Source organism: Streptomyces sp. OZ13, assembly GCF_052068155.1.
Taxonomy (GTDB): domain Bacteria; phylum Actinomycetota; class Actinomycetes; order Streptomycetales; family Streptomycetaceae; genus Streptomyces.
Window position 1 is genome coordinate 1 of the sequence record NZ_JBQHCZ010000006.1, and the last position, 56,356, is coordinate 56,356.

The 56,356-nt window shown below is 71.1% G+C and carries 55 protein-coding genes, 1 pseudogene and 2 riboswitches (1 of these 58 cut by a window edge); of the genes and pseudogenes, 34 read left to right on the plus strand and 22 right to left on the minus strand.

Annotated features, from left to right (window positions below; translation table 11 throughout):
* The 3 genes from ACTMTU_RS16550 to ACTMTU_RS16560 form a co-directional block, all read left to right on the plus strand.
* Positions 1-444, plus strand: a 444-nt coding sequence (locus tag ACTMTU_RS16550; RefSeq protein WP_441264244.1) for a cbb3-type cytochrome c oxidase subunit I, incomplete at its 5' end; no start/stop codon positions are given.
* Positions 441-839, plus strand: coding sequence for a cytochrome c oxidase subunit 4 (locus tag ACTMTU_RS16555; RefSeq protein WP_441264245.1), 399 nt, complete (start codon positions 441-443; stop codon positions 837-839). The genes ACTMTU_RS16550 and ACTMTU_RS16555, both read left to right, overlap by 4 nt.
* Positions 840-957: 118 nt before the next feature.
* On the plus strand, positions 958-2,211 hold the full coding sequence (locus ACTMTU_RS16560; protein ID WP_441264246.1) for an Ig-like domain-containing protein: 1,254 nt from the start codon (positions 958-960) through the stop codon (positions 2,209-2,211).
* A gap of 18 nt (positions 2,212-2,229) precedes the next feature.
* Here ACTMTU_RS16560 and ACTMTU_RS16565 read toward each other — a convergent pair whose 3' ends face one another.
* A complete protein-coding gene (locus ACTMTU_RS16565; protein ID WP_360046378.1) occupies positions 2,230-2,631 on the minus strand; it encodes a hypothetical protein in 402 nt (133 codons plus the stop codon).
* Between the two features lie 182 nt (positions 2,632-2,813).
* On the opposite strand from ACTMTU_RS16565, the gene ctaE reads away from it, so the two are divergent.
* The 6 genes from ctaE (at position 2,814) to ACTMTU_RS16595 (ending at position 10,033) form a co-directional block, all read left to right on the plus strand.
* Positions 2,814-3,434 (plus strand): aa3-type cytochrome oxidase subunit III, encoded by a 621-nt coding sequence (ctaE, locus tag ACTMTU_RS16570; RefSeq protein ID WP_307705952.1) that lies wholly within the window; start codon positions 2,814-2,816, stop codon positions 3,432-3,434.
* A 93-nt stretch (positions 3,435-3,527) separates the two neighbouring features.
* Complete coding sequence (gene qcrC / locus ACTMTU_RS16575) at positions 3,528-4,337, plus strand: cytochrome bc1 complex diheme cytochrome c subunit (RefSeq protein ID WP_441264247.1); 810 nt, start codon at positions 3,528-3,530, stop codon at positions 4,335-4,337.
* On the plus strand, positions 4,334-5,410 hold the full coding sequence (gene qcrA / locus ACTMTU_RS16580) for a cytochrome bc1 complex Rieske iron-sulfur subunit (RefSeq protein ID WP_441264248.1): 1,077 nt from the start codon (positions 4,334-4,336) through the stop codon (positions 5,408-5,410). The genes qcrC and qcrA overlap by 4 nt, the downstream gene beginning before the upstream one ends.
* Complete coding sequence (gene qcrB / locus ACTMTU_RS16585) at positions 5,407-7,032, plus strand: cytochrome bc1 complex cytochrome b subunit (protein WP_307705949.1); 1,626 nt, start codon at positions 5,407-5,409, stop codon at positions 7,030-7,032. Before qcrA ends, qcrB begins: the two co-directional genes overlap by 4 nt.
* 138 nt (positions 7,033-7,170) lie before the next feature.
* Positions 7,171-8,235 carry an anthranilate phosphoribosyltransferase gene (gene trpD, locus ACTMTU_RS16590; protein ID WP_441264249.1) on the plus strand — a complete coding sequence of 355 codons (1,065 nt, stop codon included), beginning with the start codon at positions 7,171-7,173 and terminating at the stop codon, positions 8,233-8,235.
* A 75-nt stretch (positions 8,236-8,310) separates the two neighbouring features.
* Positions 8,311-8,428, plus strand: a riboswitch (SAM riboswitch).
* A gap of 216 nt (positions 8,429-8,644) precedes the next feature.
* Positions 8,645-10,033, plus strand: a complete 1,389-nt coding sequence (locus ACTMTU_RS16595) for an aminotransferase class V-fold PLP-dependent enzyme (RefSeq protein WP_441264250.1) — start codon at positions 8,645-8,647, stop codon at positions 10,031-10,033.
* On the opposite strand, the pseudogene ACTMTU_RS16600 reads toward ACTMTU_RS16595, so the two are convergent.
* The 7 genes and pseudogenes from ACTMTU_RS16600 to ACTMTU_RS16630 all read right to left on the minus strand — a co-directional run.
* Positions 9,994-11,195: pseudogene (locus tag ACTMTU_RS16600) on the minus strand (glycerate kinase family protein); the annotation flags it as partial. The gene ACTMTU_RS16595 and the pseudogene ACTMTU_RS16600 overlap by 40 nt on opposite strands.
* Positions 11,192-12,622, minus strand: a complete 1,431-nt coding sequence (locus tag ACTMTU_RS16605) for an SLC13 family permease (protein ID WP_441264251.1) — start codon at positions 12,620-12,622, stop codon at positions 11,192-11,194. The gene ACTMTU_RS16605 and the pseudogene ACTMTU_RS16600, both read right to left, overlap by 4 nt.
* Before the next feature lie 86 nt (positions 12,623-12,708).
* Positions 12,709-13,368, minus strand: coding sequence for a response regulator transcription factor (locus ACTMTU_RS16610; protein WP_441264252.1), 660 nt, complete (start codon positions 13,366-13,368; stop codon positions 12,709-12,711).
* The gene (locus ACTMTU_RS16615) at positions 13,365-14,807 is read right to left on the minus strand and encodes an ATP-binding protein (protein ID WP_441264253.1); all 1,443 of its coding nucleotides are present in this window, start codon (positions 14,805-14,807) and stop codon (positions 13,365-13,367) included. Before ACTMTU_RS16615 ends, ACTMTU_RS16610 begins: the two co-directional genes overlap by 4 nt.
* Positions 14,779-15,087, minus strand: a complete 309-nt coding sequence (locus ACTMTU_RS16620; protein WP_441264254.1) for a small hydrophilic protein — start codon at positions 15,085-15,087, stop codon at positions 14,779-14,781. The genes ACTMTU_RS16615 and ACTMTU_RS16620 overlap by 29 nt, the downstream gene beginning before the upstream one ends.
* 150 nt (positions 15,088-15,237) lie before the next feature.
* On the minus strand, positions 15,238-15,519 hold the full coding sequence (locus tag ACTMTU_RS16625; protein WP_065488891.1) for an Lrp/AsnC family transcriptional regulator: 282 nt from the start codon (positions 15,517-15,519) through the stop codon (positions 15,238-15,240).
* On the minus strand, positions 15,516-16,247 hold the full coding sequence (locus ACTMTU_RS16630) for a rhomboid family intramembrane serine protease (protein ID WP_441264255.1): 732 nt from the start codon (positions 16,245-16,247) through the stop codon (positions 15,516-15,518). Before ACTMTU_RS16630 ends, ACTMTU_RS16625 begins: the two co-directional genes overlap by 4 nt.
* Positions 16,248-16,396: 149 nt before the next feature.
* Between ACTMTU_RS16630 and ACTMTU_RS16635 the strand changes: the two genes are divergently transcribed.
* From ACTMTU_RS16635 to ACTMTU_RS16655, 5 genes are all read left to right on the plus strand, one after another.
* The gene (locus tag ACTMTU_RS16635; protein WP_159695250.1) at positions 16,397-16,639 is read left to right on the plus strand and encodes a hypothetical protein; all 243 of its coding nucleotides are present in this window, start codon (positions 16,397-16,399) and stop codon (positions 16,637-16,639) included.
* Positions 16,640-16,676: 37 nt separating this feature from the next.
* Positions 16,677-18,041, plus strand: coding sequence for an NYN domain-containing protein (locus tag ACTMTU_RS16640; RefSeq protein WP_441264256.1), 1,365 nt, complete (start codon positions 16,677-16,679; stop codon positions 18,039-18,041).
* A 322-nt stretch (positions 18,042-18,363) separates the two neighbouring features.
* On the plus strand, positions 18,364-19,389 hold the full coding sequence (locus tag ACTMTU_RS16645) for an NlpC/P60 family protein (protein WP_441264257.1): 1,026 nt from the start codon (positions 18,364-18,366) through the stop codon (positions 19,387-19,389).
* Positions 19,390-19,658: 269 nt separating this feature from the next.
* On the plus strand, positions 19,659-20,702 hold the full coding sequence (locus ACTMTU_RS16650; RefSeq protein ID WP_441264258.1) for an NlpC/P60 family protein: 1,044 nt from the start codon (positions 19,659-19,661) through the stop codon (positions 20,700-20,702).
* 441 nt (positions 20,703-21,143) lie between these two features.
* Positions 21,144-22,367, plus strand: coding sequence for a hypothetical protein (locus tag ACTMTU_RS16655; RefSeq protein WP_441264259.1), 1,224 nt, complete (start codon positions 21,144-21,146; stop codon positions 22,365-22,367).
* On the opposite strand, the gene ACTMTU_RS16660 is transcribed toward ACTMTU_RS16655, so the two are convergent.
* Complete coding sequence (locus tag ACTMTU_RS16660; RefSeq protein WP_441264459.1) at positions 22,324-23,565, minus strand: glycosyltransferase 87 family protein; 1,242 nt, start codon at positions 23,563-23,565, stop codon at positions 22,324-22,326. The genes ACTMTU_RS16655 and ACTMTU_RS16660 overlap by 44 nt on opposite strands.
* 113 nt (positions 23,566-23,678) lie before the next feature.
* Here ACTMTU_RS16660 and ACTMTU_RS16665 point away from each other — a divergent pair, with 113 nt between their 5' ends.
* The gene (locus tag ACTMTU_RS16665) at positions 23,679-24,821 is read left to right on the plus strand and encodes a glycosyltransferase family 4 protein (RefSeq protein ID WP_441264260.1); all 1,143 of its coding nucleotides are present in this window, start codon (positions 23,679-23,681) and stop codon (positions 24,819-24,821) included.
* A 131-nt stretch (positions 24,822-24,952) separates the two neighbouring features.
* On the opposite strand, the gene ACTMTU_RS16670 is transcribed toward ACTMTU_RS16665, so the two are convergent.
* The gene (locus ACTMTU_RS16670; RefSeq protein ID WP_441264261.1) at positions 24,953-26,749 is read right to left on the minus strand and encodes an AMP-dependent synthetase/ligase; all 1,797 of its coding nucleotides are present in this window, start codon (positions 26,747-26,749) and stop codon (positions 24,953-24,955) included.
* 290 nt (positions 26,750-27,039) lie between these two features.
* Between ACTMTU_RS16670 and ACTMTU_RS16675 the strand changes: the two genes are divergently transcribed.
* From ACTMTU_RS16675 to ACTMTU_RS16700, 6 genes are all read left to right on the plus strand, one after another.
* The gene (locus ACTMTU_RS16675) at positions 27,040-27,807 is read left to right on the plus strand and encodes a metallophosphoesterase family protein (protein WP_441264460.1); all 768 of its coding nucleotides are present in this window, start codon (positions 27,040-27,042) and stop codon (positions 27,805-27,807) included.
* Between the two features lie 91 nt (positions 27,808-27,898).
* Positions 27,899-28,348, plus strand: a complete 450-nt coding sequence (locus tag ACTMTU_RS16680; protein WP_441264262.1) for an SRPBCC family protein — start codon at positions 27,899-27,901, stop codon at positions 28,346-28,348.
* Entirely contained in the window at positions 28,348-29,607 is a 1,260-nt protein-coding gene (locus tag ACTMTU_RS16685) for an ArsA family ATPase (RefSeq protein WP_441264263.1), read from the plus strand. Before ACTMTU_RS16680 ends, ACTMTU_RS16685 begins: the two co-directional genes overlap by 1 nt.
* A 68-nt stretch (positions 29,608-29,675) precedes the next feature.
* Positions 29,676-30,119, plus strand: a complete 444-nt coding sequence (locus ACTMTU_RS16690; protein ID WP_441264264.1) for a DUF5304 domain-containing protein — start codon at positions 29,676-29,678, stop codon at positions 30,117-30,119.
* Between the two features lie 65 nt (positions 30,120-30,184).
* Positions 30,185-31,126: an ROK family glucokinase gene (locus ACTMTU_RS16695; protein ID WP_441264265.1), complete on the plus strand. Its 942-nt coding sequence runs from the start codon at positions 30,185-30,187 to the stop codon at positions 31,124-31,126.
* Between the two features lie 107 nt (positions 31,127-31,233).
* Positions 31,234-31,977 carry an endonuclease/exonuclease/phosphatase family protein gene (locus tag ACTMTU_RS16700; protein WP_441264266.1) on the plus strand — a complete coding sequence of 248 codons (744 nt, stop codon included), beginning with the start codon at positions 31,234-31,236 and terminating at the stop codon, positions 31,975-31,977.
* 316 nt (positions 31,978-32,293) lie between these two features.
* Here the strand turns inward: ACTMTU_RS16700 and ACTMTU_RS16705 are convergent, their stop codons facing one another.
* A complete protein-coding gene (locus tag ACTMTU_RS16705) occupies positions 32,294-32,854 on the minus strand; it encodes a hypothetical protein (RefSeq protein WP_441264267.1) in 561 nt (186 codons plus the stop codon).
* Positions 32,847-33,653, minus strand: coding sequence for an alpha/beta hydrolase (locus ACTMTU_RS16710; RefSeq protein WP_441264268.1), 807 nt, complete (start codon positions 33,651-33,653; stop codon positions 32,847-32,849). Before ACTMTU_RS16710 ends, ACTMTU_RS16705 begins: the two co-directional genes overlap by 8 nt.
* 188 nt (positions 33,654-33,841) lie before the next feature.
* Here ACTMTU_RS16710 and ACTMTU_RS16715 point away from each other — a divergent pair, with 188 nt between their 5' ends.
* From ACTMTU_RS16715 to ACTMTU_RS16735, 5 genes are all read left to right on the plus strand, one after another.
* Positions 33,842-34,603, plus strand: a complete 762-nt coding sequence (locus ACTMTU_RS16715) for a lysophospholipid acyltransferase family protein (protein ID WP_005318614.1) — start codon at positions 33,842-33,844, stop codon at positions 34,601-34,603.
* Between the two features lie 31 nt (positions 34,604-34,634).
* A complete protein-coding gene (gene macS / locus ACTMTU_RS16720) occupies positions 34,635-35,843 on the plus strand; it encodes a MacS family sensor histidine kinase (protein ID WP_441264269.1) in 1,209 nt (402 codons plus the stop codon).
* On the plus strand, positions 35,840-36,514 hold the full coding sequence (locus ACTMTU_RS16725) for a response regulator (RefSeq protein ID WP_441264270.1): 675 nt from the start codon (positions 35,840-35,842) through the stop codon (positions 36,512-36,514). The genes macS and ACTMTU_RS16725 overlap by 4 nt, the downstream gene beginning before the upstream one ends.
* 159 nt (positions 36,515-36,673) lie before the next feature.
* Positions 36,674-37,702, plus strand: a complete 1,029-nt coding sequence (locus ACTMTU_RS16730; RefSeq protein ID WP_441264271.1) for a 6-phosphofructokinase — start codon at positions 36,674-36,676, stop codon at positions 37,700-37,702.
* A gap of 77 nt (positions 37,703-37,779) precedes the next feature.
* Positions 37,780-38,787 (plus strand): 2-hydroxyacid dehydrogenase, encoded by a 1,008-nt coding sequence (locus ACTMTU_RS16735; protein WP_441264272.1) that lies wholly within the window; start codon positions 37,780-37,782, stop codon positions 38,785-38,787.
* Between the two features lie 12 nt (positions 38,788-38,799).
* Here ACTMTU_RS16735 and ACTMTU_RS16740 read toward each other — a convergent pair whose 3' ends face one another.
* The 3 genes from ACTMTU_RS16740 to ACTMTU_RS16750 all read right to left on the minus strand — a co-directional run bounded on the left by ACTMTU_RS16740 (position 38,800) and on the right by ACTMTU_RS16750 (position 43,706).
* Complete coding sequence (locus ACTMTU_RS16740; protein WP_441264273.1) at positions 38,800-40,665, minus strand: anthranilate synthase family protein; 1,866 nt, start codon at positions 40,663-40,665, stop codon at positions 38,800-38,802.
* 96 nt (positions 40,666-40,761) lie between these two features.
* Entirely contained in the window at positions 40,762-40,824 is a 63-nt protein-coding gene (locus ACTMTU_RS16745; protein ID WP_159695253.1) for a trp operon leader peptide, read from the minus strand.
* A 95-nt stretch (positions 40,825-40,919) separates the two neighbouring features.
* A complete protein-coding gene (locus tag ACTMTU_RS16750) occupies positions 40,920-43,706 on the minus strand; it encodes an N-acetylmuramoyl-L-alanine amidase (protein ID WP_441264274.1) in 2,787 nt (928 codons plus the stop codon).
* Between the two features lie 166 nt (positions 43,707-43,872).
* Here ACTMTU_RS16750 and ACTMTU_RS16755 point away from each other — a divergent pair, with 166 nt between their 5' ends.
* Both ACTMTU_RS16755 and ACTMTU_RS16760 read left to right on the plus strand, forming a co-directional pair.
* Positions 43,873-45,219, plus strand: coding sequence for a class II 3-deoxy-7-phosphoheptulonate synthase (locus tag ACTMTU_RS16755; protein ID WP_078535526.1), 1,347 nt, complete (start codon positions 43,873-43,875; stop codon positions 45,217-45,219).
* 145 nt (positions 45,220-45,364) lie between these two features.
* Positions 45,365-45,631 (plus strand): (2Fe-2S)-binding protein, encoded by a 267-nt coding sequence (locus tag ACTMTU_RS16760; protein WP_441264275.1) that lies wholly within the window; start codon positions 45,365-45,367, stop codon positions 45,629-45,631.
* 63 nt (positions 45,632-45,694) lie between these two features.
* Here the strand turns inward: ACTMTU_RS16760 and bfr are convergent, their stop codons facing one another.
* The gene (bfr, locus tag ACTMTU_RS16765; RefSeq protein ID WP_189475531.1) at positions 45,695-46,174 is read right to left on the minus strand and encodes a bacterioferritin; all 480 of its coding nucleotides are present in this window, start codon (positions 46,172-46,174) and stop codon (positions 45,695-45,697) included.
* A gap of 154 nt (positions 46,175-46,328) precedes the next feature.
* On the opposite strand from bfr, the gene ACTMTU_RS16770 reads away from it, so the two are divergent.
* Entirely contained in the window at positions 46,329-46,961 is a 633-nt protein-coding gene (locus ACTMTU_RS16770; RefSeq protein ID WP_307705922.1) for a sulfite oxidase-like oxidoreductase, read from the plus strand.
* Positions 46,962-46,993: 32 nt separating this feature from the next.
* Here the strand turns inward: ACTMTU_RS16770 and ACTMTU_RS16775 are convergent, their stop codons facing one another.
* The 6 genes from ACTMTU_RS16775 to thiO form a co-directional block, all read right to left on the minus strand.
* On the minus strand, positions 46,994-47,512 hold the full coding sequence (locus ACTMTU_RS16775) for a DUF4396 domain-containing protein (RefSeq protein WP_441264276.1): 519 nt from the start codon (positions 47,510-47,512) through the stop codon (positions 46,994-46,996).
* Between the two features lie 79 nt (positions 47,513-47,591).
* Complete coding sequence (locus ACTMTU_RS16780) at positions 47,592-48,440, minus strand: deoxyribonuclease IV (RefSeq protein ID WP_441264277.1); 849 nt, start codon at positions 48,438-48,440, stop codon at positions 47,592-47,594.
* 5 nt (positions 48,441-48,445) lie between these two features.
* The gene (pknB, locus tag ACTMTU_RS16785) at positions 48,446-50,395 is read right to left on the minus strand and encodes a Stk1 family PASTA domain-containing Ser/Thr kinase (protein WP_441264278.1); all 1,950 of its coding nucleotides are present in this window, start codon (positions 50,393-50,395) and stop codon (positions 48,446-48,448) included.
* Between the two features lie 434 nt (positions 50,396-50,829).
* On the minus strand, positions 50,830-51,624 hold the full coding sequence (locus ACTMTU_RS16790) for a thiazole synthase (protein ID WP_441264279.1): 795 nt from the start codon (positions 51,622-51,624) through the stop codon (positions 50,830-50,832).
* A 6-nt stretch (positions 51,625-51,630) separates the two neighbouring features.
* A complete protein-coding gene (thiS, locus tag ACTMTU_RS16795) occupies positions 51,631-51,945 on the minus strand; it encodes a sulfur carrier protein ThiS (RefSeq protein WP_441264280.1) in 315 nt (104 codons plus the stop codon).
* Positions 51,942-53,105: a glycine oxidase ThiO gene (thiO, locus tag ACTMTU_RS16800; protein ID WP_441264281.1), complete on the minus strand. Its 1,164-nt coding sequence runs from the start codon at positions 53,103-53,105 to the stop codon at positions 51,942-51,944. The genes thiS and thiO overlap by 4 nt, the downstream gene beginning before the upstream one ends.
* Positions 53,103-53,215, minus strand: a riboswitch (TPP riboswitch). Its footprint overlaps the gene before it by 3 nt.
* Before the next feature lie 51 nt (positions 53,216-53,266).
* Here thiO and ACTMTU_RS16805 point away from each other — a divergent pair.
* The 5 genes from ACTMTU_RS16805 to metF form a co-directional block, all read left to right on the plus strand.
* The gene (locus ACTMTU_RS16805; protein ID WP_441264282.1) at positions 53,267-53,608 is read left to right on the plus strand and encodes a hypothetical protein; all 342 of its coding nucleotides are present in this window, start codon (positions 53,267-53,269) and stop codon (positions 53,606-53,608) included.
* A 42-nt stretch (positions 53,609-53,650) separates the two neighbouring features.
* A complete protein-coding gene (locus tag ACTMTU_RS16810; RefSeq protein WP_441264283.1) occupies positions 53,651-54,916 on the plus strand; it encodes an NAD(P)/FAD-dependent oxidoreductase in 1,266 nt (421 codons plus the stop codon).
* A 44-nt stretch (positions 54,917-54,960) separates the two neighbouring features.
* Positions 54,961-55,326: an Rv2175c family DNA-binding protein gene (locus ACTMTU_RS16815; protein WP_053557401.1), complete on the plus strand. Its 366-nt coding sequence runs from the start codon at positions 54,961-54,963 to the stop codon at positions 55,324-55,326.
* A gap of 83 nt (positions 55,327-55,409) precedes the next feature.
* Positions 55,410-56,060, plus strand: a complete 651-nt coding sequence (thiE, locus tag ACTMTU_RS16820; protein ID WP_441264284.1) for a thiamine phosphate synthase — start codon at positions 55,410-55,412, stop codon at positions 56,058-56,060.
* A 111-nt stretch (positions 56,061-56,171) separates the two neighbouring features.
* Positions 56,172-56,356, plus strand: partial view of a methylenetetrahydrofolate reductase [NAD(P)H] gene (gene metF, locus ACTMTU_RS16825; RefSeq protein ID WP_441264285.1) — the 5' portion only. Its footprint extends 733 nt past the window's final position; 185 of the gene's 918 nt are visible here — the first part of the coding sequence; its start codon is at positions 56,172-56,174; its stop codon lies beyond the right edge, outside the window.

Here is a 56,356-nt window from a genome sequence, read left to right on the forward strand (position 1 = left end):
GAGCGGCTCGGCAAGATCACGTTCTGGACGCTGTTCATCGGCTTCCACGGCACGTTCCTGGTGCAGCACTGGCTGGGAGCCGAGGGCATGCCCCGTCGGTACGCGGACTACCTCGCCGCCGACGGCTTCACCGCCCTGAACACGATCTCGACGATCGCGTCGTTCGTGCTGGGCCTGTCGATGCTCCCCTTCATGTACAACGTCTGGAAGACGGCGAAGTACGGCAAGAAGGTCGAGGTCGACGACCCGTGGGGCTACGGCCGTTCGCTCGAGTGGGCGACCTCCTGCCCGCCGCCGCGGCACAACTTCCTCACCCTGCCGCGCATCCGCAGTGAATCGCCCGCGTTCGACCTGCACCACCCGGAGATCGCGGCTCTCGACCAGCTCGAGGACAGCGGCCACGGTGCCCCGGTGGCGGCCGTCGGCAAGGAGGAGAGCAAGTGAAGATCCAGGGCAAGATGTTCCTCTGGCTGAGCGTCTTCATCCTGGCCGTCGCCATCCTGTACGGCGTCTGGTCGAAGGAGCCTGCCGGTACCACCGCGCTCTTCCTGGCCTTCGGCCTGAGCGTCATGATCGGCTACTACCTGGCCTTCACGGCCCGGCGGGTGGACGCCATGGCCCAGGACAACAAGGAAGCCGACGTGGCCGACGAGGCCGGCGAGGTGGGGTTCTTCTCCCCGCACAGCTGGCAGCCGCTCTCCCTGGGCATCGGCGGCGCGCTCGCCTTCCTGGGCGTGGCGCTCGGCTGGTGGCTGCTGTACTTCTCGCTGCCGCTGATCCTGGTCGGTCTCTTCGGCTGGGTGTTCGAGTACTACCGCGGTGAGGGCCAGAACCAGTAACAACGCCTGAGAAACACGGCACGGGCCCGGATCACCTCACTCCAGTGAGGTGATCCGGGCCCACTCTTTTGGAGTCATCCGGCGCGCCGCGGCTGACGAACCTTCATAGCGTGTGCTCATGAACCACACGCCTCGTATCCGTGCCGTCAGCGGCATCGCGCTGGTCGTCTCCCTCGGTGTGGTCGCTACCGCGTGTGGCGAACCGGACCGGCACCCCCTGTCCGCAGCGCCGTACGACGCGGCGCGGCAGGTGAGCTTCAACACCGGGTCAGACTCGAAGGTGGACCCCGAGAAGCCCCTGGAAGTCACGTCCAAGGGCGAGGGCGGCCGGATCACGGACGTCACCGTCATGGACGAAGCGGGCCACTACCTCGCCGGCGAACTCGCCGCGGACGGCGTCCGCTGGCGCTCCACGGCCCCGCTCGCCGCCGGCGCGAAGTACACCGTCCGGGTCTCCACCGAGGACGACGAGGGCGCTCCGGGGCTGCGCACGATGCTCTTCGAGACGGCGCCCGCCAAGCGGTTCCTCACCGCCGAGTTCGGCCCCAAGGCCGGCACGTACGGCGTGGGGCAGCCCATCACGGCCAAGCTCAGCCTCGCCGTCGCCGACGGCAAGGGCAGGGCGGTCGTCGAACGCGCCCTGAAGATAAGCTCGAAGCCCGCCGTCGAGGGTTCCTGGCACTGGGTCGACGACAAGACCCTGCACTACCGCCCGAGGGACTACTGGCCCGCGGGTGCCGTCGTGAACGCCACCAGCAACCTCCAGGGCGTCAAGGTCGCGGGCAAGCTCTACGGCGGCCGCTCGAAGCCGCTGAAGATCACCATCGGCGACCGCCTCGAAGCCGTCACCGACGCCGGGTCGCACACCATGACGGTGATGCGCGACGGAGAAGTGATCAAGACCATGCCGGTCACCACCGGCAAGCCGGGCTTCGACACGCGCAACGGCATCAAGGTCGTGCTGGGCAAGGAGTACTTCGTACGGATGCGCAGCACCAGCATCGGCATCGCCGAAGGCAGCTCCGAGTCCTACGACCTGCCCGTCTACTACGCGACCCGGGTGACCTGGAGCGGCGAATACGTCCACGCGGCGCCCTGGTCGGTCGGTTCACAGGGCTCGGCGAACGTCAGCCACGGCTGTACCGGGATGTCCATGGAGAACGCCGAATGGTTCTACAAGACCGTTCGTGAGGGTGACATCGTCAAGGTCATAAATAGCTACGGTGACATGATGGACACGTTCGGTAACGGCTTCGGGGACTGGAACCTGTCCTGGGACAAGTGGCTCAAGGGCAGCGCCCTGGTCGCCGGCTCCGACGCGGCGGCCGGCAACGTCACCGAAGTCTCCGCCCGCCTGCGCCCCCGGGTCTGACCGGCCCCTCCCGGGGCCTCAGGCCTCGATGGAGAGCCTGCTGCGCAGCAGGGCCGCCAGTGAGGCGGCGAACTCCACCGGGTCCACCGGCAGCGTCACCGCGGCCTCCGCACGGCTCCAGGTGGCCAGCCAGGCGTCCTGCGGGCGGCCGATCAGCAGCAGCACCGGCGGGCATTCGAAGATCTCGTCCTTGATCTGCCGGCACACGCCCATACCGCCCGCCGGGACGGTCTCGCCGTCCAGGACGCAGACGTCGATCCCGCCCTCGTCAAGGGCCTTGAGGACGGCGGGCAGGGTCGCGCACTCCACGAACCGCACCGGCGGAACGTCGGGGGCCGGCCTGCGCCCCGCCGCCAGCCTGACCTGCTCGCGGGTGTTGGAGTCGTCGCTGTAGACCAGGACCGTGGCGCTCGACTGCATGGTTCCTCCGCACTCGTTCGATCAGGCTTGTTGCGGCGGATGCTACTCCGTCCCACTGCCTGTCAACAGCGGTTCGGACACGCCTTCGATGGGCCGTTCGGCTCCCCCTGAACGCCCCGCGGGGAGTGGGAACACTCCGAACGGCACCCCCCGGAGTGAGGGCGGGATAAGCGACCGACATAATGTCGGTCGTGGCGACAGCAACGACAGTAGAAACCGGGCACGCGCACCCGTCGGTCAATCGACCGAACCTCACCAGCGTCGGAACCATCATCTGGCTGAGTTCCGAGCTGATGTTCTTCGCGGCCCTCTTCGCGATGTACTTCACCCTGCGATCGGTGACGGGTGCCGACTTCTGGGCAGAGAAAGCCGATGCGCTGAACTTCCCGTTCTCGGCGACCAACACCACGATCCTGGTGCTCTCTTCACTCACCTGCCAGCTCGGCGTGTTCGCCGCTGAGCGGGGCGACGTGAAGAAGCTCCGCACCTGGTTCGTGATCACATTCGTGATGGGTGCCATCTTCATCGGCGGTCAGGTCTTCGAGTACACCGAGCTGGTCAAGCACGAGGGGCTCTCCCTCTCGTCGGACCCGTACGGCTCGGTGTTCTACCTGACCACCGGTTTCCACGGCCTGCACGTGACGGGCGGTCTCATCGCCTTCCTGCTGGTCCTGGGAAGGACCTACGCGGCCAGGAGATTCACCCATGAGCAGGCAACCGCCGCCATCGTCGTGTCCTACTACTGGCACTTCGTCGATGTCGTCTGGATCGGCCTCTTCGCCACGATCTACATGATCAAGTAATCGGCGCGGGCGGTTCGTCCCCGAGCGGACACCGCCTGAAGCAGACACAGTCCAGAAGCATCGACGCAGAAGATCCTGACACCGGGGTAATCCGTGAAAAAGCTCTCCGCACGACGACGCCATCCGCTGGCGGCGGTCGTCGTCCTACTCCTCGCGCTGGCGGCCACTGGGGGGCTGTACGCCGCGTTCGCACCCGCGGACAAGGCGCAGGCCGACACAACCGCCCAGTCCCTCGCCATCAAGGAGGGGCAGAAGCTCTACACCGTCGGCTGCGCAAGCTGCCACGGAACCGGCGGTCAGGGCACCTCAGACGGCCCGTCCCTGGTCGGTGTCGGCTCCGCCGCCGTCGACTTCCAGGTCGGCACGGGGCGCATGCCCGCCCAGCAGCCCGGCGCGCAGGTGCCGAAGAAGAAGAACATCTACACGCAGGCCGAGATCGACCAGCTCGCGGCCTACGTCGCCTCCCTGGGCGCCGGTCCGATCACGCCGACCGAGAAGCAGTACAGCCCGGAGGGCGCGGACATCGCCAAGGGTGGCGAGCTGTTCCGCAACAACTGCGCCCAGTGCCACAACTTCACCGGTGAGGGCGGCGCGCTGACCGAGGGCAAGTACGCCCCGAGTCTGGAGGGCGTCAGCCCAAAGCACCTCTACGAGGCCATGCAGACCGGCCCGCAGAACATGCCGTCCTTCCCCGACACGACGATGCCCGAGCAGCAGAAGCGGGACATCATCGCGTACGTCAAGACCGTGAACGGCGAGGAGACGCCGACCCCCGGCGGATTCGCGCTCGGTGGCCTGGGTCCGGTCGCCGAGGGCCTGTTCGGCTGGATCTTCGGTCTCGGTTCGCTGATCGCTGTTGCCATCTGGGTCGCGGCCCACACCGCTAAGGCCAAGAAGTCATGAGTAGCCAAGACATTCCAGAAGAGAACCTGCCCGCAGAGCAGGGCGCCGCGCACGACGCGGCCCACGGTGGCACCACCGCCGTCGCACAGCGACACGACGATCCGTTCGCCGATCCTGGACTGCCGGCCCACAAGCCGCGCATCCAGGACATCGACGAGCGGGCCGCCAAGCGCTCCGAGCGCGCCGTTGCCTTCATGTTCACGCTGTCGATGCTGGCCACGATCGGCTTCATCGCCGCGTTCGTGATCTTCCCGGTCGACAAGATCGTCTACATCTGGCCGTTCGGGCACATCAGCGCGCTGAACTTCTCGCTGGGTGTGACGCTGGGCCTCGCGCTCTTCTGCATCGGCGCGGGCGCCGTCCACTGGGCGCGCACCCTGATGTCCGACGTGGAGGTCGCCGACGACCGGCACGCGATCGAGGCCGAGCCCGAGGTCAAGGCCAAGGTCCTGGCCGACTTCGCGGACGGTGCCCGGGAGTCCGCGATCGGACGGCGCAAGCTGATCCGCAACACCATGTTCGGCGCGCTGGCCATGGTGCCGCTCTCCGGTGTGGTCCTGCTGCGCGAGCTCGGCCCGCTGCCCGAGGACAAGCTCCGCAAGACGCTGTGGGCCAAGGGCAAGCAGCTCATCAACATGAACACCAACGAGCCGCTGCGTCCCGAGGACGTCGCGGTGGGTTCGCTGACCTTCGTCATGCCCGAGGGCCTGAAGGAGAGCGACCACAACTTCAACACCGAGATCGCCAAGGCGGCCGTGATGATCGTCCGGCTCCAGCCGGAGGACATCAAGGACAAGCGTGAGCTCGAGTGGTCCCACGACGGCATCGTGGCCTACTCGAAGATCTGCACGCACGTCGGTTGCCCGATCAGCCTGTACGAGCAGCAGACGCACCACGTCCTCTGCCCGTGCCACCAGTCCACCTTCGACCTCTCCGACGGCGCCCGCGTCATCTTCGGTCCGGCCGGTCACCCGCTTCCGCAGCTGCGGATCGGCGTGAACGCCGAGGGCAACCTCGAGGCGCTCGGCGACTTCGAAGAGCCCGTCGGTCCTGCCTTCTGGGAGCGCGGATGAGCACTGCAACGGATACGAAGAAGAAGGCGCCCGCCGGCGAGCGGGTGGCCGACTGGGCGGACGGCAGGCTCGGGATCTACTCGTTGGCCAAGGCCAACATGCGCAAGATCTTCCCGGACCACTGGTCCTTCATGCTCGGTGAGATCGCGCTCTACAGCTTCATCATCATCATCCTCACGGGTGTGTACCTGACGCTGTTCTTCCACCCGAGCATGAACGAGATCGAGTACCACGGCTCGTACGTGCCGATGCAGGGCATCCGGATGACCGAGGCGTACGCCTCGACCCTGGACATCAGCTTCGACGTCCGCGGTGGTCTGCTGATCCGGCAGATCCACCACTGGGCCGCGCTGATCTTCCTCGCCGCGATGTTCGTGCACATGATGCGCGTGTTCTTCACGGGCGCGTTCCGCAAGCCGCGTGAGATCAACTGGCTGTTCGGCTTCCTGCTGTTCGTCCTCGGCATGTTCACCGGGTTCACCGGTTACTCGCTCCCGGACGACCTGCTCTCCGGCACCGGTGTCCGCTTCACGCAGGGCGCGATCCTGGCGACGCCGATCGTCGGCACCTACCTGTCGATGTTCCTGTTCGGCGGCGAGTTCCCCGGCCACGACATGGTGGCGCGGTTCTACTCGATCCACATCCTGCTGCTGCCGGGCATCATGCTCGGTCTCGTGGTGGCCCACCTGATCCTGGTCTTCTACCACAAGCACACCCAGTTCGCGGGCCCCGGCCGTACGAACAAGAACGTCGTCGGCATGCCGCTGCTGCCGGTGTACATGGCCAAGGCCGGAGGCTTCTTCTTCCTGGTCTTCGGTGTCATCGCACTGATCGCGGGCATGTTCACGATCAACCCGGTGTGGGCGCTCGGCCCGTACCGCCCGGACCATGTGTCCACCGGCGCCCAGCCCGACTGGTACATGGGCTTCGCCGAGGGTCTGGTCCGAGTGATGCCGGGCTGGGAGATCAACCTGTGGGGCCACACCCTGGTCCTCGGCGTGTTCATCCCGCTGGTCCTCTTCGGTCTCGTTCTCGCGGTGCTCGCGGTGTACCCGTTCATCGAGTCGTGGATCACCGGCGACAAGCGTGAGCACCACATCCTGGACCGGCCGCGCAACGCTCCGACGCGTACCGCGCTGGGCGTGGCCTGGGTGACCGGTTACGTGATCATGCTGCTCGGTGGCGGAAACGACATCTTCGCGACGCACTTCAACCTGTCGATCAACGCGATCACCTGGTTCGTGCGCATCACGTACTTCGTCGGACCGGTCCTCGCGTTCATCATCACCAAGCGGATCTGCCTGGGTCTGCAGCGGCGCGACAAGGACAAGGTGCTGCACGGACGCGAGTCCGGCATCATCAAGCGCCTGCCGCACGGTGAGTTCGTCGAGGTGCACGAGCCGCTGGCGCAGGGCGACCTGTACAAGCTCACCGCGCACGAGCAGTACAAGCCCGCGGAGATCGGCCCGACCGTGGACGAGAACGGCGTCCGCCGCAAGGTGAAGCTCACCGAGAAGCTGCGCGCCAGGCTCAGCAAGAGCTACTACGGCGAGCACAACCAGATCGACAAGCCCACCGCGGACGAGTACAAGGAGATCACGAGCGGCCACGGCCACCACTGATCGCCCGACGGACACGTCCGGCAGACACGTCGCCACAGCGAAGGGCCCCGTCCACTCGATGGACGGGGCCCTTCGCCGTGCCCGGGGCTGGATAGGGTGGGATCCATCCCTGTCGGCTTGTGGACCCTGGAGCGGACCATGAACGTTGTGACCCCAGTAGGCGGCGACAGCGTGGCGGCCCACTCCTGGCCGAGCGTGCTGAACGCCCTGCTCGAGAACCGCGACCAGAGCGCGGACGCGACGGCGTGGGCCATGGACCGGATCCTCAGCGGCGAGGCCACCGACGCGCAGATCGCCGGCTTCGCGGTCGCCCTGCGCGCGAAGGGCGAGACCGTGGAGGAGATCACCGGTCTGGTGCGGACGATGTACCGCCACGCCAATCTGATCGAGGTGCCCGGGGGATGTGTCGACATCGTCGGCACCGGCGGCGACGGCGCCAAGACCGTCAACATCTCCACCATGTCGGCGATCGTCGTCGCCGGTACGGGCGCGAAGGTGGTCAAGCACGGCAATCGCGCCGCCTCCTCCGCGAGCGGCGCCTCGGACGTCCTGGAGAAGCTCGGCGTCAATCTGGAGCTGACCCCGCAGCGGGTGGCAGAGGTCGCGGCCGAGGCGGGCATCACCTTCTGCTTCGCCGTGAAGTTCCACCCGGCGCTGCGGCACGTCGCCATGGCGCGCAAGGAGCTGGGCATCCGGACGGTCTTCAACTTCCTCGGCCCGCTCACCAACCCGGCGAAGGTCACCGCCCAGGCGACCGGCGTCGCCGACGCCCGGATGGCGCCGATCATGGCCGGGGTGCTGGCCGAACGCGGCTCGTCCGCACTGGTCTTCCGCGGCGACGACGGCCTGGACGAACTGACGACCACCTCCACCTCCCATGTCTGGGTGGTGCGGGACGGCGCCGTGCGCGAGGAGACCTTCGACCCGCGGGACATCGGCATCGAGCTGGTCCCGGTCGAGGCGCTGCGCGGCGCGGACGCCTCGTACAACGCCGATGTGGCGCGCCGGCTGCTGGGCGGCGAGACCGGGCCCGTGCGGGACGCCGTGCTGCTCAACTCGGCGGCGGCGCTGGCGGCCCTGGAGCCGACCGACGGCACGCTGAACGAGCAGCTGGCGGCCGGTGTGGCACGGGCGGCCAGGTCGATCGACTCCGGCGCGGCGAGGGCCGCGCTGGAGCGCTGGGTCGAGGCCAGCAACTCGTAGACGGCCCCTGGGCGCGGTCCGGATGGTGGACCGCGCCCTTGCGTCCGCCGCGACGTGTGGCAGGATGCTGGCCAAGGTCATGAGTGACAGCGATTACGGCCCCGGCCCGCTGTCCGGCAACCCTCCGTCCGTGGCGGGGTGCCCCGGGTGAAGACCAGGCCGCAGGCAGCGAGGTCTGTGGCAAGCGCGGACCCCCGCGGCGTCATCGACCGCCGCGTCCCTGGGGTCCTGGTCCTCAAGGGAGCAGTCTCGTGAGCAAGCGAATGCGATAGGGCGTCTGCGCCCCTTCTTCAACACCCTCCGCACGGCGTCGCCGTGTGCCGAGGCGACCCCGTATCCGGGTCCTGAAGCCGATTCGCCTTTCTCCCCCTACCTTCGGTGGGGGTACCCCCAGCTGGGAGATACCGCCATGTCCGTGTACCCGAACGCCGCCGAGACCGCTGTCGCCGACGCCGCCGGCCCGTCCCTCTGTGCCCCGCTGCCGGTCCTCGGCCGGGACGTCACCGTCCCGCTCGTCACCGGCGGCGAAGTCACCTACGCGGCCCTCGACTACGCCGCGAGCGCCCCGGCGCTGCAGCGGGTGTGGGACGACGTGGCCGCGTACGCCCCGTACTACGGAAGCGTGCACCGGGGTGCCGGGTACCTGTCGCAGCTGTCCACCGACCTGTTCGAGAACAGCCGGGCCGTGGTGCACGAGTTCCTCGGCTGCCGCGACGGCGACCAGGTGGTCTTCACCCGGTCCACGACCGACTCGCTGAACCTGCTGGCCGCCGCGCTGCCCGACGGCTGCGAGGTGTTCGTCTTCGAGACCGAGCACCACGCCTCGCTGCTGCCGTGGAGGGATGCCCGGGTGACGTACCTGGACGCGCCCCGCACGCCCGGTGACGCGGTACGGACGCTGGAGCACGCGCTCGCCCACCGAGACCCCCACGGTCCGGCGCTGGTCTGCGTGACGGGTGCGTCCAACGTGACCGGTGAGCTGTGGCCGGTGCGGGAACTCGCCGCGGCGGCCCACGCGCACGGCGCCCGTATCGTGCTCGACGCGGCCCAGCTCGCGCCCCACCACCCGCTGTCCGTCCAGGAGCTGGACGTCGACTGGGTGGCCTTCTCCGGGCACAAGCTCTACGCGCCGTTCGGCTCCGGTGTGCTCGCCGGCCGGGCGGACTGGCTGCGCGAGGCGGAGCCGTACCTCGCCGGCGGCGGCGCCTCGCGCACCGTCGCACGGCGCGCCGACGGCGGGGTGGAGGTCGAGTGGCACACCACCGCGGCACGGCACGAGGCAGGCTCGCCCAACGTGATCGGCGTCTACTCGATCGCCGCCGCCTGCAAGGCGCTCACTGAGGCCGGTTTCGACCGGCTGGTCGCCCGCGAGCAGCACCTGATCGCCAAGGTCCGGGAAGGTCTCGCGGAGGTGCCGGAGGTCCGGGTGCTGTCGCTGTTCGGCGACGACTCCCCCCGCGTCGGTGTCCTCTCCTTCGTGGTGGACGGCTGGAACAGCTCGCACTTCGCCGCGGCACTGTCCGCCGAGTACGGCATCGGCGTCCGTGACGGACTCTTCTGCGCCCACCCGCTGGTGCGCACCCTGCTGGGCAGCGACCCGCAGGACGTCGGCGACTGCGGCGCCCCGGAGGCCGGGCCGGGGGAGAGGTCGCTCAACGCCATCCGGGTCAGCTTCGGCGCGGGTACCCCCGACGAGCACGTGGAGAGGTTCGTGCGGGCCGTCAAGGAGCTCGTCCGCGACGGCGCGCAGTGGAAGTACCGCACAGAGGACGGGCGTTGCGTGCCCGATCGCGGCTGACTCAGGCCGCGAGCCTGGTGCCCAGCAGCACCATCCGCAGCGCGCGTTCGGCCGCGTCGGCGAGGAACTCGCCGGCCCGGTCCAGCGCTTCCGGCAGCGGAACCGGCGCCGGCACGATCGACCCGTAGGCGTCCACGCCCGCGGCCCTGACCTCGTGCACGCCGTGGCCGAGCGTCCCGGCGAGGGCCAGCACCGGCACTCCGGCGGCCCTGGCACGGTGGGCCACCTCCGCCGGGATCTTCCCGCGTACGGTCTGGTCGTCGAGCGCCCCCTCCGCCGTGATCACCAGGTCGGCACGGGCCAGCCTCGCGTCCAGGTCGACATGGTCCAGCAGCACGTCGAAGCGGGGCAGCAGCCGGGCGCCGAGCGCGGCCAGCCCCGCGCCGAGCCCGCCCGACGCGCCCGTGCCGGGAGCGGTCCGCAGGTCGACGGCGGCAGGCAGGGCGGCGGTGAGGTGGACGGCCCAGTGCTCCAGCGCGGCCGAGAGCTCCTCGACCTGCGCCGGGGTCGCGCCCTTCTGCGGGCCGAAGACCCTGGCCACGCCGTGCTCGCCGCACAGCACGTTGAACGGGTTGCAGGCCACCAGGATCCCGGCCGCGGAGATACGGGGGTCGAGGCCGGCGCTGTCGATCCGCGCGAGACGCCTCAACTCCCTTCCTCCCGGCCTCAGCTCGTGCCCCTGGTCGTCCAGGAGCCGTACACCGAGGGCCTGGAGTGCGCCCGCGCCGCCGTCGGAAGTGCCCGAGTCGCCGCAGCCGACCAGGATCCGCCGGGCACCGGTGTCCAGCGCGGACCGGATCAGCTCACCCACGCCGTACGTGGTGGTGGCGCCCGGGTCCCGGCGGTCCGGCGGCACCAGGGCCAGTCCGGCGACCGCCGCCATCTCGACCACGGCGGTGCCGTCGCCGAGCACGGCGAAGTGAGCCGGTACCGGAGTGCCGAGCGGTCCCGTGGCCCGGCGGCGCACCAGCCGGCCGCCCGTCGCCGCCGCCAGCGCCTCGGCCGTGCCCTCACCGCCGTCGACCAGCGGGACGAGGTCGATCTCCGCGTCGGGCGCGACCCTGCGCAGCCCCTCCGCGATCGACTCCGCGGCCTCACGGGCCGTCAGGGACTCCTTGAAACCGCTGGGTGCGACGGCGATACGGATGGGGGTACGGCTCATGGCTGGGTCTCCAGAAGGACGGGCACGCCGAGCAGCGGCCAGACGGTGAGGGCGAAGATCAGCACGACGGCGGCGCTGAGGGGCGCGAGGAGCCCGGACAGCCGCAGCAGATCGCGCGGGGTGAAGGTGGGCACACCGTCCGGCGGGTCGGCGAAGAGCGTGACCGGCTTGGCGGAGGCGGGCAGCGTGTGGCAGAACCCGGCCGCCGCGGTGGACGCCAGGGCCGCGGCGACCGGGTTGACCCCGGCGGCGACGGCGGCGGCCACCACCAGCGGCACCAGCACGGACGAGCGGGCGGAACGGGACTGGAGCACGAGATGCGCGGCGGTGCTGACCACCACGATCACGGTGAGGAACAGCCACGCCGGCAGGTCCCCGGGCAGCCCGCCCACCAGCCATCCGGCCGCCCCCGACTCGGCCAGCGCCACCCCCATCGCGGTCGTCGCGGCCATGAACAGCAGCAACGGCCAGGGCACCGTCCGCAGCCCGTCCTTCAGCCGCACCGTGCCGAGCGCCGGCGATGCCGCCACCACCGCGCCGATCAGGGCGACCACCGCCGGCGGTACCCCGTGCAGCGGCTCGCTGCACCACAGCGCCACCACCGTGCCCAGCAACAGCAGGCACCGTGTCTCCGCGGTGGTCAGCGGACCGGTCACCGCCGTGGGGGAGTGCTCCTGGAGCAGTGCGGGGGTGATCCTTACGGGCCCCCGGCGCTCCGCACGCGAGGTGGTCGTCAACAGCACGGTCTCCGCCGCCAGATGCGAGGAGACCACTGCCAACGGCAGGCCCAGCAGCAGCCATTCGACGAAGCCGAGCCGCTCGCCGGTCTGCTCCCACAGCACGCTCACCGTGATCAGATGCGCGCCCGCGCCGATGAGGGTGGCGACGGCGGACAGCAGGACCACGGTCGGGAACAGCAGCGCCAGCATCACCACCAGTCGCCTCCGGTCGGCGAGCGCCTTGGCGAGGGCGAGGAACACCGGCATGGCCAGCGCGGCCCGGCCGGACGTGGCCGGCACCGCGAACGCGGTGACCACCAGCGCCGCGGTCGTCAGATGCACCAACTGCCGTACGGTGCGCGCCCCGCCGACGAGGAAGGCGGCCGCCCGGCCTGCCAGGCCTGTCCTGGCGACGGCGGCGGCCAGGACGAACGCGCAGATCAGCAGCCAGACCGTCTCGTCGCCGAGGGTGGCGAAGAGGGTGTCGGCGCTGATGACGCCGGTCGCGGTGAGCGCCAGCCCGGCCCCGAGCGCGACGTAGGTGTCGTCGACGGGTGCGGCGATCCAGGCGCAGGTGGCGAGGGCGAACACGGCGAGCGTGAGCCGTGCTTCACCGTTCAGCGACGGGAAGACGGTGGGGACGGCGAGCAGCGCACAGACACTGAGGGCCGCGCACAGCCGGACCGCCTGGCGGATGGGGAGGGTCACGACGAACAGTCTTGGAGCGCGCCGTGAGCCGCCGATGAGCCGCGGATGAAGGAAAGTTCATCCGCTGACACACCCTTTGCATGCTTCTACGGCATTCGGTAGCCCATGCCCCGTACCGTCTCCAGCCGTTCGGCGCCGAGCTTCTTGCGCAGCGCCCGCACATAGACGTCCACGATGTTGGAGCCGGGGTCGAAGTCGTAGCCCCATACGTGGGAGAGGATCTGCTCCCGGGACAGCACCTGACCGGGATGGCGCAGGAACAGTTCCAGCAGCACGAACTCACGTGCCGTCAGGTCCACCGTCCGCCCCGACGCGCGCGCCCGCCGGGTCCGCAGGTCGAGGCTGAGATCGCCGCTGCGCAGGACCGTGACCTCGGGGGCGCGGGCCGCGGTGCGCAGCCTCAGCCGTACCCGCGCCAGCAGCTCCTCGAAGCGGAACGGCTTGGTCATCCAGTCGTCGGCGCCGCCCTCGAGGCCGGCGACCGTGTCCCGTACCGAGTCGCGGGCGGTCAGCACGACCACGGGCAGCGTCACCCGGGACTCCCGCAGCTCGCGCAGCACGGTGAAGCCGTCGCGGCCGGGCAGACCGATGTCCAGCAGCATCAGGTCGAAGCCACCGGACAGGGCGTGGCCGAGAGCGGTGTCGCCGTCGACGGCGACCGTGGTGGTGAAGCCGTTGGAGCGCAGCCCCTTCTCGACGAAGGAGGCGATCCGCTCCTCGTCCTCGGCGATCAGAATGCGGTTCACAGCGCGTCCTCCATGACGAGTACGAATGTCGCCCCTCCGCCGTCGGTGCGGCGCAGCTCGACCCGGCCGCCCCGGTGCCCCTCCGCGATGGCGCGGACGATGGACAGGCCCAGCCCCGCGCCGCTGGTGCGGGCGCCGCGCCGGGCGGTGCCGCGCCGGAAGCGCTCGAAGATCACCCCGGCGTCCTGCTCCTGCACACCCGGCCCGCTGTCGGCGACGTACAGCTCCAGCCGGCCTTCGAGCGCGCGGGAGCCGATCCGTATCCGGGCGCCGGGGACGGTGTGCTGCACCGCGTTCTGCGCCAGCTGGACCATGGCCTGGGTGATGCGCTGCGGATCGAGCACCGCCTCGCGGTCCGCGACCTGGTCCAGCACCCAGTCACGCTCGCCCAGCGCCCGCGCCTTCACGAAGACGTCGGCGGTCAGCTCGCCGAGCTGGACCGGCTCGGGACGGATGAAGTCCGGCCGCTCGGCCTTGGCCAGCAGCAGCAGGTCCTCCACGATCCGGCTCATCCGGTCGAGTTCGTCGGTGACCAGGCGGACCGTCTCGCGCTGCTCGGCCGGGTCGTCGCCCATGACCTCCAGGTGGCCGCGCACGATGGTGATCGGGGTGCGCAGCTCGTGCCCGGCGTCGTCGACGAACTGCCGCTGCCCCGCGAAGGCCCGCTCCAGCCGGTCCAGCATGGCGTTGAACGTCTCGGCGAGCGCGGCGATGTCGTCACGGCCCTGGACCGGGATCCGCTGGGTCAGGTCCTGCTCGGTCAGCTGCTCGGCGGTCGCCCGGACCACTCGTACGGGTGCCAGGATGCGGCCGGCCACCACCCATCCGATGCCGGTCGTCAGCAGCAGCGCCACACCGGAGATCACGAGCAGCGTGCGGTACGCGTCGTCGGCGATCGAGCGCTCGCCGTCGGCGTGGAACGCGACGACGAAGGCCGCCGGGTGACCCGGCCGGGCGGAGTCGATGGGCACCTTCGCCCAGCGCACCTCGCCCGCCGGCCGCTCGAGGACGCCGGAGGATGCCTTGGAGTCCAGGATCGCGGAGAGGGAGGTCCGGTCGGGGTGCAGCGCGACGGAGGCCCGGATGTCGCGTGACTGCCGTATGACGTGGAGGCTCTGCCCGGCCGGGCGGGTCAGTCCGAGCAGTTCCTCGTCGGGATCGGAGTACTGGCGCTGGAGGAAGACCCGCAGCAGCTTCTCCGGGTCGGTGAAGGTGCGGCCGGTGTCCGGGTCGACGCCCTGGGGCACGAAGTTCCCGAACTCCTGGGTCTCCTGGGTGAGCAGCTGGTTGATCCGGTGGTCGATGTCCCGCAGCAGCAGTGACCGGGTGGTGGTGGCGACGGCCGCTAGGGCCACCGTCATCATCAGGAGCAGCCAGAGCAGAATGCGGACCCGCGCGGAGATCCGGCGGTCAGTTCTCTTCACCGGTGTCGTCGTCATCGTCGTCGTCGGTGGCCGCAGGACCCGGCACGACGGCGTCGCCGGTGGGGCGCGGGCTCGCGGGCGCGCCGCCGGGGCTGTCCGAAGCGCCGGCCGAGGGGGTGCCGCCGGGGGTGGCGGACGGCGCGGGTGAGGCGGGACGCGGCGTCGCGTCCAGCTCGACGGCCGGTGGCACCCGGGGCGTTGCCGGGGCGTCGGTCAGGGCGTAGCTGGTGGCCGCGATACCGAGCGGGATGGCGACGACGGCGGCGAGGGTCGCCATGCGATGGGTGAATGCCATACCGGTCATCCTCGGAGCCTGGCGGAAAGCCCGGATGAGGCGCGGATGAGGATTCCTTCATGAACGGCCCCGGTGCGTCGCGGCCGGGTCCGGCCCACGGTGCGCCCCGGCCGGTTCCGTGCCCGGACGGCCCCGGCCGCCGGACCGGACCTACGCGTCCAGCCCGATGGCGAACGCCGCCTCCAGGTCGTGCTGCGAGTAGGTGCGGAAGGCGACATGCGTGTCGGTCCCCTCGACACCGGGGATCTTGCTGATCCGGCCGGGGATCACGTCCGCCAGGTCGTCGTGCCTGGCCACGCGCACCATGGCGATCAAGTCGTAGGTACCGGTGACGGAGAAGACCTCGCTGACGCTGTCCAGCGCGGCGATCGACTCGGCGATCTCGGGGATGCGGTCCACGCTGGTCTTGATGAGCACGATCGCGGTGATCACGGCTGGCTTTCTCCCTCGGTCGCTGCGGATGCGTTCACTCTAGTCCCACGCCCGTAGCGGCCCCACGCGTAGACGAAGCCCGCCCCGAAGCCGACCAGGTGCGCCAGATACGCGACGCCCGGCCCGCTGCCGGCGCCCCTGGCCGCCAGCCACTGAAGGACGAACCAGAAGATCAGCACCGCCCAGGCGGGGAATCGCAGCGGCAGGAAGAAGAGGAAAGGGAACAGGCTGGTCACCCGCGCCCTCGGGAAGAGGAAGAGGAACGCCCCGAGGACGGCGGAGATCGCCCCGGAGGCCCCCACCAGCGTCTGCTCGGAGTCGGCGTTGACGACCGCGAACGCGAGCAGCGCGAGATATCCGGCCCCGACGTAGAAGAGCACGAACTCCAGCTGCCCCATACGCTCCTCCGCCATGGCGCCGAAGACGAACAGGAACAGCATGTTCCCCAGCAGGTGCAGCCAACTGCCGTGCACGAAGAGCGCGGTGAGCGGAGTGAGCAGGGCGTCCGGGGAGCCGGCCGTCAGCTCGGCGGGGATCACGCCCCAGCGCTCGAAGTACCCCGCCTGGGCGACGAGCAGCCGGTCACCGAGGCCGTACACGGGGTTGAAGCCGGACACCGGGCTGATGAGGAAGATCGCGCAACAGACCGCGATCAAGCCGTATGTCACCGTCGGCCCCGAGGCCGCGTTCCTGAGCGCTTTCCTGGCCGTGCCCCACCTACTGATCATGGACAGAGCATGGCGTAGCAGGACCGAACGGTACAGAGTGCCTCGCCGCGACATCGGGTACCTGCGAGGCCGTAGGGTTACAGGCAGTACATCCGCAGTTCGACGGCGCACCGCGGTACCGCACCCGCATGAGACAAGAGGACGGCACGATGACGACGGTTCCCTCGCCGACCGCCGAGACCAGGTGGCGCTGCACGCTCTGTGGCAATCTGACGCGCTTCGACGTCACACGCTCGTCGAAGGTCGTCGAGTACGTCCATCTGGACCTGGCGGGTGAGCCGACCGTGGAGGAGCGCGAGGTCGTCAGTGAGACCATCGAGTCGGTCCGATGCCGCTGGTGCAACGCGGTGGACCAGATCGAGCTGGTGGACAGGCCGGGAGCCGGTTCCTGAACGGAGCGGCCCCCATGGGTGGTAGGGGTGACGGATCGTGGAGCAGCCTGAGAACGGCGGCGGGCCGGCCGGTGCGGCCGGTGACGCCGCCGAGGCGCTCGACCGCCCGCTGCCGGAAGGTGTGAGGCGACGGGTCGTCGCCCTCGTCTCCGACGCCTTCGGCGGCCTGACCGTCGCCGAACTGCCCGCCCAGCTCCGGCAGTACGCCCGGTTCACGCCCACCCGGCGCGCCAAGTTCGCCGGGAACGCGATGGCCGCCGCGCTCGAGGGGGACCCCCTCTTCCGCCAGCGCATCGGCGAACGGCTCGGCAAGGCCCAGCCCGAGCTGGTCAAGGCGCTCGAGTCCGGATCGCCGCCCGCCGCCGCGGACCCCGCGGACGTGGCGGCGGCCGCCTATGTGCTGCGTCCCGCCGGCTGGGTCAAGATGGTCGCCGCCGCCGGCGAGGAGGCGCAGCGGGCCGACGCCGAGCGGGCCGACGAGGCCGGGCGGCGCGAGCTGGACCGGCTGCGCGAGGAACTGGCCCAGGCCCGCGACCAGATCAGGTCGGAGACCGAGCGGCTGCGCGCCGAACTCGACAGCGCCCGCAAGGAGAACGAGTCGCTGCACCGCAAGCTGCGCAGCGCCCAGGCCGATCTGAAACGCGGCGAGGCCGCCCTGCGCCACCGGGACGCCGAGATCGACGGTGTCCGGGCCCAGGCCGCGGCCCAGGTGTCGGCCGCCGAGAGCGAGACCCGGCGGCTCAAGGCACGCCTGGCGGAGGCCGAGTCGGCGGTCGAGGCGGGCCGCCGGGCCGCCCGCGAGGGTCGTTCCGTCGAGGACATGCGACTGCGGCTGCTCCTGGACACGGTGCTCGACGCGGCCCAGGGGCTGCGCCGCGAGCTGGCCCTGCCGCCCGCGGGCATGCACCCGGCGGACACGGTGGACGCCGTGGAACCGGGGCGGATGTCGCCCAAGGACATCGCGGCACGGGCCCTCTCCGAGACGGATCCCGCCCTCCTCGACCAACTGCTGGCGCTGCCGCAGGCGCATCTCGTCGTCGACGGCTACAACGTCACGAAGACCGGCTATCCGACGATGCCGCTGGAGAAGCAGCGGCTGCGGCTGCTGGGCGGCCTGTCGATGCTCGCGGCCCGGACGGGCGCCGAGATCACCTGCGTGTTCGACGGGGCGGAGCTCGCCGCTCCGGTGCTGCTGGCGCCGCCGCGCGGGGTGCGGGTGCTGTTCTCCAAGGCGGGTGTGACGGCGGACGAACTGATCCGCCAGCTGGTGAGGGCGGAGCCGCCCGGCCGGCCCGTGGTGGTCGTCTCCACCGACCGGGAGGTGGCCGACGGCGTCGCGAAGGCGGGGGCCAGGCCGGTCGCGTCCGCCTTGTTGCTGAAGCGGCTTTCGCGCGTCTCGTAACTCCGGCGGCATATGCCCGATTTCGGGTCTCCGCAGGTGGGACGCTGCGTCAAGTCTCCATTACTACACGTGTGATGAGAGTAAAGAATGGGCTCCCTGGGTAAGATTTTTCCTGTGAGGATTTGAAGTGATCACAGGAAGGTCACTAAGGTCGGGGCTCGAACCTTCGCGCGGTTGATCGCCCATCCGGGGCGACAGCGAAGGAACCGCCGAGTTCGTGCAGTTCGACCCCATTTCCCCCAGGGACCCGATGCGCGGACGCCGGGGATTCGCGTCCCCCCACTGCCCGGTAGGCGGCTCGAGGAAGAAGGAGCTCGCCTTCGTGGCGTCCCACCGTCGTCCCAAGCAGCCGAGCCGCACCCGCGTGACCGTGCTCACCGCGACCGCCGCAGCGGCCGTCGCCCTGACCGCCCAGACCGCCCAGGCCGAGCCGAAGCCGAGCAAGAGCGAGGTCAAGGAAAAGGTCGACAAGCTCTACGAAGAGGCGGAGAAGGCCACCGAGAAGTACAACGGGGCCAAGGAGCAGCAGGAGAAGCTCGACGAGCAGATCGACGCGCTGCAGGACAAGGTCGCCCGCGGGCAGGACGAGCTCAACACCCTGAGGGACAGCCTGGGTTCGGTGGCGAGCGCCCAGTACCGCACCGGTGGCATCGACCCCTCCGTGCAGCTCTTCCTCTCCGGTGACCCGGACACCTACCTCGACAAGGCCTCCGCGCTGGACCAGCTCGGCGCCAAGCAGACCGAGGCGATCCAGGAGATCCAGGCCAAGCAGCGCACCCTCGCGCAGCAGCGCCAGGAGGCCCAGAGCAAGCTCGGCGACCTGGCCGAGACCCGCAAGACGCTCGGCGAGAAGAAGAAGGAGGTTCAGGGCAAGCTCGCGGAAGCGCAGCGGCTGCTGAACTCCCTCACCGCCGCCGAGCGCGCCGCGCTCGCCGCCGACGAGAGCCGCGCGAACCGCGCCAGCGCCCGTGTCGACCTCGGCCCGGCCGTGCCCGCCTCGCAGCGCGCGTCCGCCGCGTTCGCCGCCGCGCAGTCCCAGATAGGGAAGCCGTACGTCTACGGGGCGTCCGGCCCGAACTCCTTCGACTGCTCGGGGCTCACCTCCTGGGCGTTCGCGCAGGCCGACGTCTCCATCCCGCGCACCTCGCAGGCGCAGGCCAACGCCGGCACCCGCATCTACTCGCAGAGCCAGCTCAAGCAGGGCGACCTGGTCATCTTCTACGGCGACCTGCACCACGTCGGCTTCTACGCGGGCAACGGCCAGGTGCTGCACGCCCCGCGGAGCGGCACCAACGTGCGCTACGAGTCGATCAACAACATGCCGTTCCAGTTCGGCGTGCGTATCTGACGCACGGTCGGACGGACTGCCGCCCAGGCAGTCGGACGGATCGTTCGGCGGGTCCTCGCACCCGCCCGAACGGGGGAATTCGTCCCCTTCGTACTGACGCGACGCCCCGCCGGTGACCTGTGGTCTCCGGCGGGGCGTCACTCTTTGTGCCCGCCGGGGGCTTTGGTCACCTCGTGTTCACCCGGTTACTCTCTGCCGCGCATCGAACCCGGTTCCCCGGAAGTCCCGGCGGAACCGCTGCGAAAGTCCTGCGGAAGGGAGCGCGGCACGTGGTGTCCCACCGCCGACCCTCACAGCCCGGCCTCACACGGAGTGCCCGGGGCACCGTCCTGTCCGCGGCGGCGGCCACGGCCGCCGCCGCCCTCGGCGCCGGTGCCGCACCGGCCGGTGCCGAGCCGGGAACTGGCGCGGAGGCGACCCGGGCCAGGGTCGACCGGCTCTACGAGGAGGCCGAACGGGCCACGGAGCGCTACAACGCCGCGGGCGAGCGGGTCGAGAAGCTCCACGAGCAGGTCGAGCACGCGCAGGACAGGGTGGCCCGCAGCCAGGAGCGGATCAACCGGATGCGCGAGGCGCTCGGCTCCGTGGCAGGCGCCCAGTACCGCTCCGGCGGCATCGATCCGGCGCTGGCACTGCTGCTCTCCCAGGACCCGGACGGCTACCTCGAGGCGGCGGCGACGCTGGACCGCGTCTCCGAACGGAACTCCGCCGCGCTGACCGACCTCCGCCGCGAGCAGCGCGACCTCGGCCAGGAACGCACCGAGGCCGCACGCGACCTCGCCGAACTGGAGCGCAGCAGAAGCGCGGTGGCGCGCCACAAGCGCACGGTGGAACGCAAGCTCGGCGATGCGAGACGTCTGCTGAACGCGCTGCCGGCCGGCGAACGGGAGGCGTACGACAGGTCCTCGCGCTCCGGGCGCGACGACCTGGCGGGCATGGCCGCACTGCCCGGACTCCCGGCCGCCTCCCCGCATGCGGCGGCGGCCATGGCGGCGGCCCGCAGCGCGGTCGGCCGCCCCTATGTGTGGGGCGCCACCGGGCCCACCGGCTTCGACTGCTCGGGCCTTGTGCAGTGGTCCTACGCCCAGGCGGGAGTGGGCCTGCCGCGCACCTCCCAGGCCCAGGCGCACGCGGGCACCCGTGTGCCCCTGTCGGCGGCCCGGCCGGGCGACATCGTCACGTACCGGAGCGACGCGAGCCATGTCGGCATGTACGTGGGTAACGGGCAGGTGGTCCATGCGCCGTATCCCGGCGCGGCGGTGCGGTACGACCCGGTGGGGATGATGCCGGTGTACGCGGTGACGCGGGTGTAGCCGGCGGGTGGACCGCTGTGGGGGCCGTTCCCCACTCCGCCCCTTCCCGCTGTACCGATGTGCGGCTCAGCCGCGTGGGGGCAGGCCGCGGGACCCCGTACCGCGATCCGCGCGGGGCCTTCGAGCGCCGGGCGGGCTGACATGCCGCTGCGCGGCCACCCGCGGGCGCATTCGGTCTCGCCTATGGCCGCAACCTGGCCTGCGGCGGCTGAGGCCTTGCCGTGCGGGCCGGAAATGCCGCTGCGAGGCATCCAGGCACGTCGGCGCAGCCGACCCGCCGGCGTCCGAGGCGCGGGGCGCCGGGCAGGGCTCAAGTCGCGGGGCAACTTCAGCCTCGCCGGCGTTTGAGGCGCGGGGGCAGAGCTCCCGCGCCCCCGCGCGGAGCCCGGTGGCCGTGGTCGAGGGGGCGGCCCTCGGCGGCCCGTTACGTACCATCGCAGGATGGCATCGCACGGGCGCGCGCAGCGCACAGCAGGGACGGCGCTCGCCGTGCTCGTGCTCGTCGGCGGGTGCGGTGGCATCGGCCCCGCGCCCGTGGACCCGGCCGTCGAGGAGATACAGCAGGCCCTGGACGTCCGGGCCGCCGCCCTGCTCGGCCACGACCGCGCCGGCTACCTCGCGTCGCTCGAGCCGGGCGCGGCCGCTCTGCGGGCGGCGCAGGGCGAGGAGTTCGACAACCTCGCCGATGTGCCGCTGCACTCGTGGGGGTACCGGGTCAAGGGCGTTCGGCACCGGAGCGGGAAGGCCGTCGCCGACACCGAGCTGCGGTACCGGATAGCCGGCTACGACAGCGCGCCGATGACCGTCTCCCGCACCCTCGAGCTGACCGAGCGCGACGGCCGCTGGTACGTGACCGCCGACCGCGCCGGCACCGGCGCCCCGCAGCAGCTGTGGCAGCAGGGCGATGTGGACGCCGTACGGGGCAGTCACAGCCTCGTCCTCGGCGTCGGGCAGGACGAGAAGCGGCTGCGTGAACTCGCCGCCGCCACCGACCGTGCCGTGCCCGCCGTATCGGGTGCCTGGCCGTCGGAATGGGCCGGCAGGGTCGTGGTGCTCGTACCCGACTCGGTGGAGGCCATGGGCAGGCTGCTGGGCACTCCGGCGGCCGGGTACCGGGGCATCGCGGCCGTGACCACCGGCGAGACGGGCGGCCCGAAGGGCGGCTCGCCCGCGGACCGGGTCGTCGTGAACCCGGAGGCGTACGGGCTGCTCGGCGAGTTCGGGCAGCGGGTCGTGCTCACCCACGAGACCACCCATGTGGCGACCCGGGCGCACACCTCCGCCGCGACACCGATGTGGCTGTCGGAGGGCTTCGCGGACTGGGTCGCGTACCGCGGCACGGGGCGTACCGCCCCGGAGGCCGCCCCCGAGATGCAGGAAGCGGTCCTGGCCGGGGACGTGCCCGCCGCGCTGCCGACCGACCGGGACTTCTCCTTCGGCGGCGACGCGGACGCCCTCGCGCGGGCCTACGAGGGCGGCAGGCTCGCGTGCGAGATGATCGCCGGCCGCTGGGGCGAGGCGAAGCTCACCGCGTTCTACCGGTCCGTCGGTGAGGGGCCGCGGCGGGAGGGCGCGATCGAGCGGGCACTGGGCGAGGAGCTCGGCACCACGCCGGAGGAGTTCACCGCGATGTGGCGGGACTTCCTTCGCGAGCAACTGGGCTGATCCGGGCCGGCGGCCGCGGCACGGGAACCGTCTGCCGCCACAGCCGGCGGCAGGCGGTGACCGTCGCGGCCACCAGCAGCCCGTTGCGCAGGACGAGCAGCGCGATGCCGGACGGGTCGCTCGCCACGACTTCCGCGAACCAGATGGGGAACTCCAGCACCGTCACGGCGGTGGCCGCCAGCACCAGCCAGGCGGGGAGCGTCATCCGGCTGCCGCGGAACACCAGGCACACGGCGGCCAGGCCGACGAGCCACACCATGTACTGCGGGCTGATCACCCGGCTCGTGGTCGTGAACAGCAGCACCGCCGCGAAGGCGGCGTCGCACGGCGTGGACGGCCCGAACTCCCTCGCCCGCAGCCGCCACAGCACCAGCCAGCAGAGCGCGAGGACGGACAGCCCGAGGGCGGCCGTGCTGACCACCGGGACGTACGGGCCGAGGAACTCGACGGACCCGTAGTTCAGCAGCACCTGCCCCTCCCAGCCGAAGTGCCGGGCGAAGTGGAAGACCAGGGCGCCCAGCGACTCGACCTCCGTACCCCGGTCGCGCTGGAAGGTGAGGAAGGCCAGCCCGCCCGGCATCAGCGTGCACAGCAGCACGGTGACCGCCCCGGCCGTGGCCGCCGCGGCGCCCCAGGACCGGACCGTGGTGCGCCCCCGCGGAACACCCAGCAGGAGCAGCACCGGCCACACCTTCAGCACCGCCCCGAAGCCCGCCAGCGCCCCCAGGCGCCCCGGCCGGCGCACGCCCGCGAGGAGCGCGGCGACGGCGACGGCCGTGACCATCAGGTCGTAGCGGGCGTACACCGTCGGGCCGAGCAGCGGAACGCCCACGACCCACACCCAGGTGCCCCGCCGCGCGGTCCCGCGTCGCTCCGCGTACCGCAGCAGGAGCAGGACCAGCAGGTCGCACACGAGGACGACGACGAAGAAGGCGGACGTGTAGTCGAGGCCCGGGAGGAGCCCGGGGGAGAGGATCGCGAGCGCGCCGGCGGGCGGGTACTGCCACGTCACGTCGTCGAGCGGGTACGTACCGCTGCTCAGCACCTCGTACCAGCCCCGGTAGATCGCCGAGACGTCGCTGGTGACGTCGGGCCCGGGGAAGACGACGACCTTGAAGACGAACAGCAGCAGCGCGGTCCTGGTGAGCAACCACACCGTGAAGGGGAGGATCGTGCCTCGCGCGAGCGCCGTCGGCATCGTGTCTCTTTCGTCGGTGGAGGAGCCGGGGGACGACTCGGGAGCTGAGACTGCCATCATGCCGTGGCGGTACCCGAACCGGGCGACCGGGCCGTTCGGTACTGTCTGCGACGATGCACAAGACCCTGATCGTGACCAACGACTTCCCGCCCAGGCCCGGCGGCATCCAGGCGTTCCTGCACAACATGGCGCTACGGCTGGACCCCGGACAACTCGTCGTCTACGCCTCCACATGGAAGCGTGGCCGGGAGGGGGCAGAGGCGACCGCGGCGTTCGACGCCGAGCAGCCCTTCACGGTCGTACGCGACCGTACGACGATGCTCCTGCCGACCCCTCGGGTCACCCGCACGGCCGCGCGCCTTCTGCGCGAGCACGGCTGCGAGTCCGTGTGGTTCGGCGCTGCCGCCCCGCTCGGACTGATGGCCCCCGCTCTGCGGCGCGCCGGCGCGCGCCGGCTGGTGGCCACCACGCACGGCCACGAGGCGGGATGGGCGCAGCTGCCCGCGTCCCGGCAGCTGCTGCGCCGCATCGGCGAGGGCACGGACACGATCACGTACCTCGGCGAGTACACCCGCTCACGCATCGCCGCGGCGCTGACGCCCGAGGCCGCGGACCGCATGGTCCAGCTGCCGCCCGGCGTCGACGAGAAGACCTTCCACCCCGGCTCCGGCGGCGACCTGGTCCGGCGACGGCTCGGCCTGAGCGACCGGCCCGTGGTGGTGTGCGTCTCACGCCTCGTGCCGCGCAAGGGGCAGGACACGCTGATCCGCGCCATGCCCGCGATCCTCGCGAAGGTGCCGGACGCGGTGCTGCTGATCGTCGGCGGCGGCCCGTACGAGAACGAGCTCCGGGGCCTCGCGGCGGAGACCGGGGTCGAGGGGTCGGTGCGCTTCACGGGCGCCGTGCCGTGGTCCGAACTCCCCGCGCACTACGGCGCGGGCGACGTCTTCGCCATGCCCTGCCGGACCCGCAGGGGCGGTCTGGACGTCGAGGGCCTCGGGATCGTCTACCTGGAGGCGTCGGCGACCGGTCTGCCCGTCGTGGCGGGCGACTCGGGCGGCGCGCCGGACGCCGTGCTCGACGGCGAGACCGGCTGGGTCGTCCGCGGCGGCTCGGCGGAGGAGTCGGCCGAGCGCATCGTGCACCTGCTGGAGGACCCGGAGCTGCGGAAGTGGATGGGGGAGCGGGGGCGGGCCTGGGTCGAGGAGAAGTGGCGCTGGGACCTGCTGGCTGAGCGCCTGAAGGCGCTGCTCTGAGGGACCCGGCTCCGCCCGGAGCCGGTACCGCGCTTCGCGCGGTGTCCTGAAACGCCGGACGGGCCGACTTTGTCGGCCCGTCCGGCGTTCGAGGCGCGGGGTTGCGGGGGCGGAGCCCCCGCAACCGGCCGTCAGGCGCGGTAGATCGATTCGATCTCGTCCGCGAAGTCCTTCGCCACCACGTTCCGCTTCAGCTTCAGCGACGGCGTGATGTGCCCCGCCTCCTCGGTGAACTGCGTCGGCAGGATGCGGAACTTGCGTACCGACTCCGCCTTGGAGACCGCCGCGTTGCCGTCGTCGACGGCCTTCTGGATCTCCGCCCGCAGGTCCTCGTCGTCGCGGAGGGACGCCGCCGTCGAGCCGGCCGGCTTGCCGTGTTCCGCGGACCAGCGGCCGAGGAACTCCTCATCGATGGTGACGAGCGCGCCGACGAACGGGCGGCCGTCGCCGACGACCATGCACTCGGCCACGAGGGCGTGCCCGCGGATGCGGTCCTCGATCACCGCGGGGGCGACGTTCTTGCCGCCGGCGGTGACCAGGATCTCCTTCTTGCGGCCCGTGATCGCGAGGTAGCCGTCCTCGTCGAGGGTGCCGATGTCGCCCGTGTGGAACCAGCCGTCGGCCAGTGCCTCGGCCGTCGCGGTCTCGTTGTTCCAGTAGCCGGAGAAGATGTGCTCGCCGTGCAGCAGCACCTCCCCGTCGTCCGCGATCCGCACCACGGAGCCGGGCAGCGGCTGGCCGACCGTGCCGATCTTCTGGCGGTCCCACGGGTTGAACGCGGTCGCCGCGCACGACTCGGTGAGGCCGTAGCCCTCCAGCACGGTGAAGCCGATGCCGCGGAAGAAGTGGCCGAGCCGCTCGCCCAGCGGCGCGCCGCCGGAGACCGCGTACTCGCCGCGGCCGCCGAGGACGGCGCGGAGCTTGCTGAAGACGAGCTTGTCGAAGACCTTGTGCTTGAGCTTCAGGCCGACCGGCACGCCGCCGGACCCGCCCAGCGCGCGGCTGTAGGCGATGGCCGTGTTCGCGGCCTTGTCGAAGATCTTGCCCTTGCCGTCCGCCTGGGCCTTGGCCCGCGCGGAGTTGTAGACCTTCTCGAAGACGCGGGGCACACCGAGGATCAGCGTCGGCCGGAAGGAGGCCAGTTCGTCGGTGAGGTTCTTGATGTCCGGGACGCAGCCGAGCCTGATCGGCGCCATCACGGCCGCGATCTCGACCATGCGGCCGAAGACGTGCGCGGCGGGGAGGAACAGCAGCACGGAGCTCTCGCCCGTACGGAACAGCGGCTTCAGGCGCTCGACCAGGTTGCCGCACTCCGCGAAGAATGCGCGGTGGGTGAGCACGCAGCCCTTGGGGCGTCCGGTGGTGCCGGAGGTGTAGACGATGGTCGCCGGGTCGTCGGCCTTGGCGGAGGCGCTGCGCTCGTCGACGGTCGCCTCGGAGATCTCCGCGCCGGCGGCGGTCAGTTCGTCGACCGCGCCCTTCTCGATCTGCCAGACGTTCCGCAGGGCCGGCAGCGACTCGCGCACGGACTCCACGGCGGCGGCGTGCGCGTCACCCTCGACGATCACGGCCGCGGCGCCGGAGTCACCGAGGATCCACTGCACCTGCTCCGCCGAACTGGTCTCGTATACCGGCACGGTGACCGCGCCGGCGCTCCAGATCGCGAAGTCCAGCTGGACCCACTCGTAGCGGGTGCGGGACATCAGGCCGACCCGGTCGCCGGGCCGGATGCCGGCGGCGATCAGGCCTTTGGCGGCGGCCCGCACCTCGGCGAGGAACTGTGTCGCGGTGACGTCCGTCCATCTGCCGCCGACCTTGCGGCCCATCACCGCCACATCCGGGTGCTGCGCGGCATTGCGGCGGATGAGATCCGTCAGGTTGCCGTCCGTGGGGACCTCGTACAGGGCCGGAAGGCTGAACTCGCGCAAGACTGCTGCTCCTCATCGGGCGCCGGCGCCACGGCTCTGTGTGATGCACCGGCTGCGGTCCAAGATCGGGCAGGTGCTCGGTGGGGGTGAGCACGACTGGACTGCCCGGACGTTACCCACGAGTACACGGTTCCCGATAGGGGTTCCCGGCCAATGTTCTGTGCGTCACACATCGATGGCTGGACTTCGCGCAGAGTATTCCACTCTGCGTGCCGGACCCAAGTAACCGCAGGTAGGCCCCCTCTACCCAGCGGCTCCCGACGGGTTCTAGGGTGACCGCCATGCGAGGCATGCGAGTCAACGTGGTCAGTGATGTGCACGGCAATGCAAGAGATCTCGCCATTGCGGGCGACGGTGCCGACGCCCTGATTTGCCTCGGTGACCTGGTGCTTTTCCTGGACTACGCCGACCACTCGCGCGGCATCTTCCCCGAACTGTTCGGCGTGGAGAACGCCGACCTGATCGTGGAACTGCGCACCGCCCGGCGCTTCGAGGAGGCACGGGACCTCGGCCGCAGGCTCTGGGCGGAGCTCGGCGTCGACAGGGAGACCGCCATCGAGGCGGCCGTACGGCGCCAGTACGCCGAGCTGTTCGCCGCCTTTCCCACCCCGACGTACGCCACCTACGGCAACGTCGACATCCCGGCCCTGTGGCACGAGTACGCCCGCCCCGGCACGACCGTCCTCGACGGCGAGCGGGTCGAGATCGGCGGCCGGGTCTTCGGCTTCGTCGGCGGCGGACTGCGCACCCCGATGCGCACGCCGTACGAGATCTCCGACGAGGAGTACGCCGCCAAGGTGGAGGCGATCGGCGAGGTCGACGTGCTCTGCTCGCACATCCCGCCCGACGTTCCCGAGCTGACGTACGACACCGTCGCCCGCCGCTTCGAACGCGGCAGCCGCGCCCTGCTGGACGCCCTCCGGCGCACCCGGCCCCGTTACGCGCTCTTCGGCCATGTGCATCAGCCGCTCGTCCGCCGCATGCGGGTGGGCGCGACCGAGTGCGTCAACGTCGGTCACTTCGCGGCCGGCGGCCGTCCCTGGTCCCTGTCATGGTGAGCCGGGGCACGCACCGGAGAGCCGTGCGGTCGCGATAGCCTGCACCCCACACACCTGCCCGGTCCGTACCGCACTGTGAGGAGCCGCAGAGATGGCGGAACACACCAGCTCGAGCATCACGATCGATGCGGCACCGGCCGAGGTCATGGGTGTCATCGCCGACTTCACCCGCTACCCGGAGTGGACCGGCGAGGTGAAGGAGGCGGAGGTGCTCGCCACCGACACCGAGGGGCGGGCCGAGCAGGTCCGCCTGGTGCTGGACGCCGGCGCGATCAAGGACGACCACACCCTCGCCTACACGTGGCACGGGGCCGACGAGGTCAGCTGGACCCTGGTGAAGTCCCAGATGCTGCGCGCGATCGACGGCTCCTACCGGCTCTCGCCGGTCGGCGGCGGCGACCGTACCGAGGTCACGTACCAGCTCACCGTCGACGTCAAGATCCCCATGCTCGGCATGATCAAGCGCAAGGCGGAGAAGGTCATCATCGACCGCGCCCTCGCCGGTCTGAAGAAGCGCGTCGAGAGCGGCGCCGGCGCCTGATGCGCAAGGTCCTCGTCACCGGCCTCGGCGGCGCGGGCCGCACCACCGTCGCCGCCGCCACGGCGCTCGCCGAGGCCGCACGCGGCAGGCGGGCGCTGTTCCTGTCCGCCGGCCCGGGCGACGTGCTCGGCGCAGAGCTCACGGCCCGCCCAGAAGATCCGGTGCGCGTCCGCGACGGCCTTTGGGCCGCTCGTATCGACGCCGGCTCCGACTTCCGCGCCGAGTTCCTCGACCTCCAGGAGCGTGCCTCCGCCGCGCTGGACCTGCTGGGCGCGGCCAGGCTCGAGGACGAGGAACTGACCCGGCTGCCCGGCAGCGAGCAGTTCGCGCTGCTGCGTGCGCTCGCCGTCGCCTCGCGCGGCGGCTGGGACGTGGTCGTCGTCGACATGCCGCCGCTGCACGAGACGATCGCGCTGCTCGCGCTGCCGGAGGAACTGCGCCGCTACCTGCGCCGTCTCCTCCCGCAGGAACGCCAGGCCGCCCGCGCGCTGCGCCCCGTGCTCGCCCAGCTCGCGGGAGTGCCGATGCCCGCCCAGTGGCTGTACGGGACCGCCGAACGCTGGGACACCGAACTGGCGGGCGTGCAGGCACTGATCGAGTCGGTGAACACCACCCTGCGGGTCGTCGCGGAACCGGGCCCCCGGGCCGCCGCGGCGCTGCTCGAGGCCCGCGCCGGACTCGCCCTCCACGGGCTCGCCGTGGACGCCCTCGTACCGAACCGGAACCTGCCGAGGGAATCGGCGGACCCGTGGCTCGCCCCCCTCGTCGCCCAGCAGGAGAAGTGCCTCCACGAGTGGTACGGCGCCCGGCTGCCCGGCGCCGCCATATGCGAGGTCCCCCACCTCGGCCGCGACCCGCAGGGCCTCGAGGACCTCGCCCTGCTCGACACCCGCGCCGTCCGCACCGCCGCCGGCGGGGACGGACACCGGGGCGAGGGGCTCGCCGTCGACGGCGACCCGGGCCGGGAAGGCCCCCGAGGAGGCGTCGGCCGGGTCGGCCGGTCCGAGCCTTCCGCGACCGGCCCCGGCGACCAGGACGCCCTCTACGTGTGGGAACTGGAGCTGCCCGGCATCGTCAAGGAGCGGCTCTCCCTCGTCCGCCGTGGGGATGAACTCCTGATCGGGGCGGGGCCGTTCCGCAGGATCCTCCCGCTGCCCTCGGCGCTGCGCCGCTGCACCGTCGCCGGCGCGGGTCTCGCGGACGGCATGCTCACGGTCCGCTTCACGCCGGACCCCGGACTGTGGCCGCGGACACGCTGAACGCCGTACCACCGTTCGGGTACCGTCGAGAGCAGACAACCCCTCGAAACGGCCCCCAGGAGTACGTCATGAGCGAAGCGACCGAGCGCCCCGACGCCGACGCCTGGGCCACCGCCTGCGAGGAGGACCTCCAGCAGGAGCGGGCCCGGCGCCGGGCGGAGTACGGGCAGCAGCCCGGTTCCGCGGCGGAAGAACTGCGCAAGCTCTTCGACGTCGTGGCGGAGAAGGTCACCTCCTTCCAGTCGTCCCTGCCCGGCATGGCCGCGCAGAGCGCCGTCCAGCAGTTCGTGACCCAGGCGAAGGCCGCCGTCGAGCCGGTCATCGAACGAAACCCGCAGGTCTTCGACCATCTCGCGGCCGCCGGCGGCGAACTGCTCGCCGCCTACCGGTCCGCCGTCGAGGGCCAGGAACGCCGCTGGACGCAGCGCCCCGCAGGCTCCGGGAGCGCCAAGGACACCGACGACCCCCGTGACGAAGGCCCCGGCGGCAGTGAGCACATCGACCTGGACTGACCAGGGCGTGCCCGCCCTCGGGTACGGTTGGCCTTAGCGGGGCTCGACCGAATACTGAGGGACACATGGGACTCACCATCGGCGTCGACATCGGCGGCACGAAGATCGCGGCGGGCGTGGTCGACGAAGAGGGCACCATTCTCGAGACGCACACCGTGCCCACCCCGTCGACTCCCGAAGGCATCGTCGACGCGATCTGTGCTGCCGTCGCAGGAGCCGGCCAGGGCCACGAGATCGAGGCCGTCGGTATCGGAGCCGCCGGTTACGTCGACGACAAGCGCGCCACGGTCCTCTTCGCGCCGAACATCGACTGGCGCCACGAGCCGCTCAAGGACAAGGTCGAACAGCGCGTCGGCCTTCCCGTCGTGGTCGAGAACGACGCCAACGCCGCCGCATGGGGCGAATACCGCTTCGGCGCCGGCCAGGGCCACGAGGACGTCATCTGCATCACGCTCGGCACCGGCCTCGGCGGCGGCATCATCATCGGCAACAAGCTGCGCCGCGGACGGTTCGGCGTCGCCGCCGAATTCGGGCACATCCGGGTCGTGCCCGACGGCCTCCTCTGCGGCTGCGGCAGCCAGGGCTGCTGGGAGCAGTACGCCTCCGGCCGGGCTCTCGTCCGCTACGCCAAGCAGCGCGCCAACGCCACGCCGGAGAACGCGACGATCCTGCTCGGCCTCGGCGACGGCACCGCCGCGGGCATCCAGGGCAAGCACATCAGCGAGGCCGCACGGCAGGGCTGCCCCGTCGCCGTCGACTCCTTCCGTGAGCTGGCGCGCTGGGCGGGAGCCGGTCTCGCCGACCTGGCCTCCCTCTTCGACCCGTCGGCGTTCATCGTCGGCGGCGGAGTCTCCGACGAGGGCGACCTCGTGCTCGACCCCATCCGCAAGTCCTTCCGCCGCTGGCTGATCGGCGGCCAGTGGCGCCCGCACGCCCAGGTGCTCGCCGCGCAACTGGGCGGCAAGGCGGGGCTCGTGGGCGCGGCGGACCTGGCCCGCCAGGGCTGACCCGCGGTACCCGTCTCCGGCAGGTGCCCGCCGCGCCCGCCGAAGGGCGCGGCCTTGTGGGCCGCGTCCTTCGGGAAGCGCGGCGGGCACCGTCGTATGTTGCTCCCATGGCGATCACCGAACTGCCCAAGTCCCGCACCGAGCCGGACGGTTCGGCCGTGGTCCGGGTCCTCGGCTACAACATCCGTTCCATGCGGGACGACGAGGAGGCGCTGGCCCGGGTGATCCGGGCCTGCGAACCCGACCTGGTGTTCGTCCAGGAGGCCCCGCGCTTCTTCCGCTGGCGCAAGCACGCGGCGCGGCTCGCCGCGAAGACCGACCTGGTGATGCTCTCCGGCGGTGCGACGGCGGCGGGCCCGATGTTGCTGTGCTCGCTGCGGGCCACGGTGGAACGCACCGAGGACGTCCTGCTGCCGCGCACCCCCGGCCTCCACCGGCGCGGCTTCGCCACGGCCGTCGTCCGCTTCGCGGGCGCGCGGGTGGGCCTGATCAGCTGCCATCTGAGCCTCGCGGCCGACGAGCGCCTCGCCCAGGCGGGCCTGCTGCTGGAGCGGCTGAAGGCGATGGATGTGCCGCACGCGATCGTCGCGGGCGACATCAACGAACGGCCCGGGGGCCGGGCCTTCGGCCGGCTGGCGGGGGAGCTCCAGGACTGCTGGGCGGTGGCTCCGTGGGGCGGTGAGTTCACGTCCACCGCGGCCGGGCCGCACCAGCGGATCGACGCGGTCTTCGCGACGGAGGGGGTGGAGGTGCTGGGGTGCGGTGTGCCGGATCTCCCCACCGCGGACCTGCGGGCGGCGTCCGACCACCTCCCGGTCCTGGCGGCCCTCCGCGTCCCCGCGACGGGCTGACGCCCGCGGTTTCCCCACCCCGCCCCTTCCCGCTGTATCGATGTGCGGCTCCGCCGCGTGGGGGCTCCGCCCGGGCCCGTACCACGCTCCGCGCGGTGCCCTCAAACTCCCCCTACGGCCTGGCGGCCGTGGGAGGGGCCCCAGGCGGGCTGGATTTCGCTCCGCGAATCAGCCTCGCCGGCGATTGAGGCGCGGGGGTCCGGGGGCAGAGCCCCCGAAACACCGCGCGCAGCGCGGTGACGGGTCCGGGCGCAGCCCGGTTTCGGGGAAGGGGCGGGGTGGGGAAAACGCCCCGCGCAGCGGCCGCGCGGTGTCGTCAGACCACCGCGCCCCGCCCCGGATCGTCGTTCTCGTCGTCGTCGTGCGACATCCGCGCGACCAGCGTCGCGAAGCCGCCCAGGAAGCCGCCGACGCACAGCGTCGTCAGCCACCACGTCATGTCCCACCGCAGGACCACCGCGATCAGCATCAGCACCGGTCCGCCGATCACCGCCAGCCACGCGAACTTCGACGTCGCGTCGGCCTCCGGCAGCGGCGGGGGCTCGGGCGGGACGAAGTGGCCCTCGTCGCTGTCGTCGAAGTCGCCGTCGGACGGCTCCGCGACCTGGTAGTCGCGCGGTCCGCCGACGCCCGGTGCGAAGGTGACCGAGCTGCCGAGCGCCGGCTTGTCGTCGTCGGCCCGGCCCGCGGGCTCGGGCCCGGGATCAGGCGAGTCGTTCATGTCGCTCTCCAGGAGCGCCAGGTCCTCCACCGACTTGAACGGCTTCGCGCCCGGCGGGTCGGCGGGCTCCTCGCCGTATCCGGCGACGATGGCCGCCCAGGCCGCGTCCTCGTCGATCGGCTGCGGCTCACGGTCCGCGTCGTGCTGGTCAGCCACCGGTTGTGCTCCCTCCCAAGGCTTCCGGCGCGGGAGACCCCGTGGTCCCCGCGCTCGGAGCGAGCCGGCCGATGAACGCGTAACTCTCCTCGAAGATCCGCTCCGCATCGTGGTCCAACGTCGCGACGTGGTAGCTCTGTTCCAGCAGGATCTCCGTGACGTCCGTGGAGGAGACACGGCTGAGGATCCGGGCCGAGTCGGCGGCCGGCACCACATGGTCCTCGGGGCTGTGCAGCAGCAGCATCGGCTGCGTGACCTGCGGAAGCTCCCCGTCGACGATACGGAAGAACTGCCGCACCGAATGCGCGGCGTGCAGCGGCACCCGGTCGTAGCCCAGCTCCTCCACGCCCTGCTTGGCGATGTCGCTGGTCAGGCCCTTCGTGGACGGCACCAGATGACGCACCACGGGCAGCAGCGACGCCATCGCGCCGTGGACCTTGTTCGCCGGGTTGACGACGACGACGCCCCGGACCGCGTCGCCGTGCTTGGCGGCGAGCCTCAGCGTCAGGGCACCGCCCATGGAGAGGCCGAAGACGAACACGTGCCGACAGCGCTCGAGCAGCGAGCGCAGTTCCCTGTCCACCTCCGCATACCAGTCCTGCCAGCCGGTGACCTGCATGTCCTGCCAGCGTGTGCCGTGACCGGGCAGCAGCGGCAGGGACACCGTGAGGCCCCGCTCCGCCAGATACTCGGCCCAGGGCCGCAGGGACTGCGGGGAGCCGGTGAATCCGTGACAGAGAAGGACGCCGATCTCGCCGCCGTCGTGGCGGTAGGGCTCGGCTCCAGGAAGGACCGGCACCGGGGTCTCCTGTTCGTGAGGTACGCGGGCGTACGGAAGGGTCGAGGGTGTACTTCACGGTACGCGACCGGACCGACACCGACCAGGGCCGTTCCGGCACCGGAGCACGGCGGCGGCGGACCCGGCGCGGCGGACGGGGGCCGACCCTCGGGTTAAGGTCTGTTCGAAAGCAACAGGAGGCATTCGAGTTGATCTACGGCGCCATGAAGTTCTCCATCGGGGGTTCGCTGAAGCTTGCGTTCAGGCCCTGGGTGGAGGGCCTGGAGAACGTTCCGGCCGAGGGCCCCGCGATCCTCGCCAGCAACCATCTGTCGTTCTCCGACTCGTTCTTCCTCCCCGCGGTGCTCGACCGCAAGGTCACCTTCATCGCCAAGGCGGAGTACTTCACCTCGCCGGGCGTGAAGGGCAGGCTGACGGCCGCCTTCTTCAAGGGCGTCGGCCAGCTGCCGGTGGACCGTTCGGGTGCCCGCGGAGCGGGCGAGGCCGCGATCAAGGCCGGCATCGACGTGATCGAGTCCGGCGGCCTGTTCGGCATCTACCCGGAGGGCACCCGCTCCCCGGACGGCCGCCTCTACCGCGGCAAGCCGGGCGGCCTCGCCCGGGTGGCGCTGGCCACCGGCGCGCCGGTGATCCCCGTCGCGATGATCGACACCGAGAAGATCCAGCCGCCCGGCAAGGTGGTCCCGAAGCTGATGCGCCCGGGTATCCGGATCGGGAAGCCGCTGGACTTCAGCCGCTACCACGGCATGGAGGGCGACCGCTTCATCCTGCGTTCGGTGACCGACGAGGTCATGTACGAGATCATGAAGCTGTCCGGCCAGGAGTACGTCGACATCTACGCGACGGCCGCGAAGCGCCAGATCGCCGACGCGGAGAAGGCGGAGAAGGCGGCCCGGGCCGAGGCGGAGAAGGCCGAGAAGGCCAAGAAGGCGCAGCGGCCCGCCGCCTGAGCGGCGCGGCACGGCTACGGGGGTGGGGGAGATGGCCAAGCGCGAGCGTGTCGTGCGGATGTCGGTCGAGCTGCCGCTGTGGCGTGCCCTGACCGCCTACCGCGTGCTGACCATGGTCTACGCGGTGCTGCTCTTCGTCTTCACCCGGCAGAACTTCGAGCGCCCGCTGGTGGCGGCCGGTTTCCTCGCGGTGCTGGCCGTCTGGACCCTGGCCACCCTCCCCAAGGTCGCGAACGCGGCGCGCTGCACCAGGGGCTTCCTGGCCGCGGACCTGACCATCGCCCTGACCGGCATACTCCTCACCCCGCTCGCCGACCTGCACGCCCAGACGCATGACGGCCCCACCCTGCCCTCGATCTGGACGGCGGGCTCCGTCCTCGCCTTCGCCATCAAGGGCGGCTGGCGGTGGGCCGGTTTCGCCTCGTCGTTCGTCGCCGTCGCCAACATCGTCGAGCGGGGCGAGCCCAGCCGGGACACCTTCCACAACGTCCTGCTGGTGTGGGTGGCCTCCATAGCGATCGGCTACGTCGTCGAGGTGGCCCGCGCCTCCGAGCGCACCCTCGCCCGGGCGCTGGAGATCGAGGCGGCGACCCGTGAGCGGGAGCGGCTGGCGCGTGACATCCACGACAGCGTTCTCCAGGTGCTGGCGATGGTGCAGCGGCGGGGCACGGCGCTGGGCGGCGAGGCGGCGGAGCTGGGCAGGATGGCGGGCGAGCAGGAGGTCGCGCTGCGCAGCCTGGTCGCCGGGGGTCTGGTCCCGGCGTCCCGGGTGTCGGAGGACGAGTCCGAGGGCGCGGTCGTACGGATCGTGGAGGTACCGGACGACGACGGGCCCGCGCGGCCGTGCGACCTGCGGACGCTGCTCGCCCCGCACGCCGGTGCGAAGGTGACGCTGTCGGAGCCGGGCGCCCCCGTCCTCATGGACGCTCCGGCGGCCCGTGAGCTGGCGGCGGCGGTCGGGGCCGCACTGGACAATGTGAACAGGCACGCGGGCCCGGACGCCCAGGCATGGATCCTGGTCGAGGACTGGCCCGACGAGGTGATCGTGACGGTCAGGGACGACGGCCCGGGCATCGCGGAGGGCCGGCTCGCGCAGGCGGAGGGGGAGGGTCGGCTCGGAGTCGCCCAGTCCATCCGCGGGCGGCTGCGGGACCTCGGCGGTACGGCCGAGCTGCTGTCGGTCCCCGGCCAGGGCACGGAAGTAGAGCTCAGGATCCCACGGGGGAAGGCAGCGAAATGACGGATCAGCGGACGCTCAAGGTGATGGTGGTCGACGACCACCCGATGTGGCGGGACGCGGTGGCGCGCGACCTCACCGAGGCCGGGTTCGACGTGGTCGCCACGGCGGGCGACGGTGCGCAGGCCGTGCGCCGGGCGAAGGCCGCCGCGCCCGACGTTCTCGTGCTCGACCTCAATCTGCCCGAGATGCCGGGCGTGCAGGTGTGCAAGGAGCTGGTCGGGGCGCTGCCCGGCCTGCGTGTCCTGGTGCTGTCGGCCAGCGGCGAGCACGCGGACGTCCTGGAGGCGGTGAAGTCCGGTGCCACCGGCTATCTGCTGAAGTCGGCGAGCACGGAGGAGCTGACGGACGCGGTGCGCCGCACCGCTGTGGGCGATCCCGTCTTCACACCGGGTCTCGCGGGCCTGGTGCTCGGCGAGTACCGCCGGCTCGCCTCGGAGCCCGGTCCGCCGGCCGGCGCGGACGAGCCGAAGGCCCCGCAGCTGACGGACCGGGAGACCGAGGTACTGCGGCTGGTCGCCAAGGGGTTGTCGTACAAGCAGATCGCGGAGCGGCTGGTCATCTCCCACCGCACCGTCCAGAACCATGTGCAGAACACCCTGGGCAAGCTTCAGTTGCACAACCGCGTCGAGCTGGTGCGGTACGCGATCGAGCGCGGCCTGGACGACGTCTGACCACACGGCCGGCCGGTTCGAGTTGTACCCGTACGAGTGAATGGCGGACGGTCAACGACCGCGCCACGCAAAGGAATCGACCATTCGCCCCATCCCTGAGTGACCTGCGTCACCATTAGCGTGACGGTCACAGGGCTCATCTGGCGAAGGGAAGTTTCCATGCGCGTCGGAGTACTGACCGGGGGCGGCGACTGCCCCGGCCTCAACGCGGTCATCCGCGGCCTCGTCCGCAAGGGTGTGCAGGAGTACGGCTACGAGTTCGTCGGCTACCGCGACGGCTGGCGCGGACCGCTGGAGGGCGACACCGTTCCGCTCGACATCCCGGCCGTCCGCGGCATCCTCCCCCGCGGCGGCACGATCCTCGGCTCTTCCCGTACCAATCCGCTGAAGGAAGCGAACGGCATCCGCCGGATCAAGGAGAACCTCGCCAAGCAGGAGGTGGACGCCCTCGTCGCCATCGGCGGCGAGGACACCCTCGGCGTCGCGGCGCGGCTCTGCGACGAGTACGGCATCAGCTGTGTCGGCGTACCCAAGACCATCGACAACGACCTGTCCGCCACCGACTACACCTTCGGCTTCGACACGGCGGTCGGCATCGCCACCGAGGCGATCGACCGGCTGCACACAACCGCCGAATCCCATATGCGTGTGCTCGTCGTCGAGGTGATGGGGCGTCACGCGGGCTGGATCGCCCTCCACTCCGGTCTGGCGGGCGGCGCCAACGTCATCCTCATCCCCGAGCAGCGTTTCGACGTCGACCAGGTCTGCGCCTGGGTCACCTCCCGCTTCAAGGCCAGTTACGCGCCGATCGTGGTGATCGCCGAGGGCGCGATGCCCAAGGACGGCGAGGCAGTCCTCAAGGACGGCACGCTCGACTCGTTCGGCCATGTCCGCCTCTCCGGCGTCGGCGAGTGGCTGGCCAAGGAGATCGAGAGCCGTACGGGCAAGGAGGCCCGCACCACGGTCCTCGGGCACGTCCAGCGCGGCGGCACCCCGAGCGCCTTCGACCGCTGGCTCGCCACCCGCTTCGGACTGCACGCCGTCGACGCCGTGCGCGACGGGGACTTCGGCAAGATGGTCGCACTCCAGGGCACCGACATCGTGCGGGTGCCGATCGCGGAGGCGACCGCAAAGCTCAAGACGGTCGACCCGAAGCTCTACGAGGAGGTCGGCGTCTTCTTCGGCTGACGTGGCGGTGGGCCGTATATTCGCGAATACGGATATTCGCGCGTATCCGGCCCATAGCTCGTGAATCGGGAGAGAACGTGGAAATCCTCGCCTATGGTGTCCAGGCCGACGAGAAGCCGCTCATCGAGAAGGCCTTCGCGGATCTCCACGAGGGCGTCCGGTGCCTGGACCTGTTCCTCGACGCGGACACCGCCGCCATCGCCGCCGGTCACGAGGTCATCTCCACCAGCGTCAACGCCCAGTTGGACGCAGGGGTGCTGCGGACCCTCGCCGACGGGGGCACGAGGATGATCGCTCAGCGTTCCACCGGCTTCAACAACATCGACCTCGATGTGGCGGGGCAGCTCGGGCTCACCGTCGCCAGGGTGTCGTACTACTCGCCGTACTCCGTCGCCGAGTTCGCCTGGACACTGGCCATGGCGGTCAACCGGCGTATCGTCCGCGCCGCCAACCGCACCCGCGACTTCGACTTCCGCCTCGACGGCCTGATGGGCCGGGACATGTGCGGCCGCACCGCCGGCGTGATCGGCACCGGCAAGATCGGAGAGGCGTTCACCCGGATCGCCCACGGCTTCGGCATGCGGCTGCTCGGCCTCGACGTCGCGCCCAACCCCGTCTGCGTCGACCTGGGCATGGAGTACGTGGACAAGGACGAACTGCTCGCCGCCGCGGACCTGGTCACCCTCCACGTACCGCTGCTGCCCGCCACCCGGCATCTGATCGGCGCCCAGGAACTGCGCGCGATGAAGGACGACGCGATCCTGGTGAACTCCAGCCGCGGCGGCCTGATCGACAGCGAAGCCCTCGTCGGCGAACTGCGCAAGGGCCGCTTCTCGGGAGTGGGCCTCGACGTGTACGAGGCGGAGGCGGGGCTGTTCTTCCTCGACCGGTCCATGGAGGCGGTCGACGACGACACCCTCGCCCGGCTGATGACGTTCCCCAACGTCCTGGTCACCTCCCACCAGGCGTACTACACCGCGGACGCGGTCGCCCAGATCGTGGACACCACCGCGTCGAACATCAGGGACCACCTCGAGGGCCGGCGCAGCGAGAACGTGCTCGTCCCCGCCGCGCCCGCCCCCTGAGCGCCGTGTCCCTCAGCCGACCAGCACGCCCGCCAGCAGTGACGCCGTCATTGCCGCGCCGTTCATGGTCAGCACCGACTCCGGATGGAACTGCACGGACGCGAAGCCGCCGCCGCGCAGCGCGTGCACGTCTCCCGTCGCCTCGTCCCGGCTCAGCTCGATCCGGTGCATGGCGAGCTCGGCCGCGGTGACCTCGTCGCAGCGCGCGGTGAAGCTGTTGTAGAAGCCGACCGTCTCGGGACGGCCGAAGAAGTCGATCCGCTCCTGCGCCCCCTGGTACGGCTCGTCCTTGCGGACGATCTCCAGCCCCAGCTCCACGGCCAGCACCTCATGGCCGAGGCACACGCCCAGCAGACCGTGGCGGTGCCCCTTCAGCAGGTCGGCGGCGAGGGCCCGCAGGAAGCGCATCTTCGGATCGGACGCGTCGGCCGGATCGCCGGGGCCCGGCCCCAGCACCACGGGCCCCGGGTGGGTGAGGGCACGCTCCCGCAGGCCGGGCGCGTCGTAGCGCACCACGGTCACCGCCAGCCCGGTCGAGCGCAGCAGATGCGCCAGCATGGCGGTGAAGGTGTCCTCCCCGTCGACGACGAGGGCGTGCCCGGAGAGTCTCGCGGACTGCTCCTGCATCCGGAGCCAGAACGGGGCCAGGTCGGCCCGGCGGGAGTCCAGCGCCGCCCGCACGCGCGGATCGTCCGCCAGCCGCGGCGCCGGGCCCCCGGCCCCGGACCGCGCCGGCCGCACTCCCAGCGCGGCGAGCACCCCCGCCGCCTTGGCGTGTGTCTCCGCGACCTCGCCGGCCGGGTCGGAGTGCCGCACGAGCGTCGCCCCGACCGGCACCCGCAAGGTGCCCGTGGCGTCGATGTCGGCGGTACGGATCAGGATGGGCGAGTCGAGCGTCTGCGTGCCGGAGGCGTCCTCGCCGATCAGCGCCAGCGCGCCCGCGTAGTAGCCGCGGCCGCCCACCTCGTGGCGGGAGATGACCCGGCAGGCGTTCTGCAGGGGCGACCCCGTGACCGTGGCGGCGAACATCGTCTCCTTCAGCACCTCGCGCACGTCGAGGGACGAGCGTCCCCGCAACTCGTACTCGGTGTGCGCGAGATGAGCCATCTCCTTCAGCCGGGGCCCCACCACCACCCCACCCATGTCGCCGACCGTGCACATCATCTTCAGCTCCTCGTCGACCACCATGGAGAGCTCCTCGCGCTCCTTGCGGTCGTCCAGGAAGGTGAGCAGCGCCTCGGCGGTCGGCCCCCCGGGCGGATACCGGAAGGTCCCGCTGATCGGGTTCATCACGACCGTGCCGCCGGTCATCCGCACATGCACCTCGGGGCTCGCCCCGACCAGCGTGCGGTTGCCGGTGTGGACCACGAAGGTCCAGTACGCGCCGCGTTCGCCGGTCAGCAGGCGCCGGAACAGGGCGAGCGCGTCGGCCCGGCCGAAGCCGTCGATCCGACCGGTGAAGGTGCGCCGGATCACGAAGTTGGCGCCTTCGCCCTGCCCGATCTCTTCCTCGACGACCCGCCGCACGATGTCCGCGTACTCCTCGTCGCCGACGTCGAACGTGCCCGCCTCGACGCGCACCTCGTGCCGGGGCAGCTCCTCCAGGACCTGCCCGAGGGCGAGTTCATGGCTCTCGCGGGCGACCAGGACCGCGAGGGGCGTGCCGTCGTCGGTCACGTCGAAGCCGCGTTCCGCGATCTGGCGGAAGGGCACGAGCGCCAGGGAGGGCTGCCCGCCCACCGGGATGTCGGCCAGACGGGCGGCCTCGTGGACGTCGCCGATCAGCACCTCGACGGTGCCGTGGTCGCGGCCCGGCGTACGGCGGTGCAGCAGGGCGAACGGGGGGCAGTCGTCGTCGAGCAGTCGTCCGATGAGCATGCGGGGTGTTCCTTCCAAGAGGGGAGGAACGGCCGCTGTCGGGAAAACAGTGAAGGCCGCCCCTCGGGCGGCCTTCGCGATCGGTGCTGCGCGCGATCAGGAAGCAGTGGGCCGCCGGAGTGCGGTCCACCACCAGTTCTGGATCTGCTGCGCGAACATGACGCCGACGATAACGCATCCGCCCGCGGTGCCGGGGCCTGTCCCACGATGAGGACGGGCCGCGGCGCCGCGGGCGGAGTGCTGGTTCGGTGCGATCAGATCAGCGTGTTGTAGATCTGCCAGCCGGGACCGATGGACGTACGGGGCGCGAACGGCGCGGTGGCGCTGCCCGTGCCCTTGTAGAACCACAGCGCGCCGGAGGGCTCGCGGGCGACCATGTCCGCGGTGCCGTCGCGGTCGAGGTCGCCGGTGGTGACGAGGGTGTTGAACATGTTCCAGCCGGCGCCGACCTTGACACGCGGGGCGTACGGCGCGGTGGCGCTGCCCGTGCCCTTGTAGAACCACAGCACGCCGGAGCCGTCACGGCCCACCAGGTCGGCCTTGCCGTCCGCGTCCAGGTCGCCCGGGCCGAGGATGGTGTTGTAGATCTGCCATCCGAAGCCGACCTTCACCCGGGGGGCGAACGGCGTGCCGGGGATGCCGGTGCCGCGGTAGAACCAGATGACGCCGGAGCTCTCCCGGCCGATGGCGTCGCCCTTGCCGTCGCCGTCCATGTCACCGGTGCTGAAGACCATGTTGTACATGTTCCAGCCCGCGCCCACCTTCAGACGGGGCTTGAACGGCTGGTCCTTGTTGCCGCTCGCCACGTAGTGCCACAGCACGCCGGAGCCGTCACGGGCCACCATGTCGCCCACCTGAGCGTCCGCACGCAGCGGACCCAGGTCGGTGATCAGGTTGTAGCCCTGCCAGCCGGCGCCGATGCGGTAGCGGCTGTAGAACGGCGTTGTCGCGGTGCCGGTGCCCTGGTACTGGTACAGCGAGCCGCCGGCGTCACGCGCGAGCACGTTGAACCGGGTGGTGCCGGCGTCCGGCGCGGTGGGGGTGGCCTCCACGACGTCGTCCGCCTTCACCCAGGTGATCTTGTGGTGGAAGCGGATCGGCACGTAGAGCGTGTCGCCGATGACGTTCTTCTGCGCGGAGCCGAACCAGTCGTCGCCCTTCACCGCGGGTCCGGCCTTCGCATAGGCCTGGCCGGAGGCGAAGGTGAACTTCGTCAGGTGGGCGTTCTCGTCACCGGGTGCCTCGAGGCCCGCGGCGGTGTAGGCGGCGGTCTCCGGGAAGGAACGCCCGTAGACCTTGGCCGAGGTCGCACCGGCCTTCACCTTGACGCTCGTGGCATTGGCCACCGGGACGGTGTACTGGCCGCCCGGGTTGTAGAACCAGGCCTTCTTGCCCGCGTACCAGATCGCCGTCCAGTTGGTCCTGGCCTCGGCGACGACGTAGCTGCCACCGGCACGGACCTTGTTCCCGTAGTTCGAGCCCTCGGACCAGAGGGAGGTGAAATACGGGTCGGTCAGCGTCGACGCGCTCGTCGAGGGCGACGTGTAGAGGTAGCCGAAGTTGGACGGGCGGGCGGTGACGGCGTTGCCACCGACGGTGAGCTTCGGCTGGTTCGCCGTGGTGAACGGGGGAACGACACGGACCACCTGGCCGGCCGCGAGCGGACCGCCCGCGCCCTGGTCGCCCTGCGGGGCGCCCATCAGGCCCATGTAGTGGTTCCAGTCCCAGTACGGGCCCGCGTCCCAGTGGAGATTGGCCATGCCGGCGTCCGTCTGGAGCGCCACCTCGTCATGGCCGATGATGTGCTCCCGGTCCAGCGGCACGTTGTACTTCGTGGCCAGGAACTTCACCAGGTCGGCGGATGACTGGTACTGGGACTCGGTGTACCACTTGCCTTCCTTGATCGCGTAGCCCTCGTGCTCCACGCCGATCGAATGCATGTTGTGGGTCCAGTTGCCCGCGTGCCACGCCAGGTGCTTGTTCTCGATCATCTGGGTGACCAGACCGTCCGAGGCGCGGATCAGATAGTGCGCGCTGCCCGGGACGTCCGGGTTCGTGAGCGCCGCGAGCGAGCCGTCGTAGCCGCCCTCGGTGTCGTGGATGACGATCTGGCGGATGTCCACGCCCTGGTTCGGGCGGTCGGCCAGCGTGTAGTTGCGCTTGCCAGTGCTCGACGTGCGCGACGGCACGAAGTTGCAGTACAGGCCGGTGGGGCACTCGGGCGTCGGCACCGCCGTGGTGGAGGCGTAGCTCGCCGCCAGCGGGACGTTCGCGGGCTTGACCGGCCGGACCGACGGGTCGGCCGGCAGGGAGACCTGCTCGCCGTCCAGGGTGAGCTCCCGCTCACCCGTCTTGATCGACTCGAAGACCCGCTTGGCGAAGAGGTCGGCGCCCTTCTTCTCCGGCGACTGGCTGTAGCGCGCCACGGCCGGGTACCAGGCGCCAGGGTTGTCGGACAGCTCCGCACCGGCCTCCTTCTGGTACTCCGCGAGCAGAGCCGCGCCGGCCCGGATGGACTCGGAGGTGTCGCTCTGGACCGCCTCGGGGGAGCTGTCGACCAGCTCGGCGGCCTTGTCCACGGTGTGGAGCCGGGGATCGTCGGTGTCGACGGTCGCCTCGGCCAGAATCCGACGGACCTTGGCGGGATCGAAGGACTTCTCGATCTCCCGCTTGCCGCTGCCGTTGAAGTGGGCGATGGCCTCCTCGCCGGCCTCCTCGGTCTCGATGTCCTCCGGGTCGACGTCCGTCAGGCCCATCACGTTGTACGCGCCGGTGACGCTCGGCTCACCGTCGTGCGACTCCCAGCGCGTCTGCCGGTACGAGACCGCCATCAGCACGCTCTGGGGTACGTCGAACTCGCGCGCCGCCTCCGCGAACTGGCTCTGGAGCGACTCGTTCCGGCTGCCCTCGTCGCTGCCGAGACCGACGAGGTCGGGCGATGCCACCGCGACCGTCCCGATCGTGGCAGTGGCGACGACTGCTGCCGCCACTCCGTAGAAGAGCCGTTTCTTCGTGCGATCTCTGCGGTGCCCCTGGCTCACGCCCACCCCTGGTCCGTCTTGTGTTGTGATCCGTTTCGAAAACGTGCCGCAGGGTAACACCACTCGATCGGGTGAACGTTCTCGAGGGACATTTCGGGCGGGCGTCTCAGTCGCTGGGCACCGGGCCGGACAGGTGGCGGGAAGCCGTAGGGTTGTGCCTGTGACCGTGAACGCTAAGACCACCGCTACCGGTGGCAACACCTGGCGAAACCTGCCCGCGGCGCAGCAGCCCGAGTACCCCGATGCCGAGGCTCTGCGCGATGTGATCGCGGACCTCGAGTCGTATCCGCCGCTCGTTTTCGCGGGCGAGTGCGACCAGCTGCGCGCCCGGATGGGAGCCGTCGCCAAGGGCGAGGCGTTCCTGCTCCAGGGCGGCGACTGCGCCGAGGCCTTCGACGCCGTCTCCGCCGACCACATCCGGAACAAGCTGAAGACCCTGCTCCAGATGGGCGCGGTCCTCACCTACGCCGCGTCCGTGCCCGTGGTGAAGGTCGGCCGTATCGCCGGCCAGTACTCGAAGCCGCGCTCCAAGCCGACGGAGACCCGCGACGGCGTGACCCTGCCGACCTACCGCGGCGACTCCGTCAACGGCTTCGACTTCACCGAAGAGGCCCGCATCCCGGACCCCGAGCGCCTCAAGCGGATGTACAACGCCTCCGCCTCGACGCTCAACCTCGTGCGCGCCTTCACCACCGGCGGTTACGCGGACCTGCGCCAGGTGCACGCCTGGAACCAGGACTTCGTGAAGTCGTCCCCCTCCGGCCAGCGCTACGAGCAGCTCGCCCGGGAGATCGACAACGCGCTGAACTTCATGAAGGCCTGCGGCACCGACCCGGCCGAGTTCCGCACGGTCGAGTTCTTCTCGTCCCACGAGGCCCTGCTGCTGGACTACGAGTCGGCCCTGACCCGGACCGACTCCCGCACCGGCCGGCTGTACAACACCTCGGGCCACATGGTCTGGATCGGTGAGCGCACCCGCCAGCTGGACGGGGCGCACATCGAGTTCGCCTCCAGGATCCGCAACCCGATCGGCATCAAGCTGGGGCCGACGACGACGGTGGACGAGGCGCTGACCTACATCGACCGTCTCGACCCCGACCGCGAGCCCGGCCGGCTGACCTTCATCGTCCGTATGGGCGCCGACAAGGTCCGCGACAAGCTCCCCGAGCTGGTCGAGAAGGTCACCGCCTCCGGCGCGACCGTGGCCTGGGTGACCGACCCGATGCACGGCAACACCTTCGAGGCGGCGTCCGGCCACAAGACCCGGCGCTTCGACGACGTGCTCGACGAGGTCAAGGGCTTCTTCGAGGTCCACAAGGCGCTCGGCACGCACCCCGGCGGCATCCACGTCGAGCTCACCGGTGACGACGTCACCGAGTGCGTGGGCGGCGGCGACGAGATCTTCGTCGACGACCTGCACCAGCGCTACGAGACGGCCTGCGACCCCCGGCTGAACCGCAGCCAGTCCCTGGACCTGGCGTTCCTCGTCGCGGAGATGTACCGCGACCAGTAGCCGAGGAGATGTGCCGGTGGGGCGTGGATCGATGTGATCCACGCCCCACCGGCATATTCGGGGCTTTTACCCGCCGGAGGCTGCGGGTAAGGTTAGGTTAGCCTCACCGATCAGCGGGACGGCGACAACCAATCGATCCCGGGAGGTGAACGGCGTGTACGTCTGCTCGTGCTTCGGCATCACGGAGAAGCAGGTCAAGGAGCATGCGGATGCCGGTGCCTGCACCCCCCGGCAGATCGCGTCCGTCTCCAAGGCCGGCACCGACTGCGGTTCCTGCGTGCGGCGCATACAGGGGATCCTGGGCCGTGGCACCTGCCCCCGCCGCGAGCTGCTGGAGCAGGGCGACGGAGCTTCCGTCCTGGCCGCGGAGCCGGAAGCCGGCACCGCGCCCGCGCTCGGCGAAGCCGCGTAGCGTTCGGCGAACCCGCCCCCGCCCGGCCCCGTCCTGCGTCCGTCGCCGGCCCGCGTTCGTCGCCTAGGATTCCGGCTGCTCGATCAGCTGGGCGATGTACAGCGCCTCACCGAGCTTGTCGACCAGGTCCAGCTGGGTGTCGAGGTAGTCGATGTGGTGCTCCTCGTCAGCGAGGATCGACTCGAAGATGTTCGCCGAGGTGACGTCCCCCTTCGCGCGCATGACGTCGATACCGCGCTTGAGGCGGTCGATCGCCTCCACCTCGACCTGCCGGTCCGCCTGGAACATCTCGGTGACCGTCTGCCCGACGCGCACATGGAACAGCCGCTGGTAGTTCGGCAGGCCGTCGAGGAAGAGGATCCTGTCGGTGAGCACCTCCGCGTGCTTCATCTCGTCGAAGGACTCGGCACGGGTGTATTTGGCGAGCTTCGTCCAGCCGAAGTTCTCCTGCATCTTCGCGTGCAGGAAGTACTGGTTGATCGCGGTCAGCTCGGCAGTCAGCTGCTCGTTGAGGAACTCGAGGACCTCGGGGTCGCCCTGCATCGCAGAGGCTCCTTCCGCGCGTATGTCTGGGCAGGTTCGCGCATCCTCGCACCGCGGCACGGGAGCGTCCAGTAAGTGCACGCTTAGTAGGAGTTGCCCGAATCGGCCCAGACCTGGTCATGACCACCCCTCCCGGTCTGTCACCATTGAAGGCATGGGTCAGCCGGAGAGCCGGGAATACCGCGCACCAGAGGAGTCCGAGCTTCCGCCGGGGCAGCGACTCCAGCGAGGCTGGCCCGTCACCCACTACGGACCTGTACCCAAGTTCAAGCCGGACCGCTGGGAATTCAGGGTCTTCGGCGCCACCGCCGACGGTGAGAAGCACTGCTGGAACCACGAGGAGTTCTCGGCGCTGCCCTACTCGAGCGTGGTCGGCGATCTGCACTGCGTGACGAAGTTCAGCATGCTGGGGGCCGAATGGGGCGGCGTGCCCGCCCGTACGATCGTGGAACTCGCCCCGCCGGCGCCCTCCGTCAGCCATGTGATGGTCTGGGCGGAGTACGGCTTCAGCGCCAATCTCCGCCTCTCCGACTTCGTCGCGGAACGCACGATCTTCGCCACCCACAAGGACGGCGAGCTGCTGACGGCGGAGCACGGCTTCCCGCTCCGTCTGGTGGTCCCGCATCTGTACGCCTGGAAGGGGCCCAAGTGGGTCCGGGGCGTGGAGTACATGACGGCCGACCGCCGTGGCTTCTGGGAGGAGCGGGGCTATCACAACCTCGGCGATCCCTGGCGGGAGCAGCGGTACTCCTATCAGGAGGAACCGGGGGACGGCCCGGAGCTCTGAGCCCCGGGCCGTGAGGTCCGCCGTGCGGGATGTCAGTGGTACTGGTGGACCACCGCGTGCCCCTTGCCGCGGCCGATCATCCACTTGTTGACCGGAGTGGTGACCACGAACGCGACGAGGAACGCGAAGGCGAGCGCGCCCCAGAAGAGGAAGTCGGCCAGGTGGGCGTCCATCGCGCCCGGGACGAGGAGCAGTACGCCGTTGTCGACGATCTCCATGACCGTGATGGAGATGGTGTCCGCGGCGAGGGCCACGCCGATCGCCGCCTTCAGGGTCAGGCCGGCCCGCAGGACCGCCCACAGCGTCAGCGAGTAGCCGAAGAAGAAGGCCAGCGCGATGGCGAGGATCATCGTCGGGGCGTTGCCCCAGCCCAGCGCGGTACCGATGATCATGCCGAGCACCTCACCGATGGCACAGCCGGTGAGGCAGTGCAGGGTGGCCTTGGCCGCCATGCCCCAGCTCGCCTTCCCCGGGCCCTGTGCGTGGCCGTGGTGGGCGTGGTGCCCGTGCTCCGAGTGGTCCGAGTGGTTCACGTGCGTCTCGTGCCGCATGGCGTGCCCCCAACGTGCGGTAGCGGTTCCTGTCGTCAGGTAGGAACCGTATACCCCCTAGGGGTATTCCCGCAGGGTCTCAGCGAAGTTTTTTCAGCCGGGCCACGTCCGCGGCATGTCCCTCCTTGCCGCCGGGCGTCTCGATGATCAGGGGCACGCCCTCGGTGGCGGGATGCGACATCAGCGCGCGGAACGGTTCTTCGCCGATGTGGCCCGAGCCGATGTTCTCGTGACGGTCCTTGTGTGCCCCGGCGACGTCCTTCGAGTCATTCGCGTGGATCAGCTTCAGCCGCCCCTCGCCCACCGTCTCCACCAGCAGATCCAGCGTCCGCGCCATCCCGTCGGGAGCCGCCAGGTCGTGCCCGGCCGCGAAGATGTGGCAGGTGTCCAGGCAGACGCCCAGCTTCGGATGCGCGTCGAGTGCCTCGAAGTAGGGACCGAAGTCCCAGGTGCGGGAACAGAGCGAGGAGCCCTGGCCGGCCGTCGACTCCAGAAGCAGAAACGGATCGTCGTCATGCGTCAGCTCGTCCAGGAGCGGCAGCATCCGCTCCCGTACCTGGGCCAGCGCCACCTCACGGGTGCGGCCTCCCGTCGCCGAACCGGTGTGCACCACCACGCCCCGGGCGCCGATCTCCCGGGCCCGGCGCAGCGAGTGCCTCAAGGAGAGGACCGACTGCTCGACGGTGGCTCCGGTGTGGGAGCCGAAATTGATCAGATAGGGGGCATGCACCCAGGCCGAGATGCCCTCGGCCGCGCATTCGACCCGGAACTTCTCGTCCTGGGCCGGATTCCCCTTCGGCGTCGCCCAGCCCCGGGGATTGGCCACGAAGACCTGCACGGTCTCCGCCTCCAGCTCCCTCGCGTAGACGAGCCCGGTCGTGGCGAGGCCGCCGGCCACGGGAACGTGGCCGCCGACAGGGTTGCGCATGAGAACTAGAGCCCCTTGGTCTTGATCGTGATCGTGCTGCCTTCCGGCGCCTGGCCGCCGCCCTCGACGGACTGGCTCTCGACCTCGTCACCGAGGAACGGGAAGTTCTTCTCGACCTTCACCACGAAGCCCGCCTCCTCCAGCTCGGCGGTGGCGTCGTCCACCTTGTCGCCGACCACGTCAGGCACGTCGACCATCCGCGGTCCCTTGGAGACGGTCAGCGTGACCGTGTCGCCGCGGGCCAGCCTGGCCCCCTCGGCGGCGGACTGCCGGGCCACGCTGCCGGCCTCCTGCTCGGAGTGGATCCGCTCCTCGGCGACCTTCACCTTCAGACCGGCTTCCTCGAGCTCGGCCGTCGCGTCCTCGACGGAGTCACCCGTGACATCGGGCATGTCGATCGGCGCGCCCTTGCTGACGACGATCGACACGGCGGTGTCGGGGCTGCGGCCGCTGCCGGCGGCCGGGTCCGTGCGGATCACCGAGCCTTGAGCGACGCTCTCGTCGAACTCCTTGCTCACCACGCCCGGCGCCAGCCCCACCTTGCGCAGCTCGCGCTCCGCCTCCGCCAGCGGCTTGCCGGAGACCTCTGGAACCTTCACGATCTCCGGACCGCGGGAGACGGTGATCGTCACGGAGCCGTTGCCCCGTATCCGCTCGTTCGTGCCCGGATCGCTGTTGATGACGCTGCCGCGGGACACGGTCTCGCTGAAGTCGTGGCGGACGGTCTTCAGCTCCAGGCCCGCCTTGTCGAGCGCCTCCCGGGCCTGCTGCTCGCTCTTGCCGATCAGCGGCGGCACACGGGTGAACTGGCCCGAGTTGATGTACCAGACACCCGCACCCACACCGATCACGGTGATCACCGCGAGCAGCAGGGCGACCAGACCGCGGCGCGACAACGGCAGGCCCCGGCCGACCGGACGCACTGATTCCGGCTCCGGCCGCTCCGGAGGCGGCAGGATCAGCCGGGCCGTGTGGTGCACCTCGGGCTCCGCGGCGGCCGGCTTCCGAGGAATGACATCCGTACGGTCCTCGTCGGACGCGGCGCGGTCCTGTCCGCCCGCCGCCGGTTCCTCGGTGCGGGCCCGCGGCGGGACCGCGTCCAGCTGTTCGGCGCCGAGCGCCGCACGCGCCTCGCGCGCCTGGGCCAGCAGGGCCACCGCGTCGTGCGGGCGGACCTCGGGATTACGGGCCGTCGCGCTCGCCACCAGCTCGTCCAGCTCGACGGCGAGCCCCGGGAAGAGCGCGGACGGCGCCGGGACGTCCGCGTTCAGGTGCTGGAACAGGACCTGGGCCGGAGTGTCACCGGCGTGCGGCTTCGCGCCCGTCAGCATCTCGTAGAGGACGACCCCGCACGCGTACACATCGGCACGGGTGTCGGCCGTGCCGTACTCGATCTGCTCCGGCGCGAGATAGGAGACCGTCCCGAGGACCGTGCCCGAGGTGTTGGTCACGGAACCGACCGCGCGCACCAGACCGAAGTCGGCGACCTTGACCCGGCCGTCGTCCCCTATCAGCACGTTCTCCGGCTTCATGTCCCGGTGCACGAACCCGGCCCGGTGCGCGGCGCCGAGTGCGGCGAGCACGGGCTCCAGGATGTCGAGCGCCGCCCGCGGCTGGAGCGCGCCGCGCTCCCGCAGGACGTCACGGAGGGTGCAGCCCTCCACGTACTCCATCGCCAGATACACGTACGCGCCTTGCGCGCCCTGGTCGAAGACCCCCACCACGTTCGGGTGCGCCAGCCGTGCGACGGACTTCGCCTCGCGGATGAACCGCTCCACGAACGTGGCGTCCGTGGCGAGATCCGGATGCATCACCTTGAGAGCGAGCACCCGGTCGAGCCGGGTATCGACGGCCCGGTAGACCGTGGCCATGCCGCCGACGGCGATGCGCGCATCGACGCGGTAGCGGCCGTCGAGCACTTGCCCGACGAGGGGGTCCTGGAGGGTCGTATCCACGCGCCGATTCTACGAGCCGGGAAGACGGGGTCCGACGAGTCGGACGGGGACGGGGCGGGACTGCAGCCGAGCTGTGACGCGGTGGGGGCGGGCGGTGGCCGCTGCGCGGGGCCGTTTCCCTTACCCGCCCCTTCCCGAAACCGTGCTCCGCCCGGACCCCGTGCCGCCCTGCGGGCGGCGTACCGCGCTTCGCGCGGTGTTTCTGGGGGCTCCTCCCCTACGCCTGGCGGCGTGTGAGGACCCCCACCGGATCCCCGCGCCTCCATCGCCGGCGGGGCTGGAGTTGCCGGCGGGGCTGGTTTCGCGGAGCGAAATCCGGCCCGCCCGGCGATTGAGGGCACGGCCGAAGGCCGTACGGGTCCGGGGCTTGCCCCGGTTCGGGAAGGGGCGGGCAGGGGAACGAGCCCGCCGCAGGCGCCCACGCACCCGCCCCCTCAGAACGCCGGCCGCTCCGGGTCCAGCGCCCCCCGCCCCTCGTGCGGCGACGACGCCACCGCGAAGTGGCGTCGCGGGATCCGGCCCGCGCGGAACGCCAGCCGGCCCGCCTCCACCGCGTGCCGCATCGCCTCCGCCATGAGGACCGGCTCCTGCGCGCGCGTCACCGCCGACGCCAGCATCACCGCCGCGCACCCGAGCTCCATCGCCAGCGCGGCGTCCGACGCCGTGCCGGCGCCCGCGTCCAGGATGACGGGGACGTCCGCCTGCTCGACGATCAACTGGAAGTTGTGCGGGTTGCGGATCCCGAGCCCGGAGCCGATCGGCGAGCCGAGCGGCATGATCGCCGCGCAGCCCACGTCCTGGAGCTTCCGCGCGAGCACCGGGTCGTCGTTCGTGTACGGCAGCACGGTGAAGCCGTCGTCGACGAGCGTCTCCGCCGCGTCGAGCAGCTCCACGCCGTCCGGCAGCAGCGTCCGCTCGTCAGCGACGACCTCGAGCTTGATCCAGTCGGTGCCGAGGGCCTCCCGGGCGAGGCGGGCGGTGAGCACCGCCTCGCCGGCGGTGAAACAGCCCGCGGTGTTCGGCAGGACCCGGATGCCGAGCCGGTCCAGGACGGACAGCACGGACCCCTGGACCGTCGGGTCCAGGCGCCGCATCGCGACGGTCGTCAGTTCCGTGCCGCTCGCGACGAGGGACCTCTCGAGCACGTCGAGGCTGGGCGCACCGCCCGTGCCCATGATCAGACGGGAGTCGAAGGTGGTCCCTCCGAGGGTGAAACGGTCGTCGGCCATGGCCGTTCAGCCTCCTTGCACTGCGGTGAGAATCTCGACACGGTCCCCGTCGCCGAGCGGGGTGGCGGCCCATTCGCCGCGCGGGACGACCGCTTCGTTGACGGCCGCGGCGACGCCGGAGGTCGCGGCGGAGAGCGCTGTGACGACCACGTCCAGCGTGGTGCCGGCCGCGACGTTCCGGGACTCGCCGTTGACGAGGACGCGGACCCGATCGCCGGCCGCGGCCGAAGCGGCGACCGCGTCGGCGGCCGAGGCACCGACGGGGGCAGCGGCGGAGGCGGCGACAGCGGCGTCGACGCTGTCGTTCACGGAGGTGTTCATGCGGGCTGCTCCTGAAGGACGGACGAGAAGCGGCGTGGTGAGAAGGGCCGTGCCACTTCGGGGAGTTCACCGGTCGTCAGCGCGTCGGCCAGCACATCGCCGGTGACGGGCGTCAGCAGCACGCCGTTGCGGTAGTGCCCGGTGGCCAGCAGCAGTCCGGGCAGTTCGGTGAGGCCCAGCAGCGGCGCGTTGTCGGGGGAGCCGGGGCGCAGTCCCGCCCGGGTCTCCACGAGCGGCAGTTCGGTGATCCCGGGCACCAGCTCGTGCGCGTCGCGCAGCAGCTCGTACACCCCGCCCGCGGTGACCGTCGTGTCCCAGCCGAGCTCCTCGCTGGTCGCGCCCACCACCAGCTCGCCGTCCTCGCGCGGCACGAGGTAGACATGGCTGCCGCGGACCACGGCGCGCACCGTGCGCGACAGGAACGGCGCGTAGGGGCGTGGCACGGTCAGTCGCAGGACCTGGCCCTTCACCGGGCGTACGGGCGGGAGCACGTCCTTCGGTACGCCCCCCAGCCGTCCGCTCATGCTGCCGCCGGCAAGGACGACCTGTCCCGCGGAGATCTCCGTGCCGTCGGCGAGTACCGCCCCGGCCGCCCGGCCGGGGCTCACGAGCAGCCGCTCCGCCCAGCCGCGGCGGAAGTCGATCCCGGCGCGCTCGCAGGCGGCGATCAGGGCCGCGGCCAGCCGGCGGGGGTCGACCTGGTGGTCGCCGTCGACCCGCAGCCCGCCGCGGACGCCGGGGGCCAGCATCGGCTCGAGGCGGCGGCACTCACGGCCGGTGAGCCACTCGGACGTCAGCCCCGACCGGTGCTGGAGGGCGTGCAGTTCACGCAGATGCGCCCTGTCGTCGGCGTCGAGGGCGACGGCGAGCGTGCCGCAGGAGCGGTAGCCGACCCGCCGGCCGGACGTCTCCTCCAGCTCGGCGACGAAGGCCGGATAGCGGTGCGCGGACTCGAGGTTGAGGCCGAGCAGCGTCTGCTCGCCGTAATGCAGTTCGGTGACGGCGGCCAGCATGCCGGCGGCGACCTGCGCGGCCCCGCCGCCCGGTTCCGGGTCGGCCACGGCGACCCGCAGGCCCCGTTGCGCGGTGCGCCAAGCCGTGACCAGGCCGATGATTCCGCCCCCGATGACGAGGACGTCTGGGCTCGGTGTACGAGACATGGGCGTCCAGCCCCTCCCTTCGCCGGCATGACCCGGATCAGGTTCGTACGGTCGGAGGCCGGCCAGCCTCCCTCTCAGCCCGGTACGTCCGGGCTCCCGCGAGTGCCTTACGGTGGCCACCCTAACCGCACGCCCCGACGCGTTGTAAGGGAGCCGCAGCAGTGGCGAAGTCGCTCGACGGACTTGTTCTCTCCCCGGTCGCCGACCAGGCCCCGGGCCAGGTCGGCACCCGGACCCGGTTCACGTACCACGAGGAACGGGGCCGGATCTGGGCCGAGTACGAAGGCGGCGACGTGGTCCGCGGCCATCTGGTGGGCACCAGGGACGGCGACCGGCTGGACTTCCGTTATGTGCAGCTCAAGACGGACGGCGGGACCTCCTCCGGCCACTGCCTCTCCACGGTCGTGGACCTGCCGGACGGCCGGGTGCGGCTGGAGGAGAGCTGGCAGTGGGAGTCCCAGGAGGGCAGCGGGACGAGCGTCGTGGAGGAGCATGCTTCCTGATCCGCCCCTGCTGACCCCCAGTCAGGTACGTATGGTGTGCGGGTGGACGAACGGCAGCAGCAGACGCGGGCGGACGAAGGACGGCGGACCGAGCCGCGGCGGCGCGTGGTGATCGTCGGCGCGGGCATGGCCGGCGTGCAGACCGCGGTCGCCCTTCGCGAGCAGGGATTCACCGGCACGGTCACCCTGATCGGCGCGGAGCCGCACCAGCCGTACGACAGACCGCCGCTGTCCAAGGCGATCCTGCTCGGCAAGGCGGAGGACTCAGCCTTCGACATCGACTTCGAGGCACTCGGCGTCGAGCTGCGCCTGGGTCTCGAGGTGACCCGGGTGCGGACCGACGCGCACGAGGTCGACACCGTCTCCGGCCCCGTCCCCTACGACGTGCTGGTCCTCGCCACCGGCGCCGAGCCGGTCACCCTGCCGGGCACCGTCGGCGTCCCCGGTGTGCATCTGCTGCGCACGCTCGACGATGCCGCCCGGCTGCGGCCGCTGCTCGTCGAGCAGCACGACATCGTCGTGGTCGGCGCCGGCTGGATCGGCGCCGAGTTCGCGACCGCCGCCCGCGAGGCCGGGTGCCGCGTCACCGTCGTGGAGGCCGCGGGCCGCCCGCTCGCCGGGACCATGCCCGCCGAGGTCGCCGCCCCGATGGCCGCCTGGTACGAGCAGCACGGGGCCGAGCTGATCACCGGCGCCAAGGTGGAAGCCGTCGAGCCGGGAGCCGTCGTCCTGGCCGGAGGGCGCAGGATCCCGGCCGGCGCCGTGGTCGTCGGTATCGGCGCGCGCCCCGCCACCGCCCTGCTGGCGGGCTCCGGCATCGAGCTCGGCCCGGACGGCGCGGTGGTCGCCGACCAGTATCTGCGCGCCTCCGCTCCCGACGTGTACGCCGTCGGGGACTGCGCCTCCTACCCGTCCGGCCGGTACGGCGAGCGGCTGCTCGTCCACCACTGGGACAACGCGCTCCAGGGCCCGCGCACCGTCGCGGCGAACATCCTCGGCGACCAGGAGCCCCGGCCCCCGGCCCCGGAGGCGTACGACCCGGTGCCGTACTTCTGGTCCGAGCAGTTCGGCCGTTTCGTCCAGTACGCGGGCCACCACGGCGCCGCCGACACGCTGCTGTGGCGCGGCAGTCCGGCGGAGGACACCTGGTCCGTGCTGTGGCTGCGCGACGGCGTCCTCGTGGCCCTGCTGACGGTGAGCAGGCCCCGTGATCTGGCACAGGGCCGCAAGCTGATCGTGTCCGGGACCGAGCTGGATCCGGCGCGGGCGGCCGACCCTTCCGTCCCTCTGAAGGCGGCGGCACGGTAGGTCCTGGCTACCGACTGTCGGTCCTGGATGGCAGGCTTGTCCCCGTGACCGAGATTGACGCAAAGATCGATGCCCTCGTCCCCGCCTGGCTCTACCTGCCGGACATCGCGGAAATGCTCGATGTCGAGGTGACGCGTGTGCGGCAGTTGGTCAAGGACGGCCAGCTGATCGCCGTGCGCCGCGGTGAGAACAGGGCGCTCCAGGTGCCTGCCGCCTTCATCGACGGCAACAAGGTGGTCAAGGGCCTGTCCGGGACCCTGACCCTGCTGAGGGACGACGGCTTCACCGACGAAGAGATGCTCGAGTGGCTCTTCACCCCCGACCCGACCCTGCCGGGCACGCCTGCCCAGGCGCTCAGCGAGAATCGCGGCACGGAGGTGAAGCGCCGGGCCCAGGCGCTCGCCGTCTGAACCGACGGAAACCATCATCGCCGGCGGACGCACGGCCGGGCCGCCCGGCCCGTGCGTCCGCCGCCCAACGGGGGGATCGCCTCATGTCCACGGCTCGCACGCTGCTGTCCGACGCCCGGCTCTATCTGTGCACGGACGCCCGTAAGGGGCAGGCGGACCTGCCCGAGTTCCTCGACGCCGTGCTGGCCTCCGGCGTGGACATCGTGCAGCTGCGTGACAAGGGCATGGAGGCCGCGGAGGAGCTGGAGCACCTCCAGGTCTTCGCCGACGCCTGCCGCCGGCACGGCAAGCTCCTCGCGGTGAACGACCGCGCCGACGTGGCTCACGCCATCGGCGCCGACGTGCTGCACCTGGGCCAGGGCGACCTGCCGGTGCCGGCCGCCCGCGCGATCCTCGGGGACGGCGTGCTGATCGGCCGCTCGACGCACAGCGAGTGCGAGGCGGCGGCCGCCGCCGTCGAGCCGGGGGTGGACTACTTCTGCACCGGGCCCTGCTGGCCCACTCCCACCAAGCCCGGACGGCACGCTCCCGGTCTCGGCCTGGTGCGGTACACGGCGGGCCTGGCCGGTGACCGGCCGTGGTTCGCGATCGGCGGTATCGACGCCGCCAATCTGGACGAGGTGCTGGACGCCGGGGCGCGCAGGGTCGTCGTCGTGCGGGCGATCACCGAGGCCGCCGATCCGGCCGCGGCCGCCGCCGACCTGGCGAAGCGGGTCAGGGAGCGGACCGCCTGACGGTCACGGTGATCGTCCATCTCTGTCCAAGGGATGGACAAGACACCGGCAAAACCGACATATTTCCCTGATTCGGTTCGAGGATCCCCTCGGTCTGGCTAACCTGCCCGTATGGCCCTCGGTACTGCTTCCACCAGAACGGATCGCGCACGCACGGTGCGCGACATGCTTGCGACGGGCAAGACGTCGTACTCGTTCGAGTTCTGGGCGCCCAAGACCGAAAAGGGCGAGCGGAACCTGTGGAACGCGCTGCGCAGGGTCGAGGCGGTCGCCCCGAACTTCGTCTCCGTGACCTA

Excerpts from the sequence above, each read along its gene's own strand:
- ACTMTU_RS16725 (WP_441264270.1), top strand. The coding sequence starts at position 35,840 with ATGACGGATCAGCGGACGCTCAAGGTGATGGTGGTCGACGACCACCCG.
- thiS (WP_441264280.1), bottom strand. The coding sequence starts at position 51,945 with ATGAACACCTCCGTGAACGACAGCGTCGACGCCGCTGTCGCCGCCTCC.
- ACTMTU_RS16630 (WP_441264255.1), bottom strand. The coding sequence starts at position 16,247 with ATGATCAGTAGGTGGGGCACGGCCAGGAAAGCGCTCAGGAACGCGGCC.
- ACTMTU_RS16780 (WP_441264277.1), bottom strand. The coding sequence starts at position 48,440 with ATGCGCAACCCTGTCGGCGGCCACGTTCCCGTGGCCGGCGGCCTCGCC.
- ACTMTU_RS16695 (WP_441264265.1), top strand. The coding sequence starts at position 30,185 with ATGGGACTCACCATCGGCGTCGACATCGGCGGCACGAAGATCGCGGCG.
- ACTMTU_RS16635 (WP_159695250.1), top strand. The coding sequence starts at position 16,397 with ATGACGACGGTTCCCTCGCCGACCGCCGAGACCAGGTGGCGCTGCACG.
- ACTMTU_RS16620 (WP_441264254.1), bottom strand. The coding sequence starts at position 15,087 with ATGGCATTCACCCATCGCATGGCGACCCTCGCCGCCGTCGTCGCCATC.
- ACTMTU_RS16665 (WP_441264260.1), top strand. The coding sequence starts at position 23,679 with ATGCACAAGACCCTGATCGTGACCAACGACTTCCCGCCCAGGCCCGGC.
- ACTMTU_RS16675 (WP_441264460.1), top strand. The coding sequence starts at position 27,040 with ATGCGAGTCAACGTGGTCAGTGATGTGCACGGCAATGCAAGAGATCTC.
- ACTMTU_RS16660 (WP_441264459.1), bottom strand. The coding sequence starts at position 23,565 with ATGCCGACGGCGCTCGCGCGAGGCACGATCCTCCCCTTCACGGTGTGG.
- macS (WP_441264269.1), top strand. The coding sequence starts at position 34,635 with ATGGCCAAGCGCGAGCGTGTCGTGCGGATGTCGGTCGAGCTGCCGCTG.
- qcrB (WP_307705949.1), top strand. The coding sequence starts at position 5,407 with ATGAGCACTGCAACGGATACGAAGAAGAAGGCGCCCGCCGGCGAGCGG.
- ACTMTU_RS16690 (WP_441264264.1), top strand. The coding sequence starts at position 29,676 with ATGAGCGAAGCGACCGAGCGCCCCGACGCCGACGCCTGGGCCACCGCC.
- ACTMTU_RS16565 (WP_360046378.1), bottom strand. The coding sequence starts at position 2,631 with ATGCAGTCGAGCGCCACGGTCCTGGTCTACAGCGACGACTCCAACACC.
- ACTMTU_RS16680 (WP_441264262.1), top strand. The coding sequence starts at position 27,899 with ATGGCGGAACACACCAGCTCGAGCATCACGATCGATGCGGCACCGGCC.
- ctaE (WP_307705952.1), top strand. The coding sequence starts at position 2,814 with ATGTCGGTCGTGGCGACAGCAACGACAGTAGAAACCGGGCACGCGCAC.
- ACTMTU_RS16770 (WP_307705922.1), top strand. The coding sequence starts at position 46,329 with ATGGGTCAGCCGGAGAGCCGGGAATACCGCGCACCAGAGGAGTCCGAG.
- qcrA (WP_441264248.1), top strand. The coding sequence starts at position 4,334 with ATGAGTAGCCAAGACATTCCAGAAGAGAACCTGCCCGCAGAGCAGGGC.
- ACTMTU_RS16790 (WP_441264279.1), bottom strand. The coding sequence starts at position 51,624 with ATGGCCGACGACCGTTTCACCCTCGGAGGGACCACCTTCGACTCCCGT.
- thiE (WP_441264284.1), top strand. The coding sequence starts at position 55,410 with ATGTCCACGGCTCGCACGCTGCTGTCCGACGCCCGGCTCTATCTGTGC.
- ACTMTU_RS16730 (WP_441264271.1), top strand. The coding sequence starts at position 36,674 with ATGCGCGTCGGAGTACTGACCGGGGGCGGCGACTGCCCCGGCCTCAAC.
- thiO (WP_441264281.1), bottom strand. The coding sequence starts at position 53,105 with ATGTCTCGTACACCGAGCCCAGACGTCCTCGTCATCGGGGGCGGAATC.
- ACTMTU_RS16595 (WP_441264250.1), top strand. The coding sequence starts at position 8,645 with ATGTCCGTGTACCCGAACGCCGCCGAGACCGCTGTCGCCGACGCCGCC.
- ACTMTU_RS16655 (WP_441264259.1), top strand. The coding sequence starts at position 21,144 with ATGGCATCGCACGGGCGCGCGCAGCGCACAGCAGGGACGGCGCTCGCC.
- bfr (WP_189475531.1), bottom strand. The coding sequence starts at position 46,174 with ATGCAGGGCGACCCCGAGGTCCTCGAGTTCCTCAACGAGCAGCTGACT.
- trpD (WP_441264249.1), top strand. The coding sequence starts at position 7,171 with ATGAACGTTGTGACCCCAGTAGGCGGCGACAGCGTGGCGGCCCACTCC.
- ACTMTU_RS16700 (WP_441264266.1), top strand. The coding sequence starts at position 31,234 with ATGGCGATCACCGAACTGCCCAAGTCCCGCACCGAGCCGGACGGTTCG.
- ACTMTU_RS16685 (WP_441264263.1), top strand. The coding sequence starts at position 28,348 with ATGCGCAAGGTCCTCGTCACCGGCCTCGGCGGCGCGGGCCGCACCACC.
- ACTMTU_RS16775 (WP_441264276.1), bottom strand. The coding sequence starts at position 47,512 with ATGCGGCACGAGACGCACGTGAACCACTCGGACCACTCGGAGCACGGG.
- ACTMTU_RS16560 (WP_441264246.1), top strand. The coding sequence starts at position 958 with ATGAACCACACGCCTCGTATCCGTGCCGTCAGCGGCATCGCGCTGGTC.
- ACTMTU_RS16740 (WP_441264273.1), bottom strand. The coding sequence starts at position 40,665 with ATGCTCATCGGACGACTGCTCGACGACGACTGCCCCCCGTTCGCCCTG.
- ACTMTU_RS16615 (WP_441264253.1), bottom strand. The coding sequence starts at position 14,807 with ATGACGACGACACCGGTGAAGAGAACTGACCGCCGGATCTCCGCGCGG.